The 45,332-nt window shown below is 60.4% G+C and carries 57 protein-coding genes and 1 pseudogene (1 of these 58 only partly in view); 20 read left to right on the forward strand and 38 right to left on the reverse strand.

Annotation, left to right across the window (positions count from 1 at the left end):
• Positions 1 to 273 carry the 5' portion of a polysaccharide biosynthesis/export family protein gene (locus FY112_RS30605; protein ID WP_245500464.1) on the reverse strand. The gene continues 1,068 nt to the left of window position 1, outside the view, so the window shows 273 of its 1,341 coding nt (coding positions 1-273); it begins with the start codon at positions 271 to 273; the stop codon falls past the left edge of the window.
• A 595-nt stretch (positions 274 to 868) separates the two neighbouring features.
• On the opposite strand from FY112_RS30605, the gene FY112_RS30610 reads away from it, so the two are divergent.
• Positions 869 to 1,822: an NmrA/HSCARG family protein gene (locus tag FY112_RS30610; protein ID WP_151520017.1), complete on the forward strand. Its 954-nt coding sequence runs from the start codon at positions 869 to 871 to the stop codon at positions 1,820 to 1,822.
• Here the strand turns inward: FY112_RS30610 and FY112_RS30615 are convergent, their stop codons facing one another.
• Together FY112_RS30615 and FY112_RS30620 are read right to left on the reverse strand one after the other, a co-directional pair.
• Complete coding sequence (locus FY112_RS30615; RefSeq protein ID WP_131708505.1) at positions 1,823 to 2,743, reverse strand: LysR family transcriptional regulator; 921 nt, start codon at positions 2,741 to 2,743, stop codon at positions 1,823 to 1,825.
• A 108-nt stretch (positions 2,744 to 2,851) separates the two neighbouring features.
• Positions 2,852 to 3,841, reverse strand: coding sequence for a LacI family DNA-binding transcriptional regulator (locus FY112_RS30620; protein ID WP_181018304.1), 990 nt, complete (start codon positions 3,839 to 3,841; stop codon positions 2,852 to 2,854).
• A 601-nt stretch (positions 3,842 to 4,442) separates the two neighbouring features.
• Between FY112_RS30620 and FY112_RS30625 the strand changes: the two genes are divergently transcribed.
• Positions 4,443 to 5,948, forward strand: coding sequence for a DegQ family serine endoprotease (locus FY112_RS30625; protein WP_151520018.1), 1,506 nt, complete (start codon positions 4,443 to 4,445; stop codon positions 5,946 to 5,948).
• Positions 5,949 to 6,090: 142 nt separating this feature from the next.
• Here the strand turns inward: FY112_RS30625 and FY112_RS30630 are convergent, their stop codons facing one another.
• A complete protein-coding gene (locus tag FY112_RS30630; protein WP_131623948.1) occupies positions 6,091 to 6,465 on the reverse strand; it encodes a hypothetical protein in 375 nt (124 codons plus the stop codon).
• Positions 6,466 to 6,535: 70 nt separating this feature from the next.
• Positions 6,536 to 6,940, reverse strand: coding sequence for a hypothetical protein (locus FY112_RS30635; protein ID WP_027664973.1), 405 nt, complete (start codon positions 6,938 to 6,940; stop codon positions 6,536 to 6,538).
• A gap of 189 nt (positions 6,941 to 7,129) precedes the next feature.
• Here FY112_RS30635 and FY112_RS30640 point away from each other — a divergent pair, with 189 nt between their 5' ends.
• The 8 genes from FY112_RS30640 to FY112_RS30670 all read left to right on the forward strand — a co-directional run bounded on the left by FY112_RS30640 (position 7,130) and on the right by FY112_RS30670 (position 10,399).
• Positions 7,130 to 7,429, forward strand: a complete 300-nt coding sequence (locus tag FY112_RS30640; RefSeq protein ID WP_011650973.1) for a hypothetical protein — start codon at positions 7,130 to 7,132, stop codon at positions 7,427 to 7,429.
• Between the two features lie 139 nt (positions 7,430 to 7,568).
• Positions 7,569 to 7,832 carry a DUF1488 domain-containing protein gene (locus FY112_RS30645; RefSeq protein WP_131623874.1) on the forward strand — a complete coding sequence of 88 codons (264 nt, stop codon included), beginning with the start codon at positions 7,569 to 7,571 and terminating at the stop codon, positions 7,830 to 7,832.
• Positions 7,833 to 7,911: 79 nt separating this feature from the next.
• Entirely contained in the window at positions 7,912 to 8,274 is a 363-nt protein-coding gene (locus tag FY112_RS30650; protein WP_131630638.1) for a hypothetical protein, read from the forward strand.
• 71 nt (positions 8,275 to 8,345) lie between these two features.
• On the forward strand, positions 8,346 to 8,492 hold the full coding sequence (locus tag FY112_RS37010) for a hypothetical protein (protein WP_181018305.1): 147 nt from the start codon (positions 8,346 to 8,348) through the stop codon (positions 8,490 to 8,492).
• Positions 8,493 to 8,558: 66 nt separating this feature from the next.
• Entirely contained in the window at positions 8,559 to 9,002 is a 444-nt protein-coding gene (locus tag FY112_RS30655; protein WP_131630635.1) for a pyridoxamine 5'-phosphate oxidase family protein, read from the forward strand.
• Between the two features lie 214 nt (positions 9,003 to 9,216).
• Entirely contained in the window at positions 9,217 to 9,453 is a 237-nt protein-coding gene (locus FY112_RS30660; RefSeq protein WP_017959490.1) for a hypothetical protein, read from the forward strand.
• Between the two features lie 226 nt (positions 9,454 to 9,679).
• Positions 9,680 to 9,862, forward strand: coding sequence for a DUF3606 domain-containing protein (locus tag FY112_RS30665; protein WP_131630634.1), 183 nt, complete (start codon positions 9,680 to 9,682; stop codon positions 9,860 to 9,862).
• A 336-nt stretch (positions 9,863 to 10,198) separates the two neighbouring features.
• Positions 10,199 to 10,399 (forward strand): hypothetical protein, encoded by a 201-nt coding sequence (locus FY112_RS30670; RefSeq protein ID WP_131623872.1) that lies wholly within the window; start codon positions 10,199 to 10,201, stop codon positions 10,397 to 10,399.
• Between the two features lie 606 nt (positions 10,400 to 11,005).
• Here the strand turns inward: FY112_RS30670 and FY112_RS30675 are convergent.
• Entirely contained in the window at positions 11,006 to 11,191 is a 186-nt protein-coding gene (locus tag FY112_RS30675) for a hypothetical protein (protein WP_017959487.1), read from the reverse strand.
• Positions 11,192 to 11,316: 125 nt separating this feature from the next.
• The gene (locus FY112_RS30680) at positions 11,317 to 11,745 is read right to left on the reverse strand and encodes a DUF1515 domain-containing protein (RefSeq protein WP_151520019.1); all 429 of its coding nucleotides are present in this window, start codon (positions 11,743 to 11,745) and stop codon (positions 11,317 to 11,319) included.
• 120 nt (positions 11,746 to 11,865) lie between these two features.
• Here FY112_RS30680 and FY112_RS37015 point away from each other — a divergent pair, with 120 nt between their 5' ends.
• Positions 11,866 to 12,003, forward strand: coding sequence for a hypothetical protein (locus FY112_RS37015; RefSeq protein WP_165504078.1), 138 nt, complete (start codon positions 11,866 to 11,868; stop codon positions 12,001 to 12,003).
• Between the two features lie 30 nt (positions 12,004 to 12,033).
• Here FY112_RS37015 and FY112_RS30685 read toward each other — a convergent pair whose 3' ends face one another.
• The 6 genes from FY112_RS30685 to FY112_RS30710 form a co-directional block, all read right to left on the reverse strand.
• Positions 12,034 to 13,875 carry an SGNH/GDSL hydrolase family protein gene (locus tag FY112_RS30685; protein WP_151520020.1) on the reverse strand — a complete coding sequence of 614 codons (1,842 nt, stop codon included), beginning with the start codon at positions 13,873 to 13,875 and terminating at the stop codon, positions 12,034 to 12,036.
• On the reverse strand, positions 13,872 to 14,084 hold the full coding sequence (locus FY112_RS30690) for a hypothetical protein (protein ID WP_151520021.1): 213 nt from the start codon (positions 14,082 to 14,084) through the stop codon (positions 13,872 to 13,874). Before FY112_RS30690 ends, FY112_RS30685 begins: the two co-directional genes overlap by 4 nt.
• A gap of 19 nt (positions 14,085 to 14,103) precedes the next feature.
• Entirely contained in the window at positions 14,104 to 14,466 is a 363-nt protein-coding gene (locus FY112_RS30695; protein WP_151520023.1) for a hypothetical protein, read from the reverse strand.
• Positions 14,466 to 14,930, reverse strand: coding sequence for a lysozyme (locus FY112_RS30700; protein ID WP_151520024.1), 465 nt, complete (start codon positions 14,928 to 14,930; stop codon positions 14,466 to 14,468). Before FY112_RS30700 ends, FY112_RS30695 begins: the two co-directional genes overlap by 1 nt.
• Entirely contained in the window at positions 14,905 to 15,159 is a 255-nt protein-coding gene (locus FY112_RS30705; RefSeq protein WP_151520025.1) for a hypothetical protein, read from the reverse strand. Before FY112_RS30705 ends, FY112_RS30700 begins: the two co-directional genes overlap by 26 nt.
• A gap of 115 nt (positions 15,160 to 15,274) precedes the next feature.
• Entirely contained in the window at positions 15,275 to 16,201 is a 927-nt protein-coding gene (locus FY112_RS30710) for a class I SAM-dependent methyltransferase (protein WP_151520027.1), read from the reverse strand.
• Between the two features lie 36 nt (positions 16,202 to 16,237).
• Here FY112_RS30710 and FY112_RS30715 point away from each other — a divergent pair, with 36 nt between their 5' ends.
• Positions 16,238 to 16,519 (forward strand): hypothetical protein, encoded by a 282-nt coding sequence (locus tag FY112_RS30715; protein ID WP_151520028.1) that lies wholly within the window; start codon positions 16,238 to 16,240, stop codon positions 16,517 to 16,519.
• A 104-nt stretch (positions 16,520 to 16,623) separates the two neighbouring features.
• On the forward strand, positions 16,624 to 17,610 hold the full coding sequence (locus FY112_RS30720; RefSeq protein ID WP_151520029.1) for an acyltransferase: 987 nt from the start codon (positions 16,624 to 16,626) through the stop codon (positions 17,608 to 17,610).
• 157 nt (positions 17,611 to 17,767) lie between these two features.
• Here the strand turns inward: FY112_RS30720 and FY112_RS30725 are convergent, their stop codons facing one another.
• The 19 genes and pseudogenes from FY112_RS30725 to FY112_RS38205 all read right to left on the reverse strand — a co-directional run bounded on the left by FY112_RS30725 (position 17,768) and on the right by FY112_RS38205 (position 36,521).
• Positions 17,768 to 19,123 (reverse strand): hypothetical protein, encoded by a 1,356-nt coding sequence (locus FY112_RS30725; protein ID WP_151520031.1) that lies wholly within the window; start codon positions 19,121 to 19,123, stop codon positions 17,768 to 17,770.
• A gap of 255 nt (positions 19,124 to 19,378) precedes the next feature.
• Positions 19,379 to 20,137 (reverse strand): hypothetical protein, encoded by a 759-nt coding sequence (locus FY112_RS30730; protein ID WP_151520032.1) that lies wholly within the window; start codon positions 20,135 to 20,137, stop codon positions 19,379 to 19,381.
• A 210-nt stretch (positions 20,138 to 20,347) separates the two neighbouring features.
• Positions 20,348 to 22,288 carry a phage tail tip lysozyme gene (locus FY112_RS30735; protein WP_151520033.1) on the reverse strand — a complete coding sequence of 647 codons (1,941 nt, stop codon included), beginning with the start codon at positions 22,286 to 22,288 and terminating at the stop codon, positions 20,348 to 20,350.
• Positions 22,279 to 22,481 (reverse strand): annotated as a pseudogene (locus tag FY112_RS38200) (tail fiber domain-containing protein); the annotation flags it as partial. The pseudogene FY112_RS38200 and the gene FY112_RS30735, both read right to left, overlap by 10 nt.
• Entirely contained in the window at positions 22,469 to 22,783 is a 315-nt protein-coding gene (locus tag FY112_RS30745; protein WP_151520035.1) for a hypothetical protein, read from the reverse strand. The gene FY112_RS30745 and the pseudogene FY112_RS38200, both read right to left, overlap by 13 nt.
• Positions 22,783 to 23,790 (reverse strand): tail fiber domain-containing protein, encoded by a 1,008-nt coding sequence (locus tag FY112_RS30750; protein ID WP_151520036.1) that lies wholly within the window; start codon positions 23,788 to 23,790, stop codon positions 22,783 to 22,785. Before FY112_RS30750 ends, FY112_RS30745 begins: the two co-directional genes overlap by 1 nt.
• Positions 23,765 to 24,172, reverse strand: a complete 408-nt coding sequence (locus tag FY112_RS30755) for a GNAT family protein (RefSeq protein ID WP_151520037.1) — start codon at positions 24,170 to 24,172, stop codon at positions 23,765 to 23,767. The genes FY112_RS30750 and FY112_RS30755 overlap by 26 nt, the downstream gene beginning before the upstream one ends.
• Positions 24,169 to 25,992 (reverse strand): hypothetical protein, encoded by a 1,824-nt coding sequence (locus FY112_RS30760; protein ID WP_151520038.1) that lies wholly within the window; start codon positions 25,990 to 25,992, stop codon positions 24,169 to 24,171. The genes FY112_RS30755 and FY112_RS30760 overlap by 4 nt, the downstream gene beginning before the upstream one ends.
• Complete coding sequence (locus tag FY112_RS30765; protein ID WP_151520039.1) at positions 25,989 to 26,696, reverse strand: hypothetical protein; 708 nt, start codon at positions 26,694 to 26,696, stop codon at positions 25,989 to 25,991. The genes FY112_RS30760 and FY112_RS30765 overlap by 4 nt, the downstream gene beginning before the upstream one ends.
• Before the next feature lie 203 nt (positions 26,697 to 26,899).
• On the reverse strand, positions 26,900 to 27,517 hold the full coding sequence (locus FY112_RS30770; RefSeq protein ID WP_246700787.1) for a hypothetical protein: 618 nt from the start codon (positions 27,515 to 27,517) through the stop codon (positions 26,900 to 26,902).
• 136 nt (positions 27,518 to 27,653) lie between these two features.
• Complete coding sequence (locus tag FY112_RS30775; RefSeq protein ID WP_151520040.1) at positions 27,654 to 28,439, reverse strand: hypothetical protein; 786 nt, start codon at positions 28,437 to 28,439, stop codon at positions 27,654 to 27,656.
• A 22-nt stretch (positions 28,440 to 28,461) separates the two neighbouring features.
• Positions 28,462 to 29,436 carry a phage major capsid protein gene (locus FY112_RS30780; protein WP_151520041.1) on the reverse strand — a complete coding sequence of 325 codons (975 nt, stop codon included), beginning with the start codon at positions 29,434 to 29,436 and terminating at the stop codon, positions 28,462 to 28,464.
• 15 nt (positions 29,437 to 29,451) lie between these two features.
• Positions 29,452 to 30,546: a hypothetical protein gene (locus FY112_RS30785; protein ID WP_151520042.1), complete on the reverse strand. Its 1,095-nt coding sequence runs from the start codon at positions 30,544 to 30,546 to the stop codon at positions 29,452 to 29,454.
• A gap of 32 nt (positions 30,547 to 30,578) precedes the next feature.
• Positions 30,579 to 30,890, reverse strand: a complete 312-nt coding sequence (locus tag FY112_RS30790) for a hypothetical protein (protein WP_151520043.1) — start codon at positions 30,888 to 30,890, stop codon at positions 30,579 to 30,581.
• Positions 30,891 to 30,902: 12 nt separating this feature from the next.
• Entirely contained in the window at positions 30,903 to 33,011 is a 2,109-nt protein-coding gene (locus FY112_RS30795) for a hypothetical protein (protein ID WP_151520044.1), read from the reverse strand.
• On the reverse strand, positions 33,011 to 34,582 hold the full coding sequence (locus FY112_RS30800) for a terminase (protein WP_131630238.1): 1,572 nt from the start codon (positions 34,580 to 34,582) through the stop codon (positions 33,011 to 33,013). The genes FY112_RS30795 and FY112_RS30800 overlap by 1 nt, the downstream gene beginning before the upstream one ends.
• Entirely contained in the window at positions 34,548 to 35,021 is a 474-nt protein-coding gene (locus tag FY112_RS30805) for a hypothetical protein (protein ID WP_027664938.1), read from the reverse strand. The genes FY112_RS30800 and FY112_RS30805 overlap by 35 nt, the downstream gene beginning before the upstream one ends.
• A gap of 22 nt (positions 35,022 to 35,043) precedes the next feature.
• Positions 35,044 to 35,280, reverse strand: a complete 237-nt coding sequence (locus FY112_RS30810; RefSeq protein ID WP_131630239.1) for a hypothetical protein — start codon at positions 35,278 to 35,280, stop codon at positions 35,044 to 35,046.
• An 860-nt stretch (positions 35,281 to 36,140) separates the two neighbouring features.
• Positions 36,141 to 36,521 (reverse strand): hypothetical protein, encoded by a 381-nt coding sequence (locus FY112_RS38205; protein WP_246700790.1) that lies wholly within the window; start codon positions 36,519 to 36,521, stop codon positions 36,141 to 36,143.
• Between FY112_RS38205 and FY112_RS30815 the strand changes: the two genes are divergently transcribed.
• The gene (locus FY112_RS30815; RefSeq protein ID WP_246700789.1) at positions 36,432 to 37,277 is read left to right on the forward strand and encodes a dienelactone hydrolase family protein; all 846 of its coding nucleotides are present in this window, start codon (positions 36,432 to 36,434) and stop codon (positions 37,275 to 37,277) included. The genes FY112_RS38205 and FY112_RS30815 overlap by 90 nt on opposite strands.
• 106 nt (positions 37,278 to 37,383) lie before the next feature.
• On the opposite strand, the gene FY112_RS30820 is transcribed toward FY112_RS30815, so the two are convergent.
• Together FY112_RS30820 and FY112_RS38210 are read right to left on the reverse strand one after the other, a co-directional pair.
• Positions 37,384 to 37,845, reverse strand: coding sequence for a hypothetical protein (locus FY112_RS30820; protein WP_131708532.1), 462 nt, complete (start codon positions 37,843 to 37,845; stop codon positions 37,384 to 37,386).
• A 29-nt stretch (positions 37,846 to 37,874) separates the two neighbouring features.
• Entirely contained in the window at positions 37,875 to 38,399 is a 525-nt protein-coding gene (locus FY112_RS38210; protein WP_246700788.1) for a hypothetical protein, read from the reverse strand.
• Between the two features lie 213 nt (positions 38,400 to 38,612).
• Between FY112_RS38210 and FY112_RS30830 the strand changes: the two genes are divergently transcribed.
• The 4 genes from FY112_RS30830 to FY112_RS30845 all read left to right on the forward strand — a co-directional run bounded on the left by FY112_RS30830 (position 38,613) and on the right by FY112_RS30845 (position 40,866).
• A complete protein-coding gene (locus tag FY112_RS30830; protein ID WP_151520045.1) occupies positions 38,613 to 38,942 on the forward strand; it encodes a metalloregulator ArsR/SmtB family transcription factor in 330 nt (109 codons plus the stop codon).
• Positions 38,939 to 39,403, forward strand: coding sequence for an SRPBCC domain-containing protein (locus tag FY112_RS30835; protein ID WP_151520046.1), 465 nt, complete (start codon positions 38,939 to 38,941; stop codon positions 39,401 to 39,403). The genes FY112_RS30830 and FY112_RS30835 overlap by 4 nt, the downstream gene beginning before the upstream one ends.
• Before the next feature lie 43 nt (positions 39,404 to 39,446).
• A complete protein-coding gene (locus FY112_RS30840) occupies positions 39,447 to 39,863 on the forward strand; it encodes a GFA family protein (protein WP_151520047.1) in 417 nt (138 codons plus the stop codon).
• A gap of 211 nt (positions 39,864 to 40,074) precedes the next feature.
• Positions 40,075 to 40,866 (forward strand): aldolase, encoded by a 792-nt coding sequence (locus tag FY112_RS30845; RefSeq protein WP_151520048.1) that lies wholly within the window; start codon positions 40,075 to 40,077, stop codon positions 40,864 to 40,866.
• Between the two features lie 180 nt (positions 40,867 to 41,046).
• On the opposite strand, the gene FY112_RS30850 is transcribed toward FY112_RS30845, so the two are convergent.
• The 3 genes from FY112_RS30850 to FY112_RS30860 are packed head-to-tail and all read right to left on the reverse strand — an operon-like array spanning position 41,047 to position 42,400.
• On the reverse strand, positions 41,047 to 41,520 hold the full coding sequence (locus tag FY112_RS30850) for a nucleoside deaminase (protein WP_151520049.1): 474 nt from the start codon (positions 41,518 to 41,520) through the stop codon (positions 41,047 to 41,049).
• 14 nt (positions 41,521 to 41,534) lie between these two features.
• Entirely contained in the window at positions 41,535 to 41,954 is a 420-nt protein-coding gene (locus FY112_RS30855; RefSeq protein ID WP_151520050.1) for a nuclear transport factor 2 family protein, read from the reverse strand.
• Positions 41,951 to 42,400, reverse strand: a complete 450-nt coding sequence (locus tag FY112_RS30860; protein WP_131623356.1) for a VOC family protein — start codon at positions 42,398 to 42,400, stop codon at positions 41,951 to 41,953. Before FY112_RS30860 ends, FY112_RS30855 begins: the two co-directional genes overlap by 4 nt.
• Before the next feature lie 50 nt (positions 42,401 to 42,450).
• Here FY112_RS30860 and FY112_RS30865 point away from each other — a divergent pair, with 50 nt between their 5' ends.
• Entirely contained in the window at positions 42,451 to 43,053 is a 603-nt protein-coding gene (locus tag FY112_RS30865; protein ID WP_020048985.1) for a TetR/AcrR family transcriptional regulator, read from the forward strand.
• 8 nt (positions 43,054 to 43,061) lie between these two features.
• Here the strand turns inward: FY112_RS30865 and FY112_RS30870 are convergent, their stop codons facing one another.
• Positions 43,062 to 44,000 carry an AraC family transcriptional regulator gene (locus tag FY112_RS30870; RefSeq protein WP_131630247.1) on the reverse strand — a complete coding sequence of 313 codons (939 nt, stop codon included), beginning with the start codon at positions 43,998 to 44,000 and terminating at the stop codon, positions 43,062 to 43,064.
• 79 nt (positions 44,001 to 44,079) lie between these two features.
• On the opposite strand from FY112_RS30870, the gene FY112_RS30875 reads away from it, so the two are divergent.
• On the forward strand, positions 44,080 to 44,907 hold the full coding sequence (locus tag FY112_RS30875) for an oxidoreductase (RefSeq protein ID WP_131645240.1): 828 nt from the start codon (positions 44,080 to 44,082) through the stop codon (positions 44,905 to 44,907).
• Positions 44,908 to 45,332: the final 425 nt, after the last annotated feature.

Here is a 45,332-nt window from a genome sequence, read left to right on the forward strand (position 1 = left end):
GCGATCTTCGACGGAGGCCAAGCTTTCGTAAAATGCGAGATTCAATCTATCGCCTGAGCGAAGAACGTCACGCAACGATTGAGGCTGCCGGGCCGAAGTCTCACCAGATGTCACAACCGAGACTGCTTCCTTGGGCGCAGGTAACTCCTCTGCTGCTGACGCCACTGGAACAATCGCTGCAAATACAACGCATAGTATTTTTTGATTTAGGCGAGAACCGATTCTCAACCTATATTCAGGCATAGCCGGCGATATTATCTGCGAAAGCTTCATGCTTCGAATTTCCGCTTTGAAAACGCTGAACACCCTCTGATCTCTTTAAGATTAACATAATATTAACCATATTCAATAGTGCTTAACAGTGATTAATACATCTGACAGGCAGACTAAGAGTCTGAATTGGAAAGAATTCAATAAACATAACATCTTGCAGCGACTGTGCAGCACTTAGAAAACCTTGGCCTTATCGGTTTATTTGACGATCTGCAGGGTGAACTTTGCGATCTTTGCAATGCAGCTCTGAGCCAAGGCGAGCGTTTGAGAAATGGCTTCATGAACGACACTTGCGCCGTCGCGATCCTGAATATCGGCGGTGTCCAGGAGATGGCTTTCCGCTTCCGACCATCCGGGCGCGGGTTTCGGCGTTCTGATCCGGGATGGCGAACCGAGTTGTATGCGCGCCGGCTGGCAGCCATTTATCCGAAAAATGGCATTATGTTATGTATTTCAGATATCTACAGCCATAGAACCTGTTGCGATAGGGTACCCGCCATGGAGGTGGGCTCTCGGCACAGGCCGACCGCTCTCCCGCAAAACGACGCCTGGCACCCGTAGCCGGCGTCAATGACAGGGAAAGGTTTAAAGCACTATGTCTGCACATGAAAAGCCACTGATCGCGATTGCCGGCACAACGAGCAAACAGGGACGCAGCGTCGCCGCGGCACTCCTTCAGAGCCAACGTTTCCGGGTGCGAGCTTTCACCCGCAAAGAGGATTCGCCTGAAGCTCTACGCCTGCAGAAACTCGGCGCTGAAATCGTCACCATCCCTCTGGAACTTGGCCTTCGGGAGGACCTCGTTGCTGCATTCAAAGGCGCGGACGGCGCATTTTTGATGACGCCGCCGATCGCCCCGCCGGAGACAATCGAGGCTCCTCTCGGGCGGCAACTGGCGGATGCCGCAGTGGAGGCCGGCGTCGGGCATATTGTTTTCAGCACGCTCGAGAATGTCGACAAGATCACCAGGGGCACGAAGTATGCGCCGCATTTTACCGACAAGGCGCGCGTTGCCGACCATATTCGCGGCCTGCCTATTTCTCATTCCTTCGTCATGCTGGCGTTCTTCTACACCAATCTTCTCGAATATTATGTGCCGCGCATGGAGGGCGATACGCTCCTGCTGCCGATTTATCTTCCCGAAGATTTCCGAGCGCCTTTTGTCGATCCGCTGACGGCGACCGGGCCGGTCGTGCTCGAAATTTTCTCAAACCCCGAGCGCTACAATGGGAAAACGCTGCCGATCGTCGGGGATATCATTTCTCCGCGGGAGATGGTCGAAACCTTTCAGCGTGTGACCGGGCTCGAGGCCGAGTATCGAAACGCTTTCACCAGGGATGGCCTGCTGCGCTTTTTTCCAGAGTTTGCCGCCAACGAACTTCTCGTTCGAGAGATTCTCGGGATGGTCGAATATGCCGTCGAATATGGCTATTTCGGCAAGGAGCATGACCTCGAATGGAGCCGTCGTCTGAATCCCGACACGCTCAATTGGGAGCAGTATCTGCGGAAGACGGGCTGGCGTGGCGATAAGCGGTCGTTCGGGCTCTAATCACGATGGCCGGATTCCCGGTAATCTGGAAATCTCGGCGACAAGAAAATCGACGAGAAGCCGAACGCGGGCAATGGCGGCGCGCTCCGGAACGATTAGCAAGCTCACAGGAACCGGTGCGGGACGATAGTCGCCAAGCAAGACCTCGAGCTGACCGTCGTCGAGAAGATCGTGAACCAACCAGAGGTGTGCGGGACCAATTCCGCGCCCGGCGGCAAGGGCTTTGCGCGCCGCAAGCCCGTGATCGACGCGCAGCTTGCCGCTCACCGGGATCATCAGGCTTGTGCCATCGGGAGAGGAAAGAACAAGCTGATCGCTCCCCGCCACATTGGACATTATAACGGTTTCGTAGCGGGACAGATCGGCTGGGCGCTCCGGCCGTCCATGGGCCGACAAATAGGTCGGAGCGCCCACCAACAGCCGATGGCTCTCTCCGAGCGCATGAAGTTTCATTGCGCTGTCGGCGAGAGGCCCAAGACGAAGAGCCACGTCGACGCCTTCGCGAACCAGGTCGATTCGCTCGTCCGTTAGGTTGAGGTCGACCCGGATGTCCGGATGCTTGTCCTGGAAATCAAAGATCAGGCGCGTGATGTGCATCACACCGAGCGCTGCCGTACAGGAAAGCCGGACAGCACCCGCGGGGGCCTGACGGGCATCTCTGGCTTCTTCAGCAGCCTGTTCGACCAGACGCAATATCTGCAGGCAGTTGGTGTAATAGCGGCTACCCTCGTCGGTAAGGGTGACGCGACGCGTGGTTCGGCTGAGAAGCGGGACGCCGACAGCCTCCTCAAGCTCATTGAGGTGCCGTGTCACTGTGGATTGACCAACGCCCAGCTCTCTGGCCACCATCGACAAGTTGCCGCGTTCTGCGACGCGGACAAAGGTACGCATTCTGTCCAGAGACAGTCCCGCACTATCCATTTTTCAGCACAGTCATCCTCATTCCCTCGGTATAGGGAATAATCTGGGCTATGCCTAGTTTGAGCATACGACAGTTCGGTCGCATTTCATTCGGCAGATCATAGCAGCTTACCGCGTCGAGCCGCGCGGGATGATGGAGAAGCCGCAATCGACCTTGTCTTCGCCGGGCGGCTCGTCGCGGACGGCGCGCAGCAGCATATCGGCAACGCGGTAGCCGATATCGTAGCGCGGTATGTGCACCGTCGTCAGCGACGGTTCGGTGAAGGCCGAAAATTCCAGATCGTTGAAACCGCAGATGCCGAAATCCTCAGGCACGCGGATGCCGCGCATGCCGCATTCGATGAGCACACCGAGCGCCAGTTCGTCGTTCTGGGCAAACACTGCATCGACATCAGGCACGCGCGCCAGCAGGCGGATCAACAATTCCCTTCCGAGACCGGTGGTGCCCGGCGCATCCGCGCCGATGGCAAGATCGGGATCGAAACGGCCGGCCTCGCGCATCGCGGCCTCATAGCCCTCTCTGCGGCGGCGCGAGCGAAGATCCGTGCTGCCGCCGATGAAGCCGATCCTCTGATAGCCCCTCGACAGCAGGAAACGCGTGGGTTCGGCGCCTGCCGCATGATGATCAAGGCCGACGACCAGCCTTTCCGGCTCCTGGCTGAGATCGGTGATATGGGCTATCGGACAGGCGGCATTCTCGATCAGCGGCAGAAGGTTATCATAGGATTCGGCACCGGCGATGATGACGCCGGCCGGCTTCTGCATCAGGAAGGATTTCAGCTGGCCGGCCTCCCGATCGGCACGGTGGAGCGTGTTGGAATATTGCACACCGAATTCGGTGGCGCGCAAGCGATCCTCGATGCCGATCATCAGGCCTGCAAAGGCGGGCCGGTGCAAAGCGGGCGTGATGACGCCGACAGTGCCGTTGTGGCGGCCGGCCAGCGCCCGGGCGGCAAGATTGGGGATATACCCCATCTCGTCTACCGTGCGCAGGATGGTCTGGCGCAGATCCGCAGAGACGATTTCAGGATTGCGAAGCGCGCGCGAAATCGTGATGGGGCTAACTCCCACCTTCTTCGCCACATCGCTCAACTTCACTTGCGCGCCGCGCCTGCCCTTCCGCCCCCGCTCCACTGCCGTCCCCACCGCCCCGTTATATCTAGCCCGCAAGTCTCGCTTGCCCTCGATTCGCGATCTTTACTTTCTGAAGAAGAAATAATTTAGAGTCTACTAACATTTTATATTCGCAACAGAATCCCAGAATATAACTTACAGAAACGGCAGCGGGATCGTCTGTCGGCAAATTACGGGCGCATGCGGCGATCGGATCATCACCTCCTGGAAAAAGTGCGTTTATTTTCGAATGAAAACATCGTGGAGGCCGCCAGCGAAGCAAAATCAGGCCGGAATTTTTGAGCCGCGCAAACGCTGGGTGAGCGAAGATTAAGTTCCAGTCATTAGCTTACAAATCGGCAATATAAACATGATCAAACTTTAATTTGTAAATCCGCTTGGTGGGATCATATGAATCCCGAGCGCCAATTCTTCTCTTCCCCCGGCCACCGCCCTCGACGACTGCGTGTTTCCAGGAGGAATTGGCGCCAAAACGCCATCCGACGCCAGGTCCCAGGACATGGAACCACGACGCCATCCAAAGCCAACGCTCTCGCAAGGGACCACCGCCCAAGGGATCACCACCATGTCACACATCCTCCGCAACCATCGCACCGCAGCCCTTGTCGGGGCCGCCATCATCGCCGGCGCAGCCTGCCTCCCCTTCGCCATCAACGCCTCCAATGCCGTTGCCGCGCCCTCTGATACCGGCGGCATTCTCGCGCCGAGCGGCTCCTTCGCCTCCATCGTCGATGCCGACAAGCCTGCCGTCGTCACCATCACCACGACAATGAAGGCGACCGATGTCAGCGCCGGAGAGCAGGAATCGCCGATGGACGAGCAGTTCCGCCAGTTCTTCGAGGATCAGCGCATCCCGCTGCCGCGCCAGGCACCGCAAAAGCGGCCTTCGCAGCAGGCGATGGCGCTCGGCTCCGGCTTCATCATCAGCCCCGACGGGGTGATCGTCACCAATAACCATGTCATCGACAATGCCGTCGACATCAAGGTGACGCTGGATGACGGCACGGAACTGCCGGCCAAGCTGATCGGCACCGACCCGAAATCCGATGTCGCCGTGTTGAAGATAGAGGCGGGCAAGCCGCTGCAGACCATTGCCTGGGGCGATTCCGACAGGCTGAAGCTCGGCGACCAGATTCTGGCGATCGGCAATCCCTTCGGCATCGGCGCCACGGTGACGGCAGGCATCGTCTCGGCGCGCGGCCGCGACCTGCACAGCGGGCCTTATGACGATTTCATCCAGATCGACGCGCCGATCAACCATGGCAATTCCGGCGGTCCGCTGGTCGACCGCAACGGCAATGTCGTCGGCATCAACACCGCTATCTATTCGCCGAACGGCGGCAGCGTCGGTGTCGGTTTCGCCATTCCCTCCGACGAGGCCAAGGCGATCGTCGCCAAGCTGCAGAAGGACGGCTCGATCGATCACGGCTATCTCGGCGTGCAGATCCAGCCGGTCACCAAGGATGTCGCCGATGCCGTCGGCCTCAATAAGACCGGCGGCGCGCTGGTTGCCGCCGTCACCGCCGATACGCCGGCCGCCCATGCCGGCCTGAAGCCCGGCGATATCGTCACCTCAGTCGGCGGCGAGAGCGTCAAGACGCCGAAGGACCTGTCGCGCCTGGTCGCCGACCTTTCGCCGGGCGCGAAAAAGTCCCTCAGCGTCTGGCGCGACGGCAAGACGATCGATCTCAACGTCACCGTCGGCACCAATGAGGAAGGCCAGAAGCAGGCGGCGACCGAAAGCCCGGACGCCCAAGGCCAGAGCACCGGCCAGCCGAGCCTCGGCATCGGCCTTGCCGATCTCACGCCCGACGTGCGCCAAGAGCTCAACCTGCCGCGCTCGATCAGCGGCGCGGTGGTCGCCAAGGTCGCCCCAGACAGGTCTGCGGCTGCCGCCGGCATCCAATCGGGCGATGTCATCGTCTCGGTGAATGACAGACCAGTCCACAATGCCCGCGACGTCAAGACCGCGATTGCAGACGCCGGCAAGGCCGGCCGCAAGTCGGTGCTGCTGCTCGTCGAACGCGACGGCAACAAGACCTTCGTCGCCGTGCCGTTTGGGGCGGCCTGACGGTAGTCTGAGCTGTTGCTGCAAACAGGAAAAGCCTGCCTGACGCGGGCTTTTCGATGGACCGGAGCGGAGAGACCTTGAAGCCAAGCACCGCTCAGTCGGCAAAAATCTAGAGGGCGCCGTCCGCCCCTCTATCTGCTGCTCAGGGATATTTCAGCTTCGTCCGCTTTGAACGCATACGAAATTTGCCTTTTTGGCGGTTTGCCTCTTGCAGCTTTACCGCATCGGATTGGCTGCGTTGCGCGGCCTCCAATTGCTGCCGCGTCGGGAGATCATGGTCGTAGGTGGAGGCACTGAATGCCGTCGCGTTATCGAACGGACCTCTGTGTGGACGCGCCAAACCATAGGCTTGCCTATCGGCGCTATCGATCCCCTCCTCCGCTGACGATGATCGCGCTTGACGCGCCTGCGCTATGAGATCGTCTGCAGTCGGGCTTAAGGTTGCGATTTTCCGCAGGAAGGCGATGATTTTGCTTTTCCTGGCCCCGTCCTTTTGATCTGCGTGAACCCCAGACATGTCTTCTTCCTTGTTCGTCATGTCATCGCGACGATCGATCGGGGGGACCGGCGACATCGCAGCAGGACGTTCACGGGATCTCGGACAATCGTTCAGGCAGCCTGGTTTTGGGAAAGCGGTAGGCTGGCGGCCGCAGTGGTGCGTCCGCACGCCCGGACGCCGTATACCGCGCGATCCGATAGGCTTTCACCGGGGCGCCGCCGTCATCCTGCCATCGGGCAAATGAGGCGTCTTCCATTGCCTGCGGAAGCGGGCCTGAACTCAACTGTGTCGCGAGATACATTTTCAGCGCCGATTTCAACGCGGCCTCATCGACGATCCCCATCTGGAAGCAATCAATGAGGAAACTTGTGGCGGTGATCTCACCCTCATCGGCCGCGTGGGTTTCGCCGCCGCGAAAGCCGGCCTTTCGCAGGATACGATCGAGCATCCTCAAATTGCCGACGCCGAAAAACTGATCTGATGTGGAAGACATGGCGTCCTCCTTCGTTGGGGCTAGGGTTGACTGGCGGCAGATTTCCTGCCGCGCCCCAAGCAGCGGTGCCCGTATCGTGCCCGCCGATAAATTAGCTTGCGCTTATTGCCGGCTGACCGCAACCTCATTCGCGGCGGCCATTGATAATGGCGTGGCGGAACCCATTTTAGCTATAGGAGGATTCGCATCATGCAGTTCAACGATGAAGCGACCCTCACAAAGCCGTCGGCACTGCCGGTGGAAAGGCGTGCGCTGGTCGATCACCTGCGAGAGGCGATCGCGCGCCTGACGCACGGGCTGGCAGCCGCCGGATTGGTGGAATTCGTGCCGCCGCTGCTGGAGATCAACAAAGTTCTCCGCGATATGACGGACGAAATTTCCCGTGCGGATTCGCTCTATTCCGATGAGGTTATCACGGGTACGATGCGCTTGATCAAGACATCGGAAGCCTTGCTTGAAAACCGGGTTATCGTGCAGACCATCCACTAAGATCTGCCGACGTCCGGACATGCAGGCAGGCTGATCGCTGGACATCCGGCGTCAAGCTATTCGCTCCTCGTGCAGCCATCATCACCACCGGTGCCCGAGTTCCACAGATCGGCCGCGCCCACTTCCAAGGATAACCGCAATGACACTTATTTTCCCCAATAGAAGCCGCAGCTTCGACGAAGCGAGAAAAGGTGTCCGCTTCACCGGCTATGACGGCATGTTCGAAGTCCGGTTTCTGGTCGAAGAGGCAGCCCTCGGCAGCGCGATCACCCAGAACTCTTCCGAGACCGCCTATCTCAATGCCTTTGATGCGGCGCGCTCTTCCATTCAGGAGGCCGCATCGAGAGCCTATCAGCATCGACGCGGAAACAACTTCACGCTGACGGCCGCAGATTTTCGCTGATCGCTGGAAGGCGTGCGGCCGGTGAACTGAAATGGCCACCATCCTGCTATGCCGGATGAGACAGGGGGGAGCAAAGCATATGGTTTCCACACGATACCGCCCGAAAGACCTGAAGCTGGCGCGTCGCCATATCGTGAAGGCGGCGCATCGCGTTGCCGATCAGGAAATGGTGATCAGGAAACTATTGCGCAAAGGCAGACCCTCCGGGCCGGCCTATGCGCTGCTCAGCAGGCTCTACGACGATCAACGGCGGAAGCTCGATCGGCTGAAACTGATCGAAGCGATGGTTGAGGTAGAAGTGCAATCCTGTATGGACGTGCCCCGCAATCCTGGCACCTCCGCGCCGCCCCTTGCGATCGTGCACAGCAGCGGGATCTCTTTGCCGGAACGGCAATCCGCCACGCCTTGTAGCGCAGATGATTGGCGCCCATATTTGGTGTAGTGGCAGCTTGTGAACGGGTGCTGCTTCCCGGCGTAATCAGAGTTACCCGGCCCCAACCAAAGGAGGGCACCATGTCTTCCACGGTAAACATCCATTGGTGGAAACGCCTGGCTCAGCATATCGGCAGGTTCCGGTATATCGACTTTCTGGTGAAATCGACACCAGCAATCTGTCTGGCCTTTATCGTCTATATCATTCTCAACGATGTGTTCTGGTAGCGCTGCAAAGACTGTTGCCGCGAGCCGAAGACGCTTTGCTGCCTATCAAACGAAGTGGATAACGCGATGCAACTGCGAGAAATGGGTGAACAAGACTGCCTCGCCTTTCTGGCAGGCCACACCCGTGGCCACCTGGCATGCCTCGGCGAGAAATATCCCTATATCGTTCCCATCCAGTATGCCTATGAAAAAGAACGGCTTTACATATTTTCCATGCCGGGCCTGAAGATTGATCTATTGCGGGCCCATTCACCCGCCTGTGTTCAGGTTGAAGAATTCGGCGAAAACCGAACGTGGAAGAGCGTGCTTGTTCAGGGCACCTATGATGAGCTGACCGATACGCCGGCTCGGCATGACGAACGCCTCCACGCCTGGTCTCTCCTGCAGAAGCAACCGTTTTGGTGGGAACCCGGATCGCTTGCCTTAAACTCGGAAAGCGAAGACAGCCCTGCTCCCTCCATATTCTTCGGCATTTCGATTGAGGTGGTATCGGGGAGGCAAGTAGTTTAACATGCGGGCGTTCAGACTCGCCGCGCCTTAATCCTTGATTGGCAAGGGTGCGCTGCTGCATGATATATGGAACTCCAGACAGACACCTCCAGCTAAACGCTGTCCGATACCAGCCTTTCCCATAGGGGCGCGGATTGCTTGATGCATCCACCAACGTGGCCAGCTGAACCGCAGCACTGCGTTCAATGCCACGCGACCACTCATAGGGAAAACGATGACAGACGCACCTGAGAATGAAGCGCTTTTCAACATCACCGGACACTATGTGCAGGAGTTGAAGGCCGTTCTTCAAAGCGAGAGCATTGTCGAAGGCACCGACTACGAAAACAGCGCCTTTAACGAAAAACGACGGAACGAAGGACTGCACCTGCTGCGATTCCACAAGACCGGCACGGCAGCGCAGGCAACGCAGATCTGGGAAAAACATATGACGGCCCGAGCGCATCGATAGGACGGCAAGCCAATTCCTCAACCGATGCCGGCTTGGCTCGTTCCGAAGCCGACAGAGCAGGATGCCGAAAAGCGTGAGCGGTTTTCGGACGACATCATGCTCTAACTCTTTAATTGAAACAGGATTCCGATTTCAGAGCCGACCCGGCTGAAAATCATCCTGTTCTGGTGCTGACGCGGCGACATCAGCTGATGTCCGGCGCAACATTGCCTTGAAAGGAAAAATCATGACCAATGACACAAGCAAAAAGACCCAGCCCGCCAAAGCGGCCGTGGCTGACGCACCCTACGACGTCATCTACTTCGCGAAGAAACACCGCATTTCCAACGAGGATGCCAAGGACATCATCGAAAAACACGGCGCCAATCGCAAAGAGGCGGACAAGGCGGGCCGGCGTATCAGCGTCTAGGGCAGAAAATGATCTGGCAGGCGTTTAAATCCTAAAGTCTTTATTTGATGCATGTCGTTGTCCCAAAACCGCTGTACGGTTTTGGGCGAGATGCATCAGCCTCTGTAGCCTTTGCATCTGCTGGCGATGCCACGATGCAACAGCAACGGACGAATTAACCCTACTGGCTTACCTTAATATCAGCATGCGCTTGAATACCTCGGCTCCTATGCCATCGTAGCATCACGATAACACTTCTGGTTCCTGAAGCAGCTCGCCGGAACCATGGCCCGCCTTTCTGGGGAGAGGCCGGCTTGCCTTCATAGGGCCCGAGCTCAATCGAATGGAGGGTGCGCCATGAACAACGTCTTGGAATTTCGGGCAAAATGCCCGCATGTCGAAAGCTTGTCCGACTGCCGGGAAGCGCTTGAACCTGCCGTGATGAAGATCGTCAGCGACGCCATCGGCAGGGGATACACGGCCGCGGAAGCCGCCATGGTGGTTGCCGACATCGCCGACGATTACATCCTGATGCTGTCGCGGCAACCACGGCATTGATACGCTTTGCGGGCGCGCAACTGTACGGCTTTGCGCCCTGGCGATCGCCGAGAGCAATGCCTTCGGTTCTGCATCAGTGGACCGCGCAGCAACTGCAGGGGTAGCAGTGGTACAGGAGACGAGACCTGCCGCGCGATCCGCCGGCAAAACCCCTGATATTGCCGGAAGTTCCCGGCAGAGCGACGGCACCGCGACCCCGGAAAATTCGTGGAAGGGCCATCGGCACCTGCCCCGGCATGATTCGGCAGGCATACCAATAGACTCCGTCCAGGGTGAAAATCGATAGGCACACGACAACGCCAACGAAAAACCCTGCCGGAGCAGGGCTTTGAGTGGATCGGAGTGTGGCAGGCCGAGCAGTCGGCCCACATCTTAAACAAGATCGATGATTGAAAAGCCCGGCAATAGAACCTCTTTTACCCAGATTCGCCGCGCTGCTCCGTGTCGCTCAATCTTTGAATCAATGCCGTAATGCGGCGTGAAACGATCAGATGGACAGTCTTTTGCGACCCCTTCACGACTCAGAGCGGTTCAGCTTTCATGGAAGCTGAACCGCTCTGACCTTTTGTCTCATGCAATTCCCGGGGAAACCGCTTCGCGCTTGGACTAACGCCACCTTGGCTGCCGCGGCGGAGCATTGGCCTGGATTTCATGGAGCGGCGCCCGCGGCCCGAGAAGTTTCTTCAGCTTCTTCTCCTCTGCCGGGCCGATCCCAAACTTGCGGCAATGCTCCGCAACATCGTGCTCTCGCGGGCCGGGAATGCGAACTTGGCGATTGCTCATGCTCTTCATGTCTGTTTCCTCCTAAGAGGAAAACCAACAGGGCGCAGATTTGTTCGTTAGGGAAGTCTAAAATTTCGGGGTTTGTTTGCTTCGGTTGGGGCACGTGAGTCTGCTGGCGCCCTAGTGCTCGCCGATCAATTGATCTTCAACCAATGCCGAAGCGCCGCCACAGCCCCATCGCTCGCATAGGCAATCATCCCGCCGATCGTCAGGCCGGCGAAGGCAATCAAGCCCGATATCCCGTAGCCGATCGTCTTCATCCGTTTCCACTCCTCAAGCGCCGGCCCGACCGCCTCCTGGTTCTTCTCGACGGTCTCCTTGAGGCTCTTGATCTCCTCGCGGATTAACGCATCCGCACCGCCGCTGATCGCCACCCTGGTATCGAGATGGGCGATCTGCCTGGCCTGTTCGTCAAGCCGCTTGTGGATTACGGCGCGGCTGTCGTGTGCATTGGCCTTTTCGTCACCGACCTCGTTGCGCAGAAGTGCCACGTTTTCCTCGATGCCTGTCAGCCTGCCCTCGACGCGTCCGAGGGCGCGCAGGATATCGTCATTGGATGTCATCTCTATCGGTGCTCTGTTGTGCGATGGAACGTTTTCAGCCTGGGGATGTTGAATCTTCGGATTCCTGAAGAGGCGTATGCATGCCGCAAGACAGCTCAATCGATCTGAAGCGAGGCGCCCATGAGAATGCTATTGATGATCATCATCGGGGTCATGGTCGCGTCGATCCTGAGCATCCCGGTGATCAAGCCGTTCGTTCAAGGGAGCGGCAAGAGCGAAACGCCGCCGCCTGTCATCCAGCAGCCGGAGCCGAAGTGACGACGTCGAAGGCGTCCGCCACTCGCACGCTCAAGAATTGAATTTCACCTTCTCGGATTGGGGAATGCCGCCCACGACACGGTCGATCACGGCGCCGTAGGGATGAACGCCATCCGGCGTGACGCTCGGGCGGACGATGGAGCCGACCGGCAGCACCGTGGAGCGCGGGATCGAGATGGTAATCGTATTGCCGGAGATGCTGCCGATCGATGTGGTCGACAGGCGGGCAAGGCCATCCGGCCCGGCATAGGTGCTGATCTCCTGCTCTGGCCCGAAGATGCTGGCATCCGCAACCTCGATCGTCGTGTAGGTCGCGACCCCATCCGTGCCCGATTGCACGGTCACCACCGTGCTCGGTAGCTCCAGCATGCCGGGCCAGACGCCCTCCCTTTCACCGGAAACCCAGGCCGCATAGGTATCGATCGCGTCGTCGCAGCAGGCCGAGGTCTTCGCCAGGATATCGGCGCGCAGCCGCCATTTGCCCGAGGCATCCGTGCCGTCCGCCGGCCAGGTGTTGTTGGCCGAGAAGCTCTGGTAGGAGGCCCTGAGATAGAGGTCGTTGGCGGTGATTGTGCCCGTCGCCGGCGATGTCGCCGATCCGGCAAAATTATAGGTGAAGCTGTTCGGCCCGGTGACCGTGATCACCACATTGCCGTTATACTCCGTCTGCGCAGCGCCGGAGATCGACACCGTCTGGCCGGTCGCGAGCCCGTTGATGCCCGAGGCGATCGTGGCCGTTGCGACGGCGCCGACCGATGTGAGGGTGACCGCGCGGGTGGACACGGTGCGGCCGAGCGGCGGCAATGCGACGATTTTGACGCCGGGGTAGCGCGCCCGAAGCCTGGTGATCAGGCTTCTGTAATTGGTGTTGAAAAACTGCGTGTAGGTGGCCGCCGTATCGTTCTGCCCCATCTGGTTGGCGATGACGGTGAACGGCTTCTGATTGTTGTTGAAGGCGGTGATCTCGTCGAGAATGGCCCAGCGCCGGGTCGCGATCGCAGCACCGGTGCCGGTGAGCTCGCGCACCGAACCGTTTCCCGGCATGCCGATCATCAGATGCGGAATGCGGCCGATGCCGCTATCCCTATCGAGCCATTGGCGCAACCAGCCGAGATTGCCGCGCGCATCGGCGGCGGCGGAAAACTGCTGGCGTGCCTCACCGATGCTGTCCACAAGGCCGAGAACGATCGGGCGACCATCCCAATCACCCTTGGCGACCATGAAGTCAGGCCCGTAATATTGCGGCTGGGCGACGGTCGCGTAATTGGTATCGAGTGCGGCCGTGCTGTCGGCAAGCGGGGTGTCCTTGAAGGCGAGCAGCGTGGCGAGATCGCCCGCACCCCAGACACGCTCTCCGCGATGCTTCTGGATGCGGTAGACCGGCCAGATCTTCTCGCCGACGGCGGTGTGATAAAACAGCCAGATTTCGATTTCGCTTTCCGGCGCGACATCGGGAATGGTCAGCTCGTCCGTCCAGGCGCCGTTCGTCTGGTCAGCGACCGTCACCGTGTTCAGGCCGGCGAAGGTGCATTGGTAGAAGACGCCTGCGACCCTGATGAACATCGCATCGGCGACCACGGCATTGCCCGGTGTGCCGATCGTGCCGGTGACGACCGTTTCCTGCGGCGAGTTTCCGCCTTCCGTCGAGGCGAAGCCCGAGAGGTGAAAGCGGAAGGTCCTGGTCTTGTACTGTGGCGTGTTGACGACGATCTTGCTGCAGACGTAATTCGCGCCGGCTGCGGCGGTGACGATGTTTCCAGACGGCATGCGGTTGCGGGTGGCGAAGAACATGTAGCGATCGGGGTCGGCGCCCGCCCCGCCTCCACCGCTCAGCATCGGATTCGCAAGGGCAAGCGAAATAGCGTTCATCATCGGCGTGTTCCATATCTGGCGGTGAGGTCGTCGTAGAATTGAATGGTGCGCCCCTGGCGGGCATTGGCGCGGTCGAGCGCCTGGCGCTCGCGGACGAGGATGGCGATGACGGGCTCGCCTTCGACAACAGGCGCATGCGCTTCCTGCCGGCGCAGATCGTCCGGCAGCGGCGGCAGAGTAATGCCGGCCGCCGCCTGCCCTTTCGTCACCGCCGCCTTATTCAATCGCTCAGTGGCGGAGCAGCCACTGACGATCAGCAGCAGTGACAGCGCAAGCGCGGTTCTTTTCCGAAAGCTGAAGCTCATAGGATTGGATCTCGGTTTCGAGTGTGTCTTTGGCGGCCTGCTCGGCGGCTTCTGCGGCCTTAAGGCGCTTGCGATGCTCTTCGCCGGCCTCCGCCGCCGCATTGCGCTGGCGCTCCATCTCGGCAGCCTGGGCCTCGGCTGCGCTCTTCTCGGCAACAAGGATATAGCCGGCACGCGCCTGCCTTGCCGCCGAGGGATAGCCGATCGAAACCGCGTAGAGGTGATAGAGCATCAGGCCACCGGCGAGGCCGGCGCCCATCTTGAGCGTGTCGAGGATAGAGAACATCAGACGCCCTCGAGGCAGAACTGGCGTTCTTTCTGCCGGCGCCTGATAAGCCCCGGACAGACGATGCCGGCGGGGCGGTTCCACTTCAAAAGCGCCTCGCAGCCCTCGGCCGTCCTGCCCTGGTTGATGAGCCTGATCGCGCTCGAGCCACAGGCCGCCTTGACGCCGACATTATAGGCAAAGGAGGTCAGCGCCACGAAGCGCGCATCCGGCAGGGCCACGCGCACGCAGCTTTCGATGCCGCCGGCATAGGTCTTGAGCTCCAGCGCCAGGAGCGCCTTGCACTGCTCCACCGTCTTGCGGTCCCCCGGCTTCACGCCATTGGTGCTGCCATAGCAGATCGTCCACGGCTTCCCTTGCGTGGCCGGATCGGGATAGGCATTCTGGCGCAATCCCTCGAACGATCCGACGAGCGCCACGGCCATGGCCGCGGCGGCACTACCCTTCTGCAGGCGGTTTGCCATTCAGGTCTCCTGAGATTTTCTGCTGGACGAAGATGCGGGCGATGATCGCCGCAACGGCGAGAAGCCCTGTCGCCACTGACATGGCGAGCTGGATGTAGATGTTGCGCGACACCCAGGTGGCGGCGATGAAGGTGTAGACGGGCTCAACGATGATGAAGAGCAGCGCCAGCGCCATCAACCGCACCGACCAGGCACGCTTCAGCACCGCGCGCCAGTTATGGACGAGCATGGGTAGGCTCCGGATTTTGGATGTGGCAAAGAAAAAGGCGGCTCCGAAGAACCGCCTTGAAGATCCGTGACTTGTGCCTGTACGACCTTTCTCAGCCGTAGGGTATTCAAATAGCTTATTTGCTGAGGACGTAGCAGTGGAACGCGTTGGCCGGATTATCATGGATCTCAGTCGCCGCGAATGGCACCGCAAACCGCTTCAGCGATTCCACCCATTCCGACTTCACATCAGCTAGTCTGTCGACCGGAATGGCCTCCACCGCTTTTAAGAATGCCGGGAACATCGGCCTGAATCCAATATCCCAAGCCTGAATAATGTGTTTCGATAAATGGTTCGAGTGACGACGGACCTTCAATCCGGCAGACTCGAAGATTTCCCGCCATTGTTCGTCGCTAGCTGCCTGTTTGATGTTGTCGCTCAAACGGCCTCGGTCAAGCTCGTCGAGCCAGCTCCACGCGGGATCTTTGGTCTGCACGAATAGGCGATTGAAAAAGCTGTAGTCCGGAAGAGTCTCGTTCGGCAGCATCAGGCACAATTTCCCGCCGGGCCGCAGTATTCGGCAAAGCTCTGCCATCGCAATTGCAGGATCATTCAGCCAATAAACTATGTTGGAGAAGATCGTATCGAAACTATCATCCTCAAACGACAGAGGCTCGTTTCCGTCGCCGACGACGGTCTCGGCATAAAGACCCAATCCAGCTGCTTTCTTCAGCAAATTTGGCTTGTGGTCGAAGCCAACAGTAATCTGATAATCCGGCCTCTTTGCCACTAATGGCGCGTAACTATCGTCATAGGCATCGAACACGTCGACCTTCTCGTAAAAACGATCAAGGTTAACTGTCTTTTGAAACGCATCAAAGAGGGGATTAAACTCGCCGCCAGCCCTGATGAATGAGAACAGCCCGTCGCCGCAGCCGAAATCGAGTGAGCGACCGATAAACTCAAAGTCTCGCATCGCCTCGATATCCAAGTACCGCCAGAGAGCAGTTTCAGGCCGAAGCCAAAAAACATTTAGTAGTTGATTGAAATTTTCAGACGTCATTGGGACTCTCGAAATTTGTATGGATCGGAGACGAAGATGCCACCACTTCAGCCAAAGTCGCGGGACGATTTGAGTTCGTCAACTCTCGAATCCCTCTATTCCATTGAAGGCTTCTCCGACAGCGAAAAGATCAAGGGCATTCGACTTGCCCCTCGTCAGCTTGCCAGAGTCCGAAAGGCAGGAGCGCGCGGCCGACCGGACGAAGCCCGTCGCCTGAGAAGATCAATCTACTTCAAGGGCTATCAACAACATTCGCTAAATGAGCGATCAGCCTCGCACCAGGTGGCGCAGGGATGTCACCTCGCGCCACTTATTTGACGAGAACGAGAGTGGTCTCGGGATTGTTGAGGGGGAATATTGGTACTGTGAAGTACACAATAGTTGTCTATTGCTAAGTTTTCGCTTAGCGGTTACTTGGCGAAATGCGATCACTTCCGAGTCCAAACAGGATCGAAGGCCTCGATACCGTCAGAGCAGTTGCCGCGCTGTCCGTAGTATTCGCGCATTTGCTCGGGCCGTCGATGCCTGGCATCTCGCGATACATCTTCACCGGCCACCCTGCCGTGATCGCCTTCTTTGTGGTTTCCGGCTTCTGCATCCACTACCCGTATCGGTTCCGTGGCCTCCAGGTCGCGCCATTCCTCGCCGGTCGGTTTATCCGGATCGTGCCGCCCGCGACCGCCGCCTTCATCCTGGCTCAAGCCATGGGCATGAGGGCCTACAATCCGATAGACGGCTACATTCTATGGTCCGTCGTCTGCGAAGCCGTCTACTACTGCCTGTACCCGCTGATCTTACCGATATCGCGCCGGATCGGATGGCCGGTTCTTACCGCCGTTTCGGTCATTGCCTCCTATGGCGTAGCAATTGGCTTCGGCTCGGACCAATATGGGAACGCTATGAAATACGGGCCGCAACTCAATTGGGTTGTCGGGCTACCTGCCTGGCTTCTTGGCTGCTATCTCGCTGAAAACCTCGACCGCCTGAAACTTCGAGGCAATGTTTGGGCCTGGCGTGTCGTGAGTGCCGTAAGTGCTTCCACGCTTTATTGGGCGACGATGAACACGGCCACCGGCTTTTACCTGACTATGGTGCCGTTTTCAGTGCTGGCGGGATGCTGGATACTGGCAGAGATCAGGACCGCGACAGATCGAGGGCCGATAAGGTCTCTGGAAAAGATCGGTGCCGCTTGCTTCTCGATTTACCTCGTCCACGCCATAGCGGCGGCTGCTGTTGAGCGGATCGTGACGGCGCCGATCATCGTCTGCGCTCTTTCCCTTGCTCTGGTCTATCCCTTCTATCGATGGATCGAGAAGCCGTGCCATACCGCCGCGCGCCGTGCGAAGGCAAAGATGGAGCAGTTAGAGGTCCGACGCCGCTTGGAAGAAGGCGTCGATTTCGGCGGCTGAAGGCCCATGGCCGCGAACCTGCTGCCATCATCGGGCTGTCCTTGACGAAGGTTCCGCGATTGTCGAAGGCATCCTGCATTTCCCGTCCTGCTGGGCCACCCATGACTTCACGACGTCGAGCAGAGCGCGGGAAGCACTAGCCGGAATTTAAAAGTCTTTATGCAGCCCTCCCACACGGGAAATAGAAACCATCGGTCCACAGCCACATAGTGCCGGCTGCGCCCGCGACTTGGCGGATCTGCTTGTTCGTGTTTGTCCATATATCCGCTGAGCCAATGGCATAGTTGCTGGCAACCTGGACAGCGCCGACGTTGCCGCCGTCATTACCGATGCTTGCAGCCAGTATCCCCTGCGATGGGTCTGAAAAAAGCGCGGAGGCCGTCGTGGCGGTGGAGGTATATTGGAATCTCAACTTTGCCTTGATCTTCACCCCATTTGGCACTGTTAGCGCCAGAAGCGTCGAGGTCGTAGAGATAGCAGCGTTGACAGCGTCCTTCACCGGCGTCACGAAGGTATATTCGTCACGGGGATACAGGATAAACGGCCGAATGTTCGAGCTGGCATCGGTCAGCACGACGCCGATGCATTTGACGATCGTGTAGCCGGTGAGCAGCATCGTGTTGACTCCGGCGATCGTCGCGGATGTCGACAACACGACATCGAAAGTCTGATCGTTATCCTTGCGCAGTGCATAGGTGAAGTAGGTGGTATTTGCAGCAACAGAACCCGTGTCGAGACCACCAGTGCCGGTCCCGGCCGCAAACGTTCCATTTATCCGCTTTGTGATGGACGACGAACTGGAAACGAAGCTTGATCCCGACCGAGCGGAGCCGGCCGCGAAGTCGACATGGGTGTTCGGACTGCCGCTGTTGTTCGAAAGAATGAGCCCAACAACGAAATCGCCGACGGCGGAACTGTCGGCTTTGCTTAGGATCCTCATCATAAGCTTGTTCGAAAAGAAGCCGGACCCACTGCAGATAATGAAGGTGGAATAACCATTCGGAACGACCATCGTGGCCGCGCCGTCGATCGTCTCTGACCCAGTGGGATCAATCGTCACATCGCCGCCATCGGCAATGACGGCATAGTGCCAGTTTGCACCGAGCGTTGCCGCTGCGGCCAGGGTAAGTGTGGCTGCCGCGGTGAAGCGATGGATAGCGTTGTCGTCGGACGCAAGCGCCGTGTAATCGCCCGACTTGGCCGCATAAAGCAAGACTTTATCGAACGAGACGTCGACGCCGTTCTGGGCAAAGCCGAGCAGGCCGCCGCCTTTCAGATAGAGGCCGGTCTGCGGAGTCGAGGCGAAGCCGAGGCCTGGGGCGGACACCGTTCCGCCTGCGGCCTTGAGGGGCGCGACCATCGGCGCCGAGCCATCGCGCGGCAGCGAGTTGGTGATTTCGTTGCCGAGGTCGGTGGTCAGTGCGTTCCACGGCACAGGGTCGATGACCTGGCCGACCGAGGGTGTCGTTCCGGCGGGCTTGGAATAGACGCCGGTGGATGGGTTTCTGGGCATTCATCATCTCCAAAGAAAAAGGCCCCGCGCATGCGAGGCCATTTGGGTGTCTTGCGAAGGCGGGTGCACAGGCGACTGTTTTCGCACCGAATGAGCACTGCAGAGATCGGCCACCTCAAGATCGCGGACATGGCACACCCGTCTCTTCAAAGGCGGGCACTCGAATCTGTTCGCTATTGAGATCGGGGCAGCGGGGGAAACGGTAGCTTCGAAAGAGTGCACCCGCTTTCCGCGTTCTTTTCTGACGTACGTAGGCTATCGCCTCTTAAATAAAAGGTCGGCTCCGTAAGCATCCGTTTTGCTGCCGGTGACTCCGCTATTGCGGCCGTCGAACCGGGCAATAAGATCGAAGCCCATTCGACCAGCTATCTCGGTCAACGACGCCTCTGAAATGGTCTGATGCGGGTAGCGGATATTGACGTCCTCGAACCCTTCAGGAATCGGCCCAGCGCCGTTGTCAAAGAGCCTGGATGACTGGACGCTGAAGGCCTTGCGATTGGAGAAACAATTTCGCGCCAGATAAGCGTACCGCCCCGTCCTGCCGAGAGCGTCACTCCATAGCTGTTCAGGATCGGCCAGATATTGAAGCGTTCCGCTGCTATAGAAGACATCGTATCCATCGGGCAGTTGATCAGAATGCGATATCGATGGGCGCAGCGCCCTCGACGCATCCGACATGGCCTTGGTCTCGACCACGGTGAACGACCACGAAGGGAACCGCCGTTGCAGGACGGCGCACATCTCCCCGGCTGAACCGCCGAAATCAACGAATCGGCCAGAGGGCATGTCGAAGGTCTGGAGCAGTTCTTCTGGCGGCTTTGCGTAGGAATCCTCGTCGCCGACGATCTGCCGGGAGCGCGCCACCCTGAAAGCCGTGAGATCCCGTGACCCGTACTCTGCGCTGGCCGCTGCCGCGTGGGCCCAAGATCTATATCGCCTTTCCCGCGTATGCCACTGGTAGGCGGCGACAATTGCAGATTTCGGTAGAACCGCTTTAAGGAGCTTCTTGATCATAAGAGGCATCTACAACTTTGCCCTTCAGTTTGGAAGAGGCAACCGGTAGCCGAGGATAAGAGTACGGTCGACGACACAGACATGGTTTCCGGCTACGAGCGGCGCCGGTCCAGGGGTTTCTGGGCATTCACCTTCTCGGAAGAAAAGGCCCCGCGCATCGCGAGGCCATTGATGTGTGCTGCAAAATCTTAGGATTGTTTAGATGCGTTCCTACCAGAGGCCATTTTGCTGCCGAGCAAGTAGCGCACGTACGAGCGCGGCCGATTTGCCAAAGTCGGCCGGCGGCCCGTTCTGTCCGCGGCGATCGTCCTTCGCACCCCGCGGGTCAAGATCCGGTCTCGGGGTGGGAATGGGCACGTTGGCCGGCAGCGAACGGACGGCATGCGCGGCCGCCTTGGGCTGTGCCGCGATCGCCGCTTCAATCATGCTATCCGGATAAAGATCGCCCGATGTTCCCTGCTCCTGAGTAATGAGGGCGCGAAGGAATTTCTTTGCCATCACCGGGTCAGTCAGGCGAATATCGTCGTCAGGGCCGATGCCCATCGATCGCGCAATGTTGGCGGCCGCCGTAAAGGAGTCGGGCGTCCATCCCCCTTTTCCAGCGATGATCTGGTTCGGCGTCAGCATGCCTTTTCGATATTTCCTCATGACCTGCCAGAAATTGTGCTCCATGCCCGCTTCCGGCGTGGCATAGACGACTTGTGGATCGCCCTGGTCGGTGTTCTCGGAAGGGCCGATGATCCCTGGCCTTTGCTGGCCGACGTACTTGAGATTGGTGGGATTGTTGTTGCGCATGCCGGCCGGCAACTCGGCGCGACGAACGGGATCGGACAGAATGGTTTGAAGCTCTGCACCGTCGTTTGCGGATCCGGCAGCCCCGCCGCCAGCAGCCGGCGCCGCGGGCTGTTGGCGGCGTTCGTCGGTTGTCATCTCTGGGTCGAGATAGCCGGGTCTCAGCGAAGGCATGGGTCCATTGTCAGGCAGCGGAGCAAAGGCATCGTCGTCCGGCTGGTCGGCCGCCATAGGCTGGCCGCGGCGATAGTCGGTCGTCACCAGTGGATCGCGATAGGGCCTCGGGGTCGGAACGGGCGGGTTGGCAGGCGGCGCGAAGGGATCGGCAGCGCCTTCGGTCAGAAACTGCGGCAGGAGACTATTTGCTTGCTCGGTCCTGCGGGCCGCCTCGCCGCCGGGCTTGTCGTAGCCGGCAAATCGCCAGGCATTATTCATGAGACGCTGCGCTTCCTCGACCGAGGTTGCGGCGTTCAGCCTGGCGATCAGCCGGGGGTCCTCCTGCAGGAAGAACTCGGCCTGCGTCTGCGGGCTGATCGCGCCCGGCTTTTCACCTCTGGTGGCAGCAAAGTTATAGAGCTTTTGCAGGCGGGTATCGCGCCACGACATGATGCCGCCGGAGGTGCCTTGCTGCCCGCTCTGGCTCGGGTCGGACCAGGAGCTGTTGGCTCTCTTCGGCGAGAAGCTGCTTTCCGCCTGCCCCGTCGAGGCGATGGCGGCGAGCCCATAGGGATTCGAGACCTTGGTCTTCACCGTACGCATGAAGCCGTCATAGACATTGCCGTCGACGGGCTGGGCGGCTGATGCCGCGGGCGCGCGGTACGCCGGTCTCGGTGTCGGAATGGGTCCGCTGTCAGGCAGCGGAGCGAAGGGATCGTCGCCTGGCTGATCGGCCGCCATAGGCTGTTCCCGGCGATAATCCGTCGTGACCATCGGGTCGCGATAGGGCCTCGGCGTCGGAATGGGTCCGTTGTCGGGCAGCGGGGCAAAGAGACCGGCGCCCGGCTGCGCGGCCGGGCCCATGGGCTGTCCGCCGCGATCGTCCGTCGTCATCAGCGGGTCGAGATTGGGTCTTTGCGGCGGAACGGGCCCGTTGTCAGGCAGCGGAGCGAAGGGAAAGTCGCCAGGCTCGCCAGCTGGCGCCGCGCTACCGTCGCCGCTTTCCTGCTGCTCCTGCCGACGGATCGCCAGTCCACCCATGAGTGCCTGGACAAGACGCGCAGCCCCTTGCCAGGGGGATTGTACGGGACCCGACTCCATGCCCTGCTGCAGCATGGCGTAGGCCAGCTGCTTGCGCCGGTCGCTGATCTCGCCCTGCGTCTTGCCGGTATCGCCGCCTGATATGAATGACTTTAATGACATGAGCCCACTGCCCTTTCGTAATCGACGCCGTCGAAACCGTCTGTTCGAACACCGCGTTCGGATGAATCTTGCGCATATCGTCGGATATCAGGCCGATATTGGTCGGGCCGCCGTCCTTGCGCCTGAAGGCGTCTGCCGGCAGACCGTTGTTCAGCGGGCCGACGCGCCTGATGCCTTGCTTCAGCCGTCGATCCGGCGCACCGGGCCGCTGCCGAAGAGCAACGACAGGAAGCCGGGAGAGGCTGGCGCGGGGGTCGAACGCGCAGCCGTCGGAGCGGCGGTCCCTGCGGCGCCACCCGCCTGCTGCTCCTGCCGCTGTTGACGAACCGCTAAGCCGCCGAGCCCGCCTTCGGCAAGCCGCGCGCCCCCTTCCCACGGGGACTGGATCGGGCTCGTATCGGTGCCCTGCTGCAGCATGGCGTAGGGCAGCCGCTTGCGCTGGTCGCTCAGGTCGCCCTGCGTCTTGCCGGTATCGCCGCCGAATAAGAAGCCCATTACACAACCGCTTTTTCATAATCGACGCGATCGAACCCTTCGGCATCTTCGAACACTGATTCCGGATGAACCTCGCGCACATCATCCGACATGAGGCCGATCTGCACCGGGCCGCCCTTCTTGTACCGGAAGGAGTAGACCGGCAGGCCGTTATCAAGCGTGCCGACACGTTTGATATTTTCCTTCAACCGCCGGTCTGATCCCATAGCCCAGCCACCAAGCAGCGACGAGCCGAGTCCGAACAGGCCGCCCATCGCCGCATTCGACTTGGCTAGCTGCTGATTGTACTGGCCCATCTGCTGATTGTAGTTCTCATTGATCAGCCCGGCCTGGTCGACGGTCGGCAGTTGCGTCGTCGGCGTGTTGACATAGCTCGGCTGGTGGACCTGCGAGCCCGACATCAGCGCCGAAATCTCGTTCAGCGGCTGGTTTCGCTCGGTGAGGATCGAATTCTGGGCATTCGAATACATGTCGCCGAGATACTGGTCGGATGCCGCCTGCTTGCGCGTCGAAAAATCGCGCAGCGCGTTGTCATAGGCGGCCGAACCCATCGAGATGCCCTTGTCGGCAAGGCTTTGGTCGAGGCTCGCCCGATCGCGGTCCCACTGGTTGTTGAAGCCGGACTGCCAGTGATCGTTGACATATTTGTCGACATTGCCGGCGCTGAGATCGACATTGGTGCCGAGAATGCCCGAAACCTTGCCGGTCTGGTCGTTGGCGAGCCTGGCAAGGCCGAACTGCGTCTGCTGCGTCTGGTCGTAGATCGCCTGGTTCTCGGGCGAATAGGTCTGATAGGCCGAATAGGTCGGCAGCCGATAGGTCTTGCCGTTCTGGTCAGTCATCGTCTGATAGCCGCTGACCTTGTATTCCAGCGAACCGTCCGGCGTGTATTGGTTGGTGTGGCTCAGCCCCGCATTGGCGATGGCGGTGTCGACGTTGGTGGCCGTCTGCGCCGCTGCGGTCTGTGTCGGATCAGGCGCCTTAGGGGCCTTCGGCGTGGAGACCATAGGGAAAATCCTCTTTCATGATTGCGTAAAGCAGCGCGTCGCAGTCGCCGAAATAGGCCTGCTGGCGGCCTTCCAGGCGTGCGCCCAGTCTTGCCAGAACCTTCTGAGATTCGGCATTGTCGGCGCGGGTCCTTGCGGTTGCGCGGCGGCAGCCGAGCTGATGCACGACATAGCGAAAGACCGATCGCATCAGCGTCAGCGTCAGCCGGTCGGCGGCAAGCGAGACCTCGACGTCATGCTCGGTCCAGACGTTGAAGACGAAGCCGGCGATGATCCGGCCGCGGTCGATATGGGCAAGCGTGGTGTAAGGCGGATGAAAGGTCACGCCGATCCTGTTGCCGACCCAGGCCGCAATCTCCTCGCGCGGTTCGGAGACGATCAAATCGGCGCGCCCTTTTCGTAAAGCACCGAGCCGCCGACCACGGCCGCTTCCGAGACGGAGCCGGACGAGCCCGAGATCAGCGCCCGGATCGTCGGCGCCAGGGCTGAACCGGCGCCGCCGGCGGAGGCGAATTTGCGGACGAGCGAAATGCCCGGAAATTTCGACACGCCCCAGACCGCCGTTCCCCACTTTGCCGCCGTATTGTTCTCGATCGATGATAGAAGTGCTGTCGGAATCTTGGTCTGGTAGTCGACCGAGATGCCGGCATACATCAGCGTGGAAACCCCGATCTGCGCCGTCACCCCGATCAGCTTCGAAAGCTTGGTCGAGAGGCCGTCGCCATAGCGGCTCCATGCGCCGACCATCAGCGCATCGATCGCCACACCATTGTCGTTGGCCCCGACTTCGGCCTCATAAACCGTGCCGTCTGCCGCGCCGAAAAACAGCCGGTCCTGCCACGTCGTCCAGCAGGAGGCAGGCATGCCGACGAAGCGGCACCAAGCCCCGGTTTCGGTGTTCATCACATATTGATAGGGGCCGAAGGAGGACGGCAGGTTGACGATCGCCATCTGCCGCGCCGGGAAGCTCGAAAGCTGCCACTCCTCAGAAGTCGTGCCGGTCGCCGCAACGGTCTCGCGCCAGGTCGGGCCGATCTTGGCGGTGATCGCGCCGAGGCTGGTGGCGCCGCGGTCGAGCTGCACGGCCTTGGTGATCGGTACGATACCATCGGTCGTCATGATCGCGAGATCAGCGCCGACCGACAGCAGGCATCGATCTGTGCCGAGCGGCCGGCCGAGCTTGAAGGTGCCGATCAGGCCCCAATTGGCAGCATTCGAGGGATCGGACCCCTGGAAGACGATCACCTCGCCTTCCGAGGAGATCAGCACCAGGCATTGCTGCAGGCCGGTCGAAACGGGAATGGTCCAGACGTTGATCGCAATCAGCGTGCCGCCATATTTCATGTTGCCGCCGACCGGCAGCACCGTCGCCGTGCCGCTGACGGCATCGGTGGCGAGATACCAGACATTGGTCGAATTCTTCTCGATGAACCAGAGCCGCGAGCGATAGGCGGTAACGGCGATCAGCAGCGAGGCGTCCGGAATGCCTGATATCATCGTCGAGGGAACGTAAGGGGTCGCGACCGCGCCCGTCTCAAGCTGCGCATTGGTCACCGTTCCCGAGACGGTGACGACAAGCGTGCCGGCCGCCGGCGTGAAGGTCAGCGTCACCCGGTTGGCGACGCCCGTTCCATTCAGCGTGCCGGTGAAGGCGCCGGAAAGGGTGACGGAGCCGGTGCCGAAGAAGCTCAGCGTATAGGACGTGTTCCTGACGGCGACGTTCTGGGTGGCGAGCGTTGCCGTGCCCACCAGAAAATTATTCGTCCAGGCAGTGCCGTTGAAGAGCAGCGGCGTGTCGAGGCCGTTGACCAGGCGCAAAAACTCCTGGCCGGCCGGGTTGGTATATTGCTGCATCGACCAATGGGCGCTTGCCATGCCGGAGACGACGGGCGCAGCGACAGCGCCGCCCGCCGTGATGTCGAAGATCTTGTCGCCCGCGGCGGCAAACAGCCGGTTGCCGACGCCGGAATAGGGAATGACCGTCTGCACATCGGCGCCAAGGCCGGTGGCGAAGGCGAGGTAACCATAGCGGGCGCGAACCCGGTTGGCCTCGGGAAAGAAGTTGTCGAGCTGAAACGCCGCATCGGCAGGCATATCGGCCATCTCGACATCGGTTCGCCAGCCGCCGATCGGCGCGATCCAGTCTTTGCCTGGCGAAACGCGGCGGGTGCGCCCGTTTTGAGGGACAGGTCTGCGGGTCATGGGTTCAAAACCGTGATCGTGCCGGGCCAATAATTCTCGGGCGCCTGGCCCCTCGCCGGCAGCGAGAGGTCGACGGGCGCTGCCGCCCGATCGGCGCCGATCGCGGCTTCCTTGGATCGCTCGAAACTGGCGATCTCCTCGCCATAGTCGAGACCCTTGGCCCGCTTCCAGCGCCAGATCAGCGAGAGTTCGAGAAGGTCTTCGGGAAAACGGGCGGTATCGGTGTCACCGGCCCAATTGGCGGCATAGGTCGCCTCGCCATTCAGCGCCACCCAGAAGCCGGAAATATACTCATAAGCCATCGTCTCGCCTGCAGCGTTCGGGTGGATATCGAGCTTGCCGCCGGCCATGCGCCAGATCTGCGGGACCGGGTTCGAATTGATGATCCTGTTGCGCTGCCAGGTCTGCGGCTCCACCGGGCCATTCAACTGCCAGAGGCGCGAGGCATTCCAGATCTTCGAATTGGCGGCGAAGCGGTCCCAGTCGGCGGGCGGCTCGGCCGGTTCGGGGTTGGCGCCCGTCGTTGCGAATTGCCTCTGCACCATCAGCGCCGACCAGTCATGCTCGCGCATCAGGTCGCGGCCGGCGCGGGTGGAGAGGATGCGCAGCTGCATGATCTGCGGATCCGCCGAGGACATGACGGCCGTCGGCGGATCGAGGTCGATTTCCGCGCAGACGTTCTGAATGATGGTCAGTAGCGACATGCGCGGGATCTCCTGTTCAGAGCAGTTGCTGTGAGCGTGGCAAGGTAGGTGAATTTGCTTGAGGGTTGTGCCGCGTGGCCCCTCATCCGCCTGCCGGCACCTTCTCCCCGCTGGGGCGAAGGGGTTATGCCGCGAGGTCTCGAGTCCCTCTTCTCCCCAGCGGGGAGAAGGTGCCCGTAGGGCGGATGAGGGGGCGGCTTGTGTCAGCGCTTCATCAGGCCGCTTGTCGGCTGCGACCCTTGACGCTCACTTTCCAGCGCCTCGAAGCGCAAGGCCATCTCCTTCATCTGCTCCTGCAGCCGCGTTACCTCGTCCTTCAGCCGCTCGTTTTCGGCGGCAAAGGCCGAGGCGGCACTGGAGTTTTCAGCGGTTGCCAGATAGGCCCGGGCGGCAGCGACAAGCTCGTTCGCCCCCATGCCGATCTTCTGCTTGACGGTATCGGAGAGTGCTGCGAGCTGTTCGACGGTGTAGATATTGACCGCCTCCAGCTCCTTGATCTGGCTGGGCTTCAGATAGGGCCATTGCGAAAGCGGTGTCCCGGTCAGCTGCTCACGAGCGGCAGCGCCTTCCTTGAAGCGCTTATAGGCATCGGAAAAGCGCTGCTTGTCGTTTTCGGTCACCTCGCGATAGACTTCGGTGTGTTTGTCGCCCGAGATGAAGATGCGGACGAATTCCTTGTCGGCGAAAATCGGCCGGCCTTCCTTCTCCGTCAGAAAGGTCTGTTCGACCGGTTCGAGGCTGAAGGAGGCATAAATTCCGGTGCTGTTGTCGGGCATGGTGCGTGTCTCGCTGTTGATGGCGGGGAAATGGGGAACGGGCACCGAAGCGCCTCGGGCGTCATCCTCGGCCTTGTGCCGAGGATCTGCTGCAGATGCTCGGGACAAGCCCGAGCATGACGAACGGGAAGTGAGCAGTCTGAACGGGCGCCGAAGCGCCCGTGGAGATCGACGTCTTGGTTTAGTTCACCTTCGACAGGAACGGACGCATCAGCGTTGCCTCGAGCACGCCCGTTGCGGTGATGGTAATGCCGGTGCCGTTGGCGGTGGCGTTGGCCGAGAGGGTGATGCTCTGGACGACGCCGCTCGGGCTGTAGGTGATGCCCGAGATGGTGGTGCCGCCTGATATGCCGGTGCCGGAGACGGCCGCGCCGATGAACGGGCCGGAACCGGCATTGAGGCCGGAAAGGCTCGTCAACAGGTTGGAGCCGTTGACCGTGGTTGCGGTAAAGGTCTGGTTGGCCGCCGCAAAGTTGACATTGGCGATGGCCTTGGTGGTTGCCGTGGCCGATGCCGGGGCGCTCGCCTGGCCTGCCGTGTTCGTGGTTTCGGCAACGACAAGGGCCGCCGTTGCGGTTGCGACCAATGCCGGCGCCTGGCCATTGCGCTGCAGCCAGATGTAATAGGTGCCTGCTGCAAGGGTGATGGCACCGACCGGGCCGCCGGTCAGGGTCGGAGGCTGGGCAGCACCGGAAAAGACCCCGCAGCGCTGGCCGACGACGGCGGCCGCCGTGGTCAGCAGCGAGGCGACATAATCCCTCGTCCACTGGAACCATTGGCCGGGCTGAAGGGTCGTCTGCGAGGCCAGCACAAGCTGGCAATAGACCCATTCGGATTCGCGGTCTCCGCCGGCAACAGTGCCGAGGGAGAAGTTCGGGCCCGGAATACCGGAGCCGGAAACGATCGGGCCTTCGACGACGAACGGGTTCGCGCCAAGACGATCGGACTGGATTGAAGCGACCGACATTTGCTTTTCCTTTCGTTGACGATCAGGCGAACAGCACGCCCTGCAGGAAGGCGTTGTTCATGGTGAGGTTGCCGGCGAAGCCCATGAGCTGCACGAAGGCGTCCTGGTTGGTGTTCATGCGCTCGTCGCCGATCGGAGCCATGTCGCGGTCGCGATGCGGGCGGTAGAACAGGTACTTGGTGTTCAGGAAGAACATCTGGTTGAGCGGCGCGCCGCCGCCGAAGCCGCCGTCGAAAATCACGTCGGCGCCCATGTACTGCAGCGACTGGAAGCCGGCCATGCCCTTGTCCGCCGAGGTGATGCGCTGGATTGCCTGCAGCGATTCCCAGTAGAGGCGGAAGAAGTTGTTGTCGGCGACGACAAGGTCAGGCGCGTCGGAGCCGCGAACGCAGGACATGTAGAGCCGGTTCATGTAGCTCTGGATGTTGGCATTCGAGGCGGCGGCACCACCATCGGCCGAGGCCGAGAATTTCTGGTTGCGCCAGAAACCCCAGGTGGCGCGCGAAATGCCGCCGACGGTGCCTGAAGTCGGCGAGGTCGAGATCAACAGCTGCAACCCGCCGATCTGACGCCCGCCATCGGCGGTGCCATCGGAATAGCAGTCGAGCGCGATGTTATTCTTCAGCGTCGTTTCGGCGTTTTCGATGCGCTGCTCGAGCAGATCGAGGATCGCGTCCTCGCCGGAATTCTGCAGCTGTTCGAGGCCTGACATCGAGACGGCGACCGCGGCCTGCTTGAGGTCATATTCGGCAGCGGTGATGACGTCGGAGGGCTGAACATTGAGGATATCGTAGCCGGAATAGCGCTTGAAGGTCGAATTTTCCTGGTACTGCAGTTCCTGGACGATGGTGCGGCCGCCGGAGATGGGCTTCCTGCGGCCGCGGCTGTTCAGACGGGTGAGAAGACCGTTGTTCTTCGTCACGTCGTCGGCGACCGTGCCGCTGCGGTTGCGCAGCGTCGTGGTCACGATTTCAGAGAGGTTGGGCGAGATGGGCATTGATCATTCCTTTGATCAGACTTGACCGCGCGAAAAACGCATGGCGTCGCGCAGCGAGTCTCGGATTGAGGTGGGCTGGCCTCTTGCCGCATCGCGGGTCGGGCCCGGCGCGAAAGAACCAGAGATGGATCGCGAGGCGCGGCGGGCTTGATCTGCCGCTGCTGCCTTCTGGGCTTGCTGTTCTCGGACGGGTGCCTGCGCAGTCTGGCTGATCAACTGCCGACGAATGTCCGGGCGCATCCAGCATGCGGCGTCGTAGGCGTCCTGAAGCGATGATGCCCGCCCTGCGTTGATAAGGGCGATCATGTCATCAAGCACGTCATCGGCGTGCGCGTTTGCCGGGTCGGAAAGGAAGGCATCGACTTGAGTTTCGGTGTCCCTTTTCCGCAAAACATGTTCGACCGTCGCCTCGACGTTGACGTGTCGAGGCTGCGGTCCTCCTTGCTGTAGTCCGGGCTGTGGTCCGGCCTGCTGCGAACTCCGCTGCAGGACGTGATCCATCTGGCCATTGACCAGGGCATGAAGATTGACCCCGGCCATCCTGGCGACGTGAACGACGGTGTTGACGGGATCGTGGATGAGCGCCTTTTCCCAGTCGATCGCCCGGCGCATGACATCGGCATGGGTCATGCCGGCCTGGCTGAGGAGCGGCGTGAACTCCTCGAGGCCCTTGTAATCCTGCAGGACGCGGAAGCCGTTATCGATCTCCTGTTCCCGCTTGGTAATGGCCGCCTGCACTTCTCCGGGAAGGGTCGCGAATTGCGCCTTGGCTTCCGCCGACCAGCCGGGCGGAACCCGGCTGCCGATGCTGGCCGGCTGTTCCCGGGTCTGCATCTGGGTCTGTGCTTGGGGCGTCTGCTGAGCGGCGTTTGCCGCGGGCGCCTGCCCTGTCCTCGCCGCCGCTGCGGCTTGCTCCTGCCCCTTGGCCAGGAAGCGGCCGTTTTCCCCGTCGCGCGGCTGGCCGGCGATATCGCCCGGTCCATTGCCTTCGACGGTGTCGATCGCCGCCTTCAGGCTGTCGCGGATGGTGACCGGCCTGTCATTCAGGGGCTTGTCATCGAACGCGCCAAAATCTTCGCTGCCGTTGCCGGCCTCGTTCAGGTCTTCCATAGGATATTCCTTTTTCGGGGATTGATGCCCGTTCAGGCGTTGTATTCGGCGTGAACTCGCCGCAGTTCTTTGCGGATCTCGTTGCGATCGGACTTCGGCGTCTCGATCGGCTGCGGCTTTTCGTTGCCGATCTCAACCACGCCGGCCGATCGATAGGCCGAACGCAGCTTGGCTTTCGAGGTGTAATGCCTGCCATCATGCATCGACTGGATGTCGATGCTGTCGCTGACGAAATGCGGTGCCGGCAGATCGGACTGCGCCGGGTTCTCAGGCGGCATGCAGTTGTGTGGCCATTTGTCGAGCTGGTGCCAGCCGCCGCAGACGCGGCAATAGCGTTCTCTCATCTTTCACTCCGTTCACTGATAGGCGGGCTGCTGCGCCTGGAACTGCTGCAAGGCCTGCGCCGCCGCCTCGCCGCGCGCCTGCTCGACCACGGCGCGATGCTCGATCTCGGCCTGGGCGACGCCAAGCTCGGCTTTGCGCTGTTCCGCACCCGCCTTCACTTCAGCCGTTTTCAGCTTGATCATCTGCTCGGCCGGCGGCTCCGGCGGTGGATTTGGCGCGGTGGCGGCCTCGGAGAGCTGGGCGCCGACCTGCTCCAGCGTGCTTTCGAGCTGGCGCCCGGCCCGGAAGCCGCGGGCGGCAAAGAGCAGCGTCTCGACCATCACGGGCACCAGCATCGGGTTCTGCTGCGCCATGGCGCCCGCCTGCTGCAGGAAGCCGCCGATCATCTGCACGAATTCCATGCGGCGCTGCTTTTCGGCGTCCTCGTCGGGCTCGATGGTCGAATCCGTTTCGATATCGATCTGGAAGCCGCGGATGCTGTCATTGCGCAGGAGCTGCACCACCTCGTCGATCGTCGGCTGCTGCATCATCCGCTCAAGTTGCTGCGGCATCTGCGGCGGCGGTGGTGCGGGTTGCCCCATCTGCTCCGCACGCGCCGCTGTCTGCTGTGCGGCCATCTGCATCTGCTGCATCTGCAGCTGAACCTGCTGCTTCTCGGCCATTGTCGGCAGCTTGATGCCGCTGACCAGCATCAGCGTTTCCGGCTGGAACTGGTCGCAGATGATTTCACCGGCAAGGCGGATGATATCGCGGGCAAAGCGGGCAAGCTCGGCCTGACGGTCGCGGATGCGGATCGAGCCCCACTGGCTCTTGATCCGCTGCGCCGTCGCCGTCTCCGACGCCTGCGTATCGCCGCGGACGATGTCGGAAATGCCGGTGATCTGGTAGACGTCCTCGATCAGCTGCTTGCGGGCCTGGATGCAGGCGATGATCACCTTCTGCACCTCATCGATCGGCAGCGTCACGATGGCTTTCGAGCCGCCCTTATCGGTGAAGGCTGCCCATTCCGGGATCGGCACCATCACCGTGTCGTTTTCCGGCCGCATCGCCTTCTCGATCGCCGGCGAGATCGCGCCATCGCCGGAGGGATAGAACACCTTCAGCCGCAACTGATCGGTCAGCTTGTTGACGCGCTTCGTCAGCAGATCGATCTCGTCACATTGCTGCTGATAATAGACATAGTCGGGCACCGGGATCAGCGAGCTCGTCGACATCGTGCCGTAGGCCGGGCGCGGGCAAGGCCAGAAATGCGTCAGATCGAGCGGCGGCTCCGATACTTCGAGCGCCACCGGCGCACCATCGGCGATCCACACGGTATAGTTTTCGCTCTTGCACCAGATCTCCCAGACATGGGTCTTGCCTTCGTTCTCGGCGCGCTCCGTCCGGTTGCTGCCCTTGTTGCTGCCGGCAGCCTGAGCTGAGAGCGATGTCATGGCGTCGGGGCCGAAGCGCTTCTCCATCTCCTCGTCAGTCATCGGCACGCGCCGCGCCACCCATGTCACATCCTTCCAGCGCCGCGCCGGCGAATGCAGGAAATCGGACCAGTGCACATAATCGATGCACACACGCTCGTCGCTGATCGCCTCGGGCGGCGCTCCGCCATCCTCGCCCATGCCGCCGAGGAGACCTTCGGGCAAGCCCCTATTCGCAGGCGCGTCGGAAGGCTGGACGCCCATGTCGAGCGGCTCGAAATCGGCCTCGTAGCGCAGCCAAACCGTGCCGCGGGCACAGAGCAGGAAATCATCGCGCACCGCCCGCATGATCGAATCAATATCGGCTTCGTCGCCCATATAGGCGAGATTGCGTTCGACCAGTTCCGAGGCCATGCGCGCCACCGGCTGGGCGTCCTTGAAGCGGCGCTCGACGACGGGCTGCGGCACCCGGGCATAGACGGCCGGCTGCAGCACCGAAGTGTTTGCCCACAGCATCGGAAACCTTCGCTTGGCCGCATTCGTCTGGTCCGACTGCTGGTCGAGATAGATCTTCTCGATCTTGACGCAGCGGTCATGCCAGGACTTGAAATAGCGCTCAGCGCGTTCGAGCTCCTGCTGCCAACGGGCGCCGACCTTTGCCAGGTCCCATTGCTGCCCGCCCTCCAAAGCCGTTGTTTCGTCTTCCATCAAACACGCTCGCTATATGCAGGGGTGGAATCGGCAAATTCGTTGAAGGTCATCGTCTGGAAGGTCGGCAGGGTTTTCGCTTGCGGCTTCAGCGGTTCGGGCGCCAAGCCGGTGAAGATGATCGCCAGCCCGCCGAAAGCGTCAGCACCATGCGAAGCCCAGTTATGCAGCGGCTCATCGCGGAAGACGCTCAAATCCTCGTCCCAGTCCTTGCGGTAGTTCCTCAGGCACTTGATGCCCTGGATGCAGCCGGCCTGGTCGAATTCGATCTTTGCCAGAATGCGCCTGGTGCCGTTGATCCGGTCATGGACATAGGCGCGCTCGATCTTGCGGACGGTGCCGAGACCTCGGGCCTTGACCTCTCTCAGCATGACTTCGATGCGGGTCATGCCGCCGCGCGTCCATTCCCTGACCTTGATGTCATGTGGCATGTTGTGGACGCCGTAGACGTAGCCATGCTCGGCGCCGCGCCGCTCCAGCTCGTCGAGCATGCCGTCCATGCCGGTGCCGGTATGCTCGAAATAGCCGATCATCCTGACACGGCCGGGCAGCACCTGAAACAACCAGACGCTGTTGGTATCATCCATGCCGATGTCTGAAATGGTATGGACGGGATAACCGTCCACATGCGGGAAGACCCCAATGCGCTCCTCGGCATCGGCCACCGCCATCTGATCGGCGTAGTAGGCGCCCTCGACGCTCGCCTCGAAAGCTTCTGCCGGTGTCGAGGGGTATTCGCGCTTCATGTCGCCGAGCTGGGTTTCGGCCTTCTTGACGTACCAAGCCTTCTGCCGGTCCGTCAGCGTGATGCCCTGGTCGGCCAGGTTGCGGAAATACTTTGCGAAAGCATCGGTGATGATGACGCCTTCAGGCGGGATCGCATATTGCGGCTCCTTCCACCAGGGGAAGAAATGGAACTTGAAATCCAGTTCGGTGAGTTTTGCCGCCTGGCGCTGCTTGACCTGGCCATCTTCGCAGAGAGTGTAGAAATGTCCTTCCTGGCCTTCCGCCGTGCTTTCGACGAAGACCAACTGGCCGGCCTGCACCGTATTCAAAGCACCGGTGCGGACTTCCCTGGCCTTCTGCGGATACTTCGCGCAAAGCTTTCCATATTCGGAGATATGCAGATACTGCAGCGTTCCCGATCGCAGCGAGGTGCCGACACGGATGCTCGAATTATTGCCAAGCAGCAGTTCGGTCTGGTTGGCTCTGACGACAGGCACGGCGTTACGAATGCCGTCGGGCAGATTGTCATAGGGATATTTGATCTTGTCCCTGAAGATCGTCTGCACGTCGCCCAGCGTATGGGCGATCGTGCCGGCGCGGATATCCCGGTTGAAGACGCAGGCATCGAGCATAAAGATCTGAATGAAGGTCGTAAGACCCAGCTGGCGGGCCTTGAGCAGCACGTTGAGATAATGCATCTCTTCGAAAAAGGTCATCTGCGTCCAGTTCATCTCGAACCTGACACGTCTGCCCGATTTGTCGGTGATCCAATAGAGGTTGTTCAGCCGCCACCGCCAGTTGGAAAACTGGTCAACCGCCGTTTGGAAGTCCGCGCGTCTTGCCATTGATATCTTCCAGCAACTGCGAAACTTCGCTCGCGACGACGCCACGGTCGGGCTCGACCTTGGAACCGTATTTCTTCGGCTTCAGCTTCTCGGCGACCCATTGGCGGGTGGCGATGCGCAGCTGCGAACGCCTTATGGCCTCGCCATTCTCCTGCCAGCCCGTGGTCTCGCCGCTCGCATTCTTCTTTTCGATCCAGTCGTCTGCGCGGTCATCGGCAATCTCGACCATCTCGTCGACAAAGCCATCCGCCTGAATCTCGCGCGCCAGGGCGTACTTGACCCGAAACGCTGCCTTGTTCTCATCGGCGAGCCACGAGAGCACGCTGGACATTGCCGGCATCTCTTCATCCCGGCAGATCGACCGCAGGCTCTCTCTGTCGGCGATGCGCTCGCAAATCCTGTCGGCAATCGCCTGGGTGAACTTGATCGGTCTGCCCATATGGCGTCGTTTCTGGAGGGTTCTAGAATAGCGCGACGATGTTGGAGGCCGTGGTCCCGGTCAGCGCCACGATGGCGGCATGAACCGGCAGGATCGTCCCAGCCGGCACGCTCTTGAAGATGACCGGATCCATGTCCCGACACGGCGCAATGGCAACATCGCCCGCCGTGCCGATATAAAGCGCGCGCGCACCGACGATGGCGCTATCATTCGGCGTCACCACTGCGGCCCGCGAGGCCGGGGCAATCGAAGGGTCCATTGCAGTTCTCCTTGGAAGAGGCGCGCGCTACCCCGGCCCGATCCCGATGTGATCGAAGATGAGAGGTCAGGCGGAAGTGGATGAGGTTCAACGACGAGCTGGGAGCTGGCCGGACGGTGACAGACACACCGATCGGGGGCGGCGTCGACCTGGCCGACATCACCTTCTGGATTCAAATTTCGCAGCTTGGATTTACGGTAGTCTTAACTGATTTGCCGGGGGGTGATCAACGGCTAATCGTGGTCTGGCATCAGTTCGAAATTAAACCACGGTCAACCGAGTGGGGGCCAGAATGCCATCCGCTGCTACGGCGGCGGATTTGGCGGATACCACCCCCACCCTCCGTCATCCTCGGGCTTGTCCCGAGGATCCATGCCCGCTGCCAATGGAGGCCAACGTAGATCCTCGGGACAAGCCCGAGGATGACGGAGCAAGAGGTAAGCTCTGCGGCAAACTCGCGATGGTGGGTCAGTGACGCTGACGGATGTCACTGGCTCCATCAGCGTGGTGGTGGCCGGCCTCGCGATCTGGTTCGGCATGTCACCGTTGATCAGCCGGCGGCGCCGATTTGGTCGACACCACCTCTGGACTCAAATTTCGCAGCTTGGATTTACGGTAGTGATAAATGATCCGCCAGGGGGTGATCAAGGGCTAATTGTGGTCGTGGGCAGTCTGGAATCTAGCCTGCGCAACCCAGTCGGCGCCAGAACGGCTTACCCCGTGCCGGCGGCGGATTTGGCAAAACGCGCTCACCACCCTCCGTCATCCTCGGCCTTGAGCCGAGGATCCATGCCCGCTGCTGGTGGAGGCCAAGGTAGATCCTCGGGTCAAGCCCGAGGATGACGGAGCAAGGGGTACGCTCAGTGGCAAATCCATGGTGGTGGCTCAGTGACACTGGCCGCAATTATCAACTCAATCGGCATGGTGTTGGCCGACGCCGACTTGGTCGACATCACCTCTGGATTCAAATTTCGCAGCCTGGATTTACGGTAGTCATAACGGATCTGCCAGGGGGTGATCAAGGGCTTTTGATCGCGGGCATGCGCCGGTTTGAAATCGACCCAATCGGCGGCAGAACGCCTCACCGCTTTGCGAGCCTTCACGTCCGGCGTACAATGAGCAGGCTGTTGATCAAACGGTGGAGAAGTTCGGTGAAAACCACGAGACTTTTTCTTTGCCTCGTCGCTTTTCTCAGCGTCACGCTCGCTGGAAACCCAGCTGATGCCGACGAACTGGTTCACTTCGAAAGCGCGCCCGTAAAGCTAAGCCCATTTCGAATAAGCAAGGCTAGGGAACAGGGAGAAATTCTTTCTCAACCGCAAGGCACGCCCCTGCTTGGATATCTATCCCGCCCCGAGGGTGATGGCCCCTTCCCGGCGGTCGTCGTCCTGCATGGATGCGAGGGTATGCGGTTGAGCATCAATGAGCTTTGGCCGAAACGGCTGGTCTCATGGGGTTACGTCGTGTTGGTCGTCGATAGCTTCACCACCCGCAACATCAAGGACACATGTCAAAGCCATCTCCCCGATCGCGTCTTCGACGCCTATGGCGCTTTGAATTTCTTATCGAAACAAAGCTTCGTTGATGCCAGGCGCGTTGCCCTGATGGGCTTTTCAACCGGCGGCACGGCGACGCTGGAGGGAACGAAAATCGAAGGCAACGAACAGCTGATGGACCACAAATTCCAGGCAGCGGTTGCCTACTATCCCCTCTGCGCGGCAACTCAGGGCGATGCGACGGTGCCGATCCTGATTTTGACTGGCGATCGAGACAATTGGAGCCCGGCCGACCGATGCCGGAAGAGGCTTGCCCGTCTCAGTGACAATAGCCCGCCGATCGAGCTCAATATCTACAAGGGTACCTACCACGATTTCGATGCCCCGGAGTTCAAGGTGGGAAGGAAGGTGTTGGGTCACATCGAAAAATACAATCCGGACGCCGCAGGAATGTCCATCCGCAGCGTTCGCACATTCCTTCGAAACTACCTCTCGAACTAAAGCCCGAGCTTGGAGCGCGCCGCCGGCAATTTGGCGGTAACGCGCCCATGCCCTCCGTCATTCCAAGCCTCGAGCCTGGGATCTATGCTCGCCGCCCGCGGAGGCACTAGCGCAAGAGCATCGCCTTCAGTCGCTGTTGCAAAACAGGAGATTCGACAGCCATTCGAACCAGACTGAGCGCAAAACGCATAGCCGGCGTGAAGGGCAGCCAATGTTGCAGACGATCCAGCAACTCCTCCGACATCATGTCTTCGAGCGGACCGGCGCCCAATTGACCGAGCGCCTTTTCGTGCCCGGGCAATTGGGCTTGATCAATAATGGCGAGCACCCGTTTCAAGACGATCTCGCTCGGGTCGTGCAGCAAAAGCGTCGACCAATACCATTCGCCGGGATCTGCGAGATAGGCCTCTACATAGGCTTCGGCGGTAAGCGGTGGCTTTCCAAAAGCCGTCATATCCGGCAGCCACGTCAGATCCGATGTAAGCGCACTGCGTGTGAACGCGTCGACCGCTGGCGTGTCGGCGGTGCGTTTTCCCGAGCGCGGCTTGCTACGGTTTTTCTTGGTCACTTCTACGCCTTCTGCATGCGCAGCTTATTCTACGGTTTCTTGAGGACTGACGTCTCGACCCAAACATTCAACAGGTCTTCACCAACGACGACGACTGTCACCCACGTAGTCTGGCCCTCGATCAAAAAGGCCGTGCCGCTTTGCTTGCGGTCTTTCGTTACTGAACCCAACGACGCTGCCACGAGGCCACCTTCGAAGGCTTCGATCTCAGCGCTCGAACAACGTAGATCCTCCGAACGATCCGCCGCCAAGACGGCAAAATAATCGAGCGTACAGGTAGCAGAAAAGAGCCTTCGGTATTCCTGATAATACATGGCGAACCGCAATCCGCTCGGCATCGTGTACTGCTCGCTGCCGGTTCGAGGCTCGGAGGTCGTGTTGACGGGAGAAGAAGGCGCTTCAACGGTCCAATCGCCTCGATCAACGCCGTTGTGCAAGGCAGCCAGGCTTCGACCATTCAACACGCAAAGTTTCAAGGTGTCGTTGAGAGGGCATGCAGCCACCCCCTCCCCACTCAATAAAATCGCAATCATCAAAGCTGCAAAGAAACGCATTCAACAACCCCCAAATCAACGCGATCAAAACCCCATCGGCACCGTAGTTCAGATGCCCAAGAAAACAAGGCAGTGGCGCCAGAGCATGATACTGAAAAATGTGCGCGGCTCTCGGGCTATGTCAGGCTCTAGCGGTGCGCTTCGTCCAACGCGCATCCGCCTTCTGAACAATTAGTATTGACTCATCAATTAGCCTACGCTATTTCTTTTCCCATGACCGAAACCGCCTCCATCACCGCCGTCATGCGCGCCCTTGCCGATCCCACACGGCGGGCCGTGTTCGAACAGATCGTCAACGCCGACGAGATCACAGTCGTCGAACTGACGCGGGCAAGCAGCGTCACGCAGGGCGCGATTTCGCAGCATCTGAAGGCGCTGAAACAGGCGGGCCTCGTCGCCGAGCGTCCGGAAGGGCGGAAGGTCTATTACCGCGCCGAGCCGGAAGGCCTCGAGCCGCTTGTCGACTGGATGAGCCATTACGGCACCTTCTGGCGCGACCGCTTTGCCAATCTCAGAACATTGCTGAAGGAAATCGATCCATGACTGACGCCGCATTGAAGCATGACACGCAAGAGATCGTGGTCGACGAGGTTTTCCCGCATCGGCCGGAGACGCTCTGGAAAACGCTGACCACGGCCGAGCTGATGGGCCGCTGGCTGATGATGCCGGCGGGATTCGAGCCCGTCGAAGGCAAACATTTTACCTACCAGACGACTCCCGCCGGCGCCTGGGATGGCACCATTCACTGCCGGGTGCTGGAGGTGACGCCGAACGAGCGTCTCACCTATGCCTGGAAGGGCGGGCATGAGGGGAATGTCGGCTATGGCTCACCGCTTGACACCGTCGTCACCTTCATCCTGTCCAAGGTCGAGAACGGCACGCGGCTGCGCCTCATCCATTCCGGCTTCGTGCTGCCGAAAAACGAGACCGCCTTCCAGAAAATGGGCGAAGGCTGGAAGAAGGTCGTGAAGAATATCGGCGCCATAGCCGACGAGAAGAACTGAGGCGACCGCCGTCGCCAATACGGCGTTTTATCAGGAGAGAGACATGAGCAAGCCTTACACCGGCGGATGCGCCTGCGGTGCGATCCACTATGAAATCACAGCCGAGCCGATCGCGATGAACGACTGCCAATGCCGCGACTGTCAGTCTTCAAGCGGCACCGGGCACGGATCCTATCTGACTTTCCCGAGCCGGCAGGCGGTGAAACTGGAAGGTCAGGCGACACATTGGCAGATGGTCGCCGACAACGGCAACGTCAAGACCCGCGGCTTCTGCCCCGCCTGCGGCGCGCCGGTCTATATGACCTTCTCCTACATGCCTGACTTCTTCACCATTCATGCCGCAAGCCTCGACGAGCCCGGCCGTTATCAGCCGCAGATGGTAACCTACACCGCGCGCGGCCTTGCCTGGGACAAGACCGATCCGGCTGCGCAAAAATTCGAGGGAATGCCGCCGATGTGAGACGGGGCAGCGGCCTGTCAGATTGTGCAATCGACGGTCGGACTGTCGCGAGCCGGTCGCAGGCCGCGTCTCACGCGTGCGCCGAGCGCCAATGCGGATTTTTCAAATGAAGCGAACCATGTTTGTCTCCAGCCGGCTTGATGCGAAGCTGATCCGGGCGTAATCCAGAACCCAGCCACCCTCTCCTTCGACACCAATCTGAAACGACCCCATGGCGCACTCCCTCAACTCAGCCCCATCGCCCGCCGGCGGCCCCAACCAGCCGAAACTTGATACTGACGACATCTGGCAGGCCCGCGTCGATCTTGCCGCCTGCTTCCGGATGGCGGCAAGGCTCGGCATGGAGGAAGGGATCTGCAACCACTTCTCGGCCATCGTTCCCGGCTATGACGACCTGTTCATCGTCAATCCTTACGGCTACGCTTTCGCCGAACTGACGGCCTCGATGCTGTTGATCTGCGACTTTCACGGCAATGTGGTGTCGGGCAGCGGACAGCCTGAGGCCACCGCCTTTTACATCCACGCCAGGATTCACAAGAACATTCCCCGCGCCAAGGCGGCGTTCCACACCCATATGCCTTATGCCACCGCCCTTTCGATGACGGAGGGCGATCCCCTGATCTTTGCCGGGCAGACCGCATTGAAATTCTATGGACGCACGGCCGTCGACCAGAACTACAACGGCCTGGCGCTCGACGCGCGCGAAGGCGATCGGATCGCGGCCGCAATCGGCGATGCCGACATCGTCTTCATGAAGCACCACGGCGTGATGGTCTGCGCACCCAATATCGCCGAGGCCTGGGACGATCTCTACTACCTCGAGCGCGCCTGCGAAGTGCAGACGCTCGCCCTGTCGACCGGACGCGAAGTCCTTGCCGTCGCGCCTGAGATCGCCGAAGCGGCCTACCGGCAAATGCGCGAAGGAGACCCGGAGTCGGCCCGGCTCCATCTGGAGTCCGTGAAGCGCACGCTCGATCGTAGCGAGCCGGAATACAAGCGCTGAGCCGCAGACTGCGTCTTACGCGTGCGCCGACCGCCAGTGGAGGCCTGCCGCTCAAAAGCCAGCCGTCCCTTAGGCGGGCCCAGCAGTAGCGAGCATGTGTCCAATGTCCGCTCCGCGCAGCGATCCCGTGATAGCGGGCGTTGCGGGAGATAGCTGCCCTCGGCTTATCGCCGGCAACCTCTAAGCCTTGCCCAGATGCTTCGGCCAGAATTCCTGATGGATTTCGGCGGCTTCGTCTTCGAGGTTCGTCGGGCCAACCACAGTGACGATGCGCGCGCCGGTTTGCAACACCGCCCGGCTCGGCACGTTCAACCCGATCCCGGCGATCTCGCCAAGCCGCGTTTCGGAGCATGCAAACACCATGCGCCCGATGCCCGACCAGTAAATTGCCCCGGAGCACATCGCGCACGGCTCCGTGCTGGTATAAAGCGTGCAGTCGGCGAGAAAAGCAGTGTCGTAATGCTGCGCCGCCAGTTTGACCAGGTTCATCTCGGCGTGGTTGGTCATATCGTGGCCGCTGAAGACGCTGTTTTCGGCGCGCAGGATGACTTCGCCGTCCTTCACCAGCACCGAGCCAAACGGTTCGTCGCCGTGCTCCATCGCGGATTTCGAAAGCGCAATCGCCTCGCGTAAAAACGGCTCATGGTTTTCCATCAGAGTCCCCCCAGCTAGAGCGGGATGATCTTGTCTTGAATTGGAGGGATTTCCAAGGGGCTGCAAACAGGGGTGAGGTGGGTCAGTACGCACCGCCACCTGTTACCCTCCCGGTGATAGACGTCGGTGATCCATTCGTCGGCTGATATCGGTTCGCCACGGAACGTGCCGGTGTTCTGCCCGCGGCCGGTAACCGTGGCGACATTGCCGAGCAGATGGACGTGATGCGTCGTCTTGGTCATCGTGTCATGGCTCAGAACACCGGATCCGATCGCCGAAAGAATGGCCTGTGCAGGGATGGGGCCACGTTCAGGCGTCACCAGCACCCAGTCCTGCGTGATGCAGGCGGCGATCCGGGCGGGATCGTTGGAAACCATCGCCGCGTTGAAGGCGCGCTCGGCCTCCTCGAGCGCTTCAAGGGCTGCGGCACTCACGCCGACATGTCCTCGTTCCAGCGGCGTTGCATCTCCTCAGGCGTGACCTGCTCGATGGTTTGCGACAACATCCAGCGATGACCGAAGGGATCAAGCACCTGCGCCACCCGCTCGCCGAAACTCTGATCGGTCGCCGGGCGCAGCATCGTCGCCCCGGCCGACAGCGCCTGCGCCAGTGCTTCGTCGGTCGACACCGTGTCCATGTGGAAGGTCACCGGCGAGCCTCCGATGGTATCGGGAGACAGGGCACCGAAGTCCGGATATTCGTCTGCCAACATCATCAGCGTCTCTCCGAAACGCAGCTCCGCATGGCCGATCCGCCCGTCCGAAGGATCGGTCATGCGGAAGACTTCCGTGGCGCCGAAAGCCTCCTTGTAGAAGTCGATAGCCCGTGCCGCATCCTTGACGATGAAGTAGGCGCTCACTTTTCGGGCAAAACTCGGCATGGTGATCCTCCTTGACTGGGTCTTATATTAACGTTACGTATCGTAAAGATATGAGTCAAGAGAATAACGCAACACCGAAGAAACGAGGGCGGCCGCCAAGCGCTGCCGCGCAGAGGCGTGCCTTGGAGGCCGCCCATGAAATCCTGATGGCCGAAGGTTTTGGCCGCATGACGATCGAAGCCGTGGCGGCGCGGTCCGGTGTCGGCAAGCCGACGATCTACCGCTCCTGGGCCAACGCACAGGAACTGGCGATGGCCGCTCTTCTGGTCAACCGGCTACCGGAAGCGGAGGTTGGAGGGGGCACGGCGCAGGCGGCTCTCGGCGCGCAGATGAGCGGACTGGTGACTGCCTTTGCAAGCACGCGCGGGCGGCAGATCACCATGGCACTTGCGGCCGCCGACCCGGAAAGCGAATTCACCAAGGCCTTCCGCAACCAGGTGATCCTGTCGAGCCGCAACGCGGGTCGTGTCATCCTGGAGGAGGCTCTGGCTCGGGGAGAGATCGTTCCGCCGCTTGATATGGAGGCGCTGCTCGACATGATCTACGGACCGGTCTTCTTCCGGCTGCTGGTCGGCCATCGCCCGGTCTCGCCGGAGTTCGGCGATGCGATCGTCAGGACCGCGTTGCGGGCCGTTGCACCGTCGGGCGCGTGAGACATGCTTTAGCCGTGATCGTCACCCGATTCGCCAAGGTGGCGCTGGACCCACTTGATCTCTTGCGATGCCGTGCGCCCGAAATGCCGTTTGAAATCGCGGCTGAACTGCGCCGGGCTTGCGTAGCCGACCGAAGCCGCCACCTCGGCGATCGTTCTCGTCCGGCGGGCGATCATCAATCTTGCTTCGTGAAGCCGCATCGCTTTGACGTATTGCATCGGACTGTTGCCGGTCAGAGCCTTGAAATGGACATGGTAGGAGGGAACGCTCATGCCCACCTCCCTTGCCAGATCGGTGACCGCGATCTCCAGGCCATAGTTTTCCCGCAGCCAGGCCAAGCTCTGAATGATCTTTCCGGATCTGCCTTTCTGCTGAAGAGCAGCGATCATCGCACCGCCTTGCGGACCGACCAGGACCCGATAGTGCAGTTCGCGCAGAATGCCGGCGCCAAGCACATCCGTCTCAACGCTGCTGCAAAGCGCCATCAGCAGGCGCAGCAGCACATCCTCGATATCGCCGGACATCCTGCTCGACATTAGACTTCTCGGCTCGTCGCCTGGCAGTTCGGCATGGTTTTCCACCTGCAATGCGATCTCGGCCGCCATCTGCATATCGAACTCGACATAGACCGCAAGCAATGGCCGCTCGGGACTGGCCGTCGACGTCATCCGGAATGGAACTGGCAGCGACACCGCCAGATAGTGCTCCTCGTCATAGAGGAAGACCTCGCCTTCAAGGATGCCCTGCTTGCTCCCCTGCAAAACGAAAACCACGCCCGGTTGATAGAGGACCGGGATGTCGTGGAGCACGGCTTCCGTGCGCAAGATGCGGACGGAAGCAAGCGCGGTCGGATTATACCCGTGACGGGGGGCGAGACGTGCGGCCAAGGCGACCATCTCCCCTCGCCTGGATAGGACACGATCACACGTCATAGGATTTGGCAACATTTTGAGAGATTCCGCAATCGATGCGCTGGCCTCTCCATACTATTTGTCAAATCGTATCCTCAATCAAGGGCTATCGCTCATGTCACAAAAGACCTTCTTCATCACAGGATCGAATTCCGGCTTCGGGCTGGCCATTGCGTCTGCGGCCCTTCAGGCGGGCCACAGGGTGATCGGCACCGTGCGCTCAGAATCCTCGCGCACAGCGCTCGCCAAAGCCCTGCCGGCCCTGCGGCCGGTCCTCTGCGACGTCACCGAGTTCGACCGTATCGATGATGTCGTCGGCCACGCGGAGGAGGAGCATGGACCTGTCGACGTGCTGATCAACAATGCCGGCTACGGCCATGAGGGCGTACTCGAGGAGTCGCCGATCGAAGAGATGCGGCGGCAGTTCGAGGTGAATGTCTTCGGCGCCGTCGCCATCGCCAAGGCATTTCTGCCGCGGTTTCGCGCGCGACGCCAAGGGTTCATCGTCAACGTCACGTCGATGGGCGGCATGATCACCATGCCCGGTATCGCCTATTACTGCGGCAGCAAGTTTGCGCTTCAAGGCATATCGGAGGTGATGCGGGCGGAAATGGCCCCGTTCGGTGTGCATGTGACGACCCTTTGCCCCGGCTCCTTCCGGACAGACTGGGCCGGACGATCGATGGTCCGCACCGAGCGGTCGATCGCCGATTATGATGCCCTCTTCGATCCGATCCGCGAGGCGCGACGGGCCGTCAGCGGCAAGCAGCGCGGCGATCCCGCCAAACTGGCAGCAGCGGTTCTGGAGCTCATCGAATCCGATAATCCGCCGCCGCAGCTTCTGCTCGGCAGCGACGCCCTCAAGCATGTGTCGGATAGGATCGTTCGCATGCAGCAGGAGATCGAGGTGTGGAAGCCTGTCACCCTCTCGACCGACGGCTGATGGAGGCGCGCAGCCTTTGACGGCCACGAACCATCGCACCGCCCTCGGTGCAGATTCTAATTTCGAGTGGTCAGGGCGAGACGTCGGTCGCAGTGCTCATTGAAAGGTTGGGCCGCCATCTGCACATCGAGCACGATCGGCATCGGCACTGAGGCATTGGCTGAAGATCATGGCATCGGTTCCGCGGCGTTCAAAAATGCCCCGACGATACGGGGCAGCTCTGGAAAAAATCGGCTCTAGAAAAGGTGTTCCAATTCTGCGAACGGAGAATACTGTAGCCGTTTGGCATTGCAGCGGTAGTCCTGATACGTATAGCCACCAAGCGCAAACCCGTATCTTTGGTCATCGTGGAAGGATCGTGTCGTCACGCCCACTCGTTCTGTGAGTCGATTTTTCGCCGTAAACCTTACGCAAATGATCCGATC

The organism is Rhizobium sp. PEPV16, assembly GCF_008919455.1.
Lineage (GTDB): Bacteria > Pseudomonadota > Alphaproteobacteria > Rhizobiales > Rhizobiaceae > Rhizobium > Rhizobium leguminosarum_Q.

Excerpts from the sequence above, each read along its gene's own strand:
- FY112_RS30610 (WP_151520017.1), top strand. The coding sequence starts at position 869 with ATGTCTGCACATGAAAAGCCACTGATCGCGATTGCCGGCACAACGAGC.
- FY112_RS30615 (WP_131708505.1), bottom strand. The coding sequence starts at position 2,743 with ATGGATAGTGCGGGACTGTCTCTGGACAGAATGCGTACCTTTGTCCGC.
- FY112_RS30625 (WP_151520018.1), top strand. The coding sequence starts at position 4,443 with ATGTCACACATCCTCCGCAACCATCGCACCGCAGCCCTTGTCGGGGCC.
- FY112_RS30630 (WP_131623948.1), bottom strand. The coding sequence starts at position 6,465 with ATGTCTGGGGTTCACGCAGATCAAAAGGACGGGGCCAGGAAAAGCAAA.
- FY112_RS30635 (WP_027664973.1), bottom strand. The coding sequence starts at position 6,940 with ATGTCTTCCACATCAGATCAGTTTTTCGGCGTCGGCAATTTGAGGATG.
- FY112_RS30640 (WP_011650973.1), top strand. The coding sequence starts at position 7,130 with ATGCAGTTCAACGATGAAGCGACCCTCACAAAGCCGTCGGCACTGCCG.
- FY112_RS30645 (WP_131623874.1), top strand. The coding sequence starts at position 7,569 with ATGACACTTATTTTCCCCAATAGAAGCCGCAGCTTCGACGAAGCGAGA.
- FY112_RS30650 (WP_131630638.1), top strand. The coding sequence starts at position 7,912 with ATGGTTTCCACACGATACCGCCCGAAAGACCTGAAGCTGGCGCGTCGC.
- FY112_RS37010 (WP_181018305.1), top strand. The coding sequence starts at position 8,346 with ATGTCTTCCACGGTAAACATCCATTGGTGGAAACGCCTGGCTCAGCAT.
- FY112_RS30655 (WP_131630635.1), top strand. The coding sequence starts at position 8,559 with ATGCAACTGCGAGAAATGGGTGAACAAGACTGCCTCGCCTTTCTGGCA.
- FY112_RS30660 (WP_017959490.1), top strand. The coding sequence starts at position 9,217 with ATGACAGACGCACCTGAGAATGAAGCGCTTTTCAACATCACCGGACAC.
- FY112_RS30665 (WP_131630634.1), top strand. The coding sequence starts at position 9,680 with ATGACCAATGACACAAGCAAAAAGACCCAGCCCGCCAAAGCGGCCGTG.
- FY112_RS30670 (WP_131623872.1), top strand. The coding sequence starts at position 10,199 with ATGAACAACGTCTTGGAATTTCGGGCAAAATGCCCGCATGTCGAAAGC.
- FY112_RS30675 (WP_017959487.1), bottom strand. The coding sequence starts at position 11,191 with ATGAAGAGCATGAGCAATCGCCAAGTTCGCATTCCCGGCCCGCGAGAG.
- FY112_RS30680 (WP_151520019.1), bottom strand. The coding sequence starts at position 11,745 with ATGACATCCAATGACGATATCCTGCGCGCCCTCGGACGCGTCGAGGGC.
- FY112_RS37015 (WP_165504078.1), top strand. The coding sequence starts at position 11,866 with ATGAGAATGCTATTGATGATCATCATCGGGGTCATGGTCGCGTCGATC.
- FY112_RS30685 (WP_151520020.1), bottom strand. The coding sequence starts at position 13,875 with ATGATGAACGCTATTTCGCTTGCCCTTGCGAATCCGATGCTGAGCGGT.
- FY112_RS30695 (WP_151520023.1), bottom strand. The coding sequence starts at position 14,466 with ATGTTCTCTATCCTCGACACGCTCAAGATGGGCGCCGGCCTCGCCGGT.
- FY112_RS30700 (WP_151520024.1), bottom strand. The coding sequence starts at position 14,930 with ATGGCAAACCGCCTGCAGAAGGGTAGTGCCGCCGCGGCCATGGCCGTG.
- FY112_RS30705 (WP_151520025.1), bottom strand. The coding sequence starts at position 15,159 with ATGCTCGTCCATAACTGGCGCGCGGTGCTGAAGCGTGCCTGGTCGGTG.
- FY112_RS30710 (WP_151520027.1), bottom strand. The coding sequence starts at position 16,201 with ATGACGTCTGAAAATTTCAATCAACTACTAAATGTTTTTTGGCTTCGG.
- FY112_RS30715 (WP_151520028.1), top strand. The coding sequence starts at position 16,238 with ATGCCACCACTTCAGCCAAAGTCGCGGGACGATTTGAGTTCGTCAACT.
- FY112_RS30720 (WP_151520029.1), top strand. The coding sequence starts at position 16,624 with ATGCGATCACTTCCGAGTCCAAACAGGATCGAAGGCCTCGATACCGTC.
- FY112_RS30725 (WP_151520031.1), bottom strand. The coding sequence starts at position 19,123 with ATGCCCAGAAACCCATCCACCGGCGTCTATTCCAAGCCCGCCGGAACG.
- FY112_RS30730 (WP_151520032.1), bottom strand. The coding sequence starts at position 20,137 with ATGATCAAGAAGCTCCTTAAAGCGGTTCTACCGAAATCTGCAATTGTC.
- FY112_RS30735 (WP_151520033.1), bottom strand. The coding sequence starts at position 22,288 with ATGTCATTAAAGTCATTCATATCAGGCGGCGATACCGGCAAGACGCAG.
- FY112_RS30745 (WP_151520035.1), bottom strand. The coding sequence starts at position 22,783 with ATGGGCTTCTTATTCGGCGGCGATACCGGCAAGACGCAGGGCGACCTG.
- FY112_RS30750 (WP_151520036.1), bottom strand. The coding sequence starts at position 23,790 with ATGGTCTCCACGCCGAAGGCCCCTAAGGCGCCTGATCCGACACAGACC.
- FY112_RS30760 (WP_151520038.1), bottom strand. The coding sequence starts at position 25,992 with ATGACCCGCAGACCTGTCCCTCAAAACGGGCGCACCCGCCGCGTTTCG.
- FY112_RS30765 (WP_151520039.1), bottom strand. The coding sequence starts at position 26,696 with ATGTCGCTACTGACCATCATTCAGAACGTCTGCGCGGAAATCGACCTC.
- FY112_RS30775 (WP_151520040.1), bottom strand. The coding sequence starts at position 28,439 with ATGTCGGTCGCTTCAATCCAGTCCGATCGTCTTGGCGCGAACCCGTTC.
- FY112_RS30780 (WP_151520041.1), bottom strand. The coding sequence starts at position 29,436 with ATGCCCATCTCGCCCAACCTCTCTGAAATCGTGACCACGACGCTGCGC.
- FY112_RS30785 (WP_151520042.1), bottom strand. The coding sequence starts at position 30,546 with ATGGAAGACCTGAACGAGGCCGGCAACGGCAGCGAAGATTTTGGCGCG.
- FY112_RS30790 (WP_151520043.1), bottom strand. The coding sequence starts at position 30,890 with ATGAGAGAACGCTATTGCCGCGTCTGCGGCGGCTGGCACCAGCTCGAC.
- FY112_RS30795 (WP_151520044.1), bottom strand. The coding sequence starts at position 33,011 with ATGGAAGACGAAACAACGGCTTTGGAGGGCGGGCAGCAATGGGACCTG.
- FY112_RS30800 (WP_131630238.1), bottom strand. The coding sequence starts at position 34,582 with ATGGCAAGACGCGCGGACTTCCAAACGGCGGTTGACCAGTTTTCCAAC.
- FY112_RS30805 (WP_027664938.1), bottom strand. The coding sequence starts at position 35,021 with ATGGGCAGACCGATCAAGTTCACCCAGGCGATTGCCGACAGGATTTGC.
- FY112_RS30810 (WP_131630239.1), bottom strand. The coding sequence starts at position 35,280 with ATGGACCCTTCGATTGCCCCGGCCTCGCGGGCCGCAGTGGTGACGCCG.
- FY112_RS38210 (WP_246700788.1), bottom strand. The coding sequence starts at position 38,399 with ATGCGTTTCTTTGCAGCTTTGATGATTGCGATTTTATTGAGTGGGGAG.
- FY112_RS30830 (WP_151520045.1), top strand. The coding sequence starts at position 38,613 with ATGACCGAAACCGCCTCCATCACCGCCGTCATGCGCGCCCTTGCCGAT.
- FY112_RS30835 (WP_151520046.1), top strand. The coding sequence starts at position 38,939 with ATGACTGACGCCGCATTGAAGCATGACACGCAAGAGATCGTGGTCGAC.
- FY112_RS30840 (WP_151520047.1), top strand. The coding sequence starts at position 39,447 with ATGAGCAAGCCTTACACCGGCGGATGCGCCTGCGGTGCGATCCACTAT.
- FY112_RS30845 (WP_151520048.1), top strand. The coding sequence starts at position 40,075 with ATGGCGCACTCCCTCAACTCAGCCCCATCGCCCGCCGGCGGCCCCAAC.
- FY112_RS30850 (WP_151520049.1), bottom strand. The coding sequence starts at position 41,520 with ATGGAAAACCATGAGCCGTTTTTACGCGAGGCGATTGCGCTTTCGAAA.
- FY112_RS30860 (WP_131623356.1), bottom strand. The coding sequence starts at position 42,400 with ATGCCGAGTTTTGCCCGAAAAGTGAGCGCCTACTTCATCGTCAAGGAT.
- FY112_RS30865 (WP_020048985.1), top strand. The coding sequence starts at position 42,451 with ATGAGTCAAGAGAATAACGCAACACCGAAGAAACGAGGGCGGCCGCCA.
- FY112_RS30870 (WP_131630247.1), bottom strand. The coding sequence starts at position 44,000 with ATGTTGCCAAATCCTATGACGTGTGATCGTGTCCTATCCAGGCGAGGG.
- FY112_RS30875 (WP_131645240.1), top strand. The coding sequence starts at position 44,080 with ATGTCACAAAAGACCTTCTTCATCACAGGATCGAATTCCGGCTTCGGG.